The following is a 55284-nucleotide window of genomic DNA, read 5'->3' on the forward strand; positions in this document are numbered from 1 at the left end:
CGAGCGCGGCGACCGGGCCGCTGACGAAGGCGATCATCGGGTTCGGCCTTTCACTGCGGCCGCCTGCCGGGCGACCGCCTGCTGGAGACGGTTCTCGGCGACGGCCTGTTGGAGACGGTTCTGGGCGGGGGCCCGCCAGATGTGGCAGATGGCGAGGGCGAGGGCGTCGGCGGCGTCGGCGGGCTTGGGCGGGGCGGAGAGCCGGAGCAACCGGGTCACCATGGCTCCGACCTGTGCCTTGTCGGCACGTCCGCTCCCGGTGACGGCGGCCTTGACCTCGCTGGGAGTGTGCAGGGCGACGGGGATGCCGCGGCGTGAGGCGCAGAGCATGGCGACGGCACTGGCCTGGGCCGTGCCCATCACCGTACGCACGTTGTGCTGGCTGAACACCCGCTCCACGGCGACGAGTTCGGGCGAGAAGCGGTCGAGCCACTCCTCGATGCCACGCTCGATGCCGACCAGGCGCACGCCGATGTCGTCGTCCGCAGCCGTCCGCACCACGCCCACGCCGAGCATGGTGAGGGGCCGTCCGGCGACGCCTTCGACGACGCCTACGCCGCACCGCGTCAGGCCAGGGTCGACCCCCAGTACACGCACGCCGTGCCCCTCCCACCGAAGCCGGTCCGGTCGATCCCGTCGATCACCAGTTTGTGCAGGCTATCCGCTGCCACTGACAACGCCGCACGAACGACAGCGGGCCGACGGGGGCGTGTCCCCGTCGGCCCGCTGTCGCAGAGCCTTCGTCGAGCGGTCGAACGGCCGCGATCAGACGTCGACCTTCTCCATGATCTCGTCGCTGACGTCGAAGTTGGCGAAGACGTTCTGCACGTCGTCGCTGTCCTCCAGCGCGTCGATCAGCTTGAACATCTTGCGCGCGCCCTCTTCGTCGAGCTCGACCTGCATGGTCGGGACGAAGCTGGACTCGGCGGAGTCGTAGTCGATGCCGGCCTCCTGGAGGGCGGTACGGACCGCGACCAGGTCGGTGGCCTCGCTGATGATCTCGAAGGACTCACCGAGGTCGTTGACCTCTTCGGCACCGGCCTCGAGCACCGACTCCAGGACGTCGTCCTCGGACAGCTCGCCCTTGGCGAGCACGATGACGCCCTTGCGGTTGAACAGGTACGAGACCGAGCCCGGGTCGGCCATGGAGCCGCCGTTGCGGGTCATGGCCACGCGCACGTCGGAGGCGGCGCGGTTGCGGTTGTCGGTGAGGCACTCGATGAGCACCGCGACACCGTTCGGGCCGTAGCCCTCGTACATGATCGTGGCGTAGTCGGCGCCGCCGGCCTCGAGACCCGCTCCGCGCTTGAGCGCCGAGTCGATGTTCTTGTTCGGGACCGACTGCTTCTTCGCCTTCTGGACGGCGTCGAACAGCGTCGGGTTACCGTCCAGGTCGGCGCCGCCCGTGCGGGCCGCGACCTCGATGTTCTTGATCAGCTTCGCGAAGAGCTTGCCGCGCTTGGCGTCGATCACGGCCTTCTTGTGCTTCGTCGTAGCCCATTTAGAGTGGCCGGACATCTGCCTGTCTCCTTCGCGTAACCCATTTCTGAACGAACCCCAGAGATCCTACCGGGACCGGATCAGCGTGCCGCGCGCACCATGTCGACGAACAAGGCGTGAATGCGGTGATCCCCGGTGAGCTCGGGGTGGAACGAGGTCGCGAGCGCCCGGCCCTGCCGTACGGCGACGATGTGACCCTCGTGCTCGGCGAGGATCTCGACCTCGGCGCCGACGGACTCCACCCAGGGGGCCCGGATGAAGACGCCCTCGACGGGCCCGTCCTCGATGCCCGTGACGGTGACGCCGGCCTCGAAGGACTCGTTCTGCCGCCCGAAGGCGTTGCGGCGGACGATCATGTCGATGCCGCCGAAGGTCTCCTGGCCCGAGCGCGGGTCGAGGATCTTCTCGGCGAGCATGATCATTCCGGCACAGGTGCCGTAGACCGGCAGGCCGGCGGCGATGCGCTCGCGCAGCGGCTCCGCCATGCCGAACAGCTCTGCCAGCTTGGAGATGGTGGTGGACTCACCACCGGGGATGACGAGGCCGTCGACCTCGGCCAGCTCCTCGGGGCGCCGGACCGGCCTGGCCACGGCGTCAGCCGCGGCCAGGGCGATCAGGTGCTCCCGTACGTCGCCCTGGAGTGCCAGGACACCGATGACGGGTGTGGTCATGAGTGATTACCAGCCGCGGTTGGCGTAGCGCTCGGACTCGGGGAGGGTGTCGCAGTTGATGCCGACCATGGCCTCGCCCAGGTTGCGGGAGGCGTCCGCGATGATCTTCGGGTCGTCGTAGAAGGTGGTGGCCTTCACGATGGCGGCGGCGCGCTTGGCCGGGTCGCCCGACTTGAAGATGCCGGAGCCGACGAAGACGCCCTCGGCACCGAGCTGACGCATCAGCGCGGCGTCGGCCGGGGTGGCGACACCACCGGCGGAGAACAGCACGACCGGGAGCTTGCCGAGCTCGGCGACCTCCTTGACGAGCTCGTACGGGGCGCGCAGGTCCTTCGCCGCGGCGAACAGCTCGTTGTTGTCGAAGCCGCGCAGCTTGGCGATCTCGTTCTTGATCTGGCGCAGGTGGCGGACGGCCTCGACGACGTTGCCGGTGCCGGCCTCGCCCTTGGAGCGGATCATGGCCGCGCCCTCGGCGATGCGGCGCAGGGCCTCGCCCAGGTTGGTGGCACCACAGACGAAGGGGGTCGTGAAGGCCCACTTGTCGGAGTGGTTGACCTCGTCGGCCGGGGTGAGGACCTCGGACTCGTCGATGTAGTCGACGCCGAGGGACTGCAGGACCTGGGCCTCGACGAAGTGGCCGATGCGGGACTTGGCCATGACCGGGATGGAGACCGCGCCGATGATCTCTTCGATCATGTTCGGGTCGGACATGCGGGCCACGCCGCCGTCCTTGCGGATGTCCGCGGGGACCCGCTCCAGGGCCATGACGGCCACGGCGCCGGCGTCCTCGGCGATCTTCGCCTGCTCGGCGTTGACCACGTCCATGATCACGCCGCCCTTGAGCTGCTCGGCCATGCCGCGCTTCACACGGGCGGTGCCGGTCTCGGGGGACTGGGGGGAAACGGAAGGCGTGGTGGACACGGGTACCTCACTCGTGACAACAGGGGTTGACGACTAGATTGAGGAAACAGTCCACATGCAGTCCACAGCAAGGGCCAATGTGGACCCGGTGGATCGTTTTCGCAGGCTGAAGGTGTCAGGCCGGGCGATCGGCAAGGGCCACCGGCGGCTCGTCGTCCATTTCGAAGGCCAGCGGAAAGGGCGCGTGGCCCGCGAGCCGGAACCAGCGGACCGTACGGTGACGGCGCAGCGCGCGGGCGGCGCGCACGGCGTCGTTGTGGAACCGGCGGGCCATCGGCACCCGGCGGACGGATGCCGCCAGCTCCTCCGCGGCCTCCTCGCCACCGGGAGCCTCCCGTACGAGCTCCACCTGCTCGGGCTCGCCGAACACGACCCGCAGGGCCTGGCTCAACTCGCTCTCGGCGACCTCCCGATGGTCCTCCTCGGCCTGGCGCGCGGCGTGCGCGGCCTCGTACAGCACGATCGAGGCGGCCGGGTCGAGGACACCGGAGGTGGCCAACTCCTGGGTGACCGAGGCCCGGCGCAGCAACTGCGCGTCCAGGGCCGCGCGGGCGGCGTCGATACGGGAGTGCAGTCGGTCGAGCCGTCCGGCGGTCCAGCTGAGATAGACGCCGATGAGAATCAGCGCGACGACGGTCCAGATCAGGGTTTCGGTCACGGGCGCAAAGGCTACCGGGGAGGCGGCGGCCCGCCTTCCCGGTGGTGGGCGTCCCCCCGTCGTGCGGGCGGGCGGGGGCGGAGCCCCGACGGGGGCGGGCGCCGGCCCACCGCGGGGCGGGCCCGGCCCGGCAAGCGGCCGCTACAGCCCCAACCGTGCCCGCAGGCCCACCCGTTCGTCCGTGTCGACCGCCGCCGCCCCGTCCGTCACCGTCTCGTAGACCGCGAGGATGTCCGCGCCGACCGTCGTCCAGTCGAAGCGCCGTACGTGGGCCGAGCCCCGCACGCTCAGTTCCGCGCGCCGCTCCTCGTCGCCCAGGAGCCGGATCGCCGCGTCCGCGAGCGCGTCCGCGTCCTCGTTGGTGAAGAGTTCGCCCGCCGCCCCCTGGTCGAGGACCTGCGCGAAGGCGTCCAGGTCCGAGGCGAGGACCGGCGCGCCGGCCGACAGCGCCTCGACGAGGATGATGCCGAAGCTCTCGCCGCCGGTGTTGGGCGCCACGTACACGTCGACGCTGCGCAGCAGCCGCGCCTTGTCCTCGTCGCTGACCATGCCGAGGAACTCCACCCGGGAGCGCATCTCGCGCGGCAGCGAGGCCACCGCCTCCTCCTCGTCCCCACGCCCGGCGACCAGGAGCCGCGCCCCGGGACGCTCGGTGAGGATCCTGGGCAGGGCCCGCATGAGAACGGGCAGGCCCTTCCTCGGCTCGTCGATCCTGCCGATGAAGCCGAGGGTCTCGCCCTGCCACTCCTTCTTCGGCTCGGCGCGCGCGAAGAAGTCCACGTCGACCCCGTTGGGGATGACGACGGCGTCACCGCCGAGGTGCTCGACGAGCGTGCGCCGGGCGTACTCGCTCACCGCGATGCGGGCGCTGATCTTCTCCAGGGCCGGCTGGAGGATCGGATACGCGGCGATCATGGCCCGCGAGCGCGGGTTCGAGGTGTGGAAGGTGGCCACGATCGGCCCCTGGGCGGCCCAGCAGGTCAGCAGCCCGAGGGACGGCGAGGTCGGCTCGTGGATGTGGACGACGTCGAAGGTGCCGTCGTGCAGCCAGCGGCGTACCCGCGCGGCCGAGAGGAAGCCGAAGTTGAGCCGGGCCACCGAGCCGTTGTACGGCACGGGGACGGCCCGGCCGGCCGACACCACGTACGGCGGCAGCGGGGTCTCGTCGTCGGCGGGCGCGAGGACGGAGACCGCGTGGCCGAGCCGGATGAGGTGCTCGGCGAGGTCGCGGATGTGGAACTGGACGCCGCCCGGCACGTCCCACGAGTACGGGCAGACGATCCCGATCTTCACTCGCCGCGCTCCCCGCCCCGCTCGGCACCCACGGTCTCGGCACCCTCGGTCTTGACGCCCTCGGTCTCGGCACCCTCGGTCTCGGCACCCGCGACGGGGTCCGGGCGTTCCTCCAGGTCCGCGAGCCACAGTCGTTGCAGCATGTGCCAGTCCTCCGGGTGCTCCGCGATGCCGCCGGCGAAGGCGTCGGCCAGCGCCTGTGTCATCACGGACGTCTTCTCGGCCCGCGTACCTGACTCGGGTACGTCGACGGGCGGGTGGATGCGCCCCCTCATGACCGACGTGTCGTCGTACCAGAGCGTCACCGGAAGGAGCAGCGCGCCCGTCTGCTGGGCGAGGATCGCCGGGCCCGCCGGCATCCGCGCCGTGTCCCCGAAGAAGGTCACCTCGGTGCCGGAGGCCGACAGGTCGCGGTCGGCGACCAGACAGACCAGGCCGCCCGCCCGCAGGCGCCGCGCCAGCGTGCCGAAGGCGGAGCCGCCGGTGTGCGGGAGGACCTCCATGCCGAGGGACTCGCGGTAGGCCACGAAGCGGTCGTACAGCGTCTCCGGCTTGAGCCGCTCCGCGACCGTCGTGAACGGCACGCCGAGGCAGCTGGTCACCCATACCCCCGCGAGGTCCCAGTTCGCCAGGTGCGGCAGGGCCAGGACGACCCCGCGGCCGGCGGCGAGGCCCTCCTGGAGGTGGTGGACGTCCTTGATGTCCGTCCCGCGCTCGACCCGCTCCTTGCTCCAGGTCGGCAGCCGGAAGGACTCCATCCAATAGCGCATGTACGAGCGCATGCCGGCCTTCGACAGCTCGGCGAGCCGCTCGGGCGTGGCGTCCGGCACCACGCGCGCGAGGTTGGCCTCAAGACGCAGGACGCTCTTGCCGCGCCGCTTCCACGCGAAGTCGGCGATCCGCCGGCCGAGGCCCGCGGCCACCGGCTCGGGCAGCTTCTTGACGGTCGCCCAGCCTGCGCCGTACAGCCCGTCGCTCAGTCGGTCCTTCAGTGCGCTCATGTCGCCGCCCCGCTCCCTCCGGCCGCGGCGGCGTCCGCCTCGGCCGATTCCCGTCGTACGGTCACGACGCGCTGGCCCAGGGTGACGGCGCTGCCGACGGCCACGATCCACAGGGCGATCGGCAGCAGCACCTCGATCCCGGGTACGCCGAACTTGTGGAGCCCGGCGAGGCCGGCCGCGACCAGCGAGATCACCAGGCGCTCGGCGCGTTCGATCAGACCGTTGACGGCGACGGGCAGGCCAATCGATTCGCCTCGGGCCTTGGTGTACGACACGACCTGACCGCTCGCCAGGCAGAAGATCGCCACGGCGCACAGCACGTTGTCGTCGCCCTTGCCCGCGTACCAGAGCGCGAAGCCGCCGAAGATGGCGCCGTCGGCGACCCGGTCGAGCGTCGAGTCGAGGAAGGCGCCCCAGCGGCTGGAGATCCCCGCCTGCCGGGCCATGTTGCCGTCGACGAGGTCGGAGAAGACGAACAGGGTGATGACGATGGTGCCCCAGAAGAATTCCCCGCGGGGGAAGAAGACCAGCGCACCGGCCATCACTCCCGCCGTGCCGATGAGCGTGACCGCGTCGGGGCTGACGCCCCTGCGGAGCAGAAACGCGGCGAACGGTGTGAGGACACGCGTAAAAAATGCACGCGCGTACTTGTTCAGCATGGCCTTCCCGAGGTTCGGTGGGCCGCGCGGCCCCTACGACCACCGGCTCACCCATCGTAGCCACGCGCGCCCCGGCGTACGGGCGGCACCCGCCCCGCCGCGTCGGCGTCCCTCCGAGGGCCCTCCGCGTGTACGACGTATGGACGCGTCGAGGCGCCGGTCGGGGCCTCGACGCGTCCCGCCGCCGTACGACGTATGGACGCCTCCTTGCGTCGGTGCAAAGCTCGAAGGACCACCGCGGGCATCCGCCGGAGCCGTACCGCGACACACCACTCCCCCGCGCCCGCGTCCCGCCGCATCGTGCGAGAAGCCGGGAGGAACACATCATGGGTGACAAGGCGAACACGGCCGCCGGAGCCGCCGGCAGGGCTTTGACGGCCGACCGGCCCACGGCCGTACGGAACGTGGTGCTGGTCGGCCACAGCGGATCGGGCAAGACGACCCTGGTCGAGGCGCTGGCGCAGACCGCGGGGGCGCTCAACCGGGCGGGCCGGGTCGAGGACGGCGGCACCGTCTCCGACTACGACGAGATCGAGCACCGCCAGCACCGCTCCGTACAGCTCTCCCTCGTTCCGGTCGGCTGGGACGGGTACAAGATCAATCTCCTCGACACCCCCGGGTACGCCGACTTCGTCGGGGAGCTGAGGGCCGGTCTGCGCGCGGCGGACGCGGCCCTCTTCGTCGTCTCGGCCGCCCAGGAGGCCGACGCGGTCGCCGCCTCCACCCGGATGATCTGGGAGGAGTGCGCCGCGGTCGGCATGCCCCGCGCCATCGTCGTCACCCACCTGGACACCGCCCGCACCGACTTCGGCGAGCTCACCGCCGTCTGCGCCTCGCTCTTCGGCCGCGACGACCCGGACGCCGTACTGCCGCTCTACCTGCCGGTGCGCGGCGACGAGGGCGCCGACGGGCACGCGCCCGCGACCGGTCTGGTCGGCCTGCTCTCGGAGCGGATCTTCGACTACTCGACGGGGGTACGGAAGGAGAGCCCGCCCGACGAGAACCAGCGGGAGCTGATCGCGGAGGCCCGTGCCCGGCTGATCGAGGGGATCATCGCCGAGAGCGAGGACGAGACCCTCATGGACCGCTATCTCGGTGGCGAGTCGATCGATGTGAAGACGCTCGTCGACGACCTGGAGAAGGCCGTCGCCCGGGGCACCTTCCACCCGGTGCTCGCGGCCGCCCCCGCCGCCGACGGCGGTACACAGGGCCTGGGCACCCTCGAACTCCTGGAGCTCATCACCGGCGGCTTCCCCTCCCCGCTCGAACACGAGCCGCCCGCCGTGACCACCCCGGACGGTCAGCCCCGGCCCCCGATCACCTGCGACCCCGAAGGCCCCCTGGTCGCCGAGGTCGTGAAGACCGCCGCCGACCCCTACGTGGGCCGGGTCTCCCTGGTCAGGGTCTTCTCCGGCACCCTGCGCCCCGACGCGACCGTCCATGTCTCGGGTCACGGACTCGCCGACCGGGGCCACGAGGACCATGACGTCGACGAGCGCATCGGCGGCCTCACCTCCCCCTTCGGCAAGCAGCAGCGCCCCATGGCGCACTGCATCGCCGGGGACCTCGCCTGCGTGGCCCGGCTGGGCCGGGCCGAGACCGGTGACACGCTCTCCGCGAAGGACGATCCTCTTCTGATGGAGCCGTGGAGCATGCCGGAGCCCCTGCTCCCGCTCGCCGTCCAGGCACACGGCAAGGCGGACGAGGACCGGCTCTCGCAGGGCCTGGCCCGGCTGGTCGCCGAGGACCCCACGCTGCGCCTCGAACAGAACCAGGACACCCGGCAGGTGGTCCTCTGGTGCCTGGGCGAGGCCCATCAGGACGTCGTCCTCGAACGTCTCCGGGGCCGCTACGGGGTCCAGGTCGACGCCGTGCCGTACAAGGTGTCGCTGCGCGAGACCTTCGGCGGCGCCTCGGCCGGGCGGGGCCGGCACGTCAAACAGTCCGGCGGCCACGGCCAGTACGCCATCTGCGAGATCGACGTGGAGCCGCTCCCGCCGGGCAGCGGCATCGAGTTCGTCGACAAGGTGGTCGGCGGGGCGGTCCCCCGCCAGTTCGTCCCCTCCGTCGAGAAGGGCATTCGGGCCCAGGCCGCGCGGGGCGTCGCCGCGGGCTATCCGCTCGTCGACATCCGGGTCACCCTGCGGGACGGCAAGGCCCACTCGGTGGACTCCTCCGACGCCGCCTTCCAGACGGCCGGGGCCCTCGCGCTGCGCGAGGCGGCCGCCGAGGTCGCCGTCCACCTCCTGGAGCCGGTCGCCGAGGTCCAGGTCCTGGTGCCGGACGAGTACGTCGGTCCCGTGATGAGCGATCTGTCGGGGCGGCGGGGCCGGGTCGTCGGCACCGACCAGGCCGGTCCCGGGCGGACCCTGGTCCGGGCCGAGGTGCCGGAGATCGAGATCGGGCGGTACGCGATCGACCTGCGGTCCGTGTCGCACGGCACCGGCCGGTTCGACCGTACGTACGCCCGGCACGAGCCGATGCCGCCGCAACTCGCCGAGAAGGTCCGCGAACAGACCGGAAAGAGTGCCTAGTTGACGGAGTGACTGCGGGGGCCGTCCGCCCGGCGCACGCCGGGCGGACGTCATTCGGCCTCGATATCCACAGGCCGTGACGCACACGACGGTCCCCGGTTACTCTGTGGTGCCCAGCTCAGAAGGTGTGCGGGGCGCGGCAGTTGGGAACAGCCCGCACAGATACTCGCGCGCGATGGGGGCGGCAGTGGCGATCGATGGCTTCGGACCCGGGGCGCAGGTCCCCCTCACGGGCTCCGGTGGTGGTACGGGCGCGACGAACGCGCTCGCGTCCGCCGCGTACCGGGACAGCCCGCTCAAGACGATTCAGGATGCCGACAACGACCTCTACAAGACGGCGGTCAAGGACGGGAAGTGGGAGAAGCTCTTCCGTCCCGACCTCGGTGAGGCCTTCTCCCGCGCCGTCCAGGTCCGCATGCTCGGCGGCGGCCGCAAGGCCCTGATCCAGTCCTTCGGCGCCGAACCGCAGCCCGTCGTCGAACACTGCCTCGCGGCCACCCACATCCGCCGGCAGCGCGACGCCCGGCTGACCATGGTCACCTTCGTCTGCGGCGTCCTCTTCCTGCCCGGGATGCTGCTCTGGCTCGGTGTCATCCAGCTTCGGCGCGTCGCCGCCGGTTCGGAGAAGAAGGGCACCAGCGTCGTCGGCACCGTCCTCCTGTGGGCGGCCGGGCTCCTGGCGGCGCTCGTCCTGCTCAAGCTGCCCTTCGACGGAATCCTGCCGAACTACCTGCGCGCCATGATCGTGGCCCCGGTCGTCGGCTGGTTCCTCGCCCGCCGGATCTGTGAGAAGTCCGCCGCCGACCTGCGCGAGCGCTGGACCGGCCTGCTCAGCGGCGGCGGCGCCGGCCCCCAGGTGCCCAAGTCCGTTCCCCAGGACCCCGGCGAGAAGTCGGCGGAGGAGCTCCGGCTGAACCTGGAGAAGCTCTCCGCCGAGCAGCAGTCCAACATCGCCTTCTACGCCGGTCCCAAGGGCATCCTCGGTCTCGGCACCCGCTGGGGCAGCTGGACCCTCGCCGAGGAACTCGTCCCCCAGGCCGGCCGGGAGATCCACGACTTCCGTGCCTGGGACGTCATCCGAAAGATCCACGACCAGCTCGCGCTCCTGGAGCGCGGCTCCCTCAAGACCGGCTTCCCGAAGCCGACCGTCAAGCACTGGATCGTCTCCGCGGTCGGCGAGGGCGCCGACGAGGTCACCCGCCCCGAGGGCGACAGCATCGTGCACTTCCAGGTCAAGCCGCACGAGATACAGCGCATCTGCAACGACCAGCAGTTCGGCGCGGGCAATCGCCACTACCTCGGCGTGCAGTTCACCCTCTGGGACGGGAACCTCGTCCTCACGATGATGGTGACCGTCACCTCGCTCCATCACACGCTCAGGATCGAGGTCACCGGCCACGCGCTCGGCCCCGTGCACGGCCTGTTCACGACCAAGCCGAAGGCCAAGACGAAGGAGGTCTCCAAGACCGTCCGCTTCTGGGAGACCAGGGAGATCCAGCAGCCGCTCCTCCAGACCGACGACATCGTCCGGCTCGCGGTGCGCGCCCCGCTCACCTGGTACCCGCCGGTCCTGGAGTTCCTCGGCGGCAAGATGGTCCTGCCCGAGCCCTTCGGTCTGCGGCACGTCTGGGCCGGTCCGCTCTGGAAGAACCGCTTCATGGCCGACGACGCCATACGGATGGCGACGCCGGTCCTCCGGGCGGTCCACTCCGCCACCCTCAAGATGCTCGACGAGCACGGCGTGGACACGGAGCGCTTCACCAACCGCTCGCTGATCCTCAGCGGCGGCATCCAGGAACCTGGCCCCAAGAAGGCCGACGTCTACGACGCGTGACAGGGCCGTACGGCGAGGGCCCGGGTCCACGACGGTGGCCCGGGCCCTTCGCGTACGGATCAGATGGTGGCGGGCCAGGCGTCGGCCAGCATCTTCCGGGTGTCCGCGAGGAGCTGCGGCAGCACCTTCGTATGACCGACGACCGGCATGAAGTTGGTGTCCCCGCCCCAGCGCGGCACCACGTGCTGGTGCAGATGCGCGGCGATCCCGGCGCCCGCGACGGCGCCCTGGTTCATGCCGATGTTGAAGCCGTGCGCACCGGAGGCCGCCCGCAGCGCGACCATCGCGCGCTTGGTGAAGTCGGCGAGCTCCCCGGTCTCCGCCGCGTCCAGGTCCGTGTAGTCGGCGACGTGACGGTAGGGGACGACCATGAGGTGACCGCCGTTGTACGGGTACAGGTTGAGGACCGTGTACACGCTCTGACCGCGGGCGATCACCAGGCCGTCCTCGTCCGACTTCGACGGAATCGAACAGAACGGACAGCCGTCCTCGGCGCCCGGCCCGGTCGGCTTGTTCTCGCCCTGGATGTACGCCATCCGATGAGGCGTCCACAGGCGCTGGAACGCGTCCCGCGTCCCGACTCCGATCTGCTGCTCCGGCTCAGTCGTCATGCTGTGCAGCATATTGCGTCGCCCGTTCGGAACGTGTCGTCGGGGCGGAAGATCCATGCAGCGGCCATGCTGATCCGATGGTCGATCCCGTCGGTCGATCCCGCTCGTCGTAGCTGATCGAGGCGTTCACCCGGGAGGACGAGAAGAGGCCCCCGGGGATTCCCCGGGGGCCTCCTGAGCTCACGTCGCGGACGGTCAGACCTGGACCCGGTCCTCGACGACCTTGGCGATCTTGGCGATGGCCTCGTCGACGGGGATGCCGTTCTCCTGCGAACCGTCGCGGTAGCGGAAGGAGACGGCGCCGGCGGCCATGTCCTCGTCACCCGCGATGATCATGAACGGGACCTTCTGCTTCTGCGCGTTGCGGATCTTCTTCTGCATCCGGTCCGAGGAGGAGTCGACGTCCACCCGCAGGCCCTGCTTCTTCGCCTTGGCGGCGAACTCGTGCAGGTAGTCGACGTGCGCGTCGCCGATCGGGATGCCGGTCGCCTGGACGGGCGCCAGCCACGGCGGCATCGCACCCGCGTAGTGCTCCAGGAGCACCGCGAAGAAGCGCTCGATCGAGCCGAACAGCGCGCGGTGGATCATGACCGGGCGCTGCTTGGTGCCGTCCGGGGAGGTGTACTCCAGGTCGAAGCGCTCCGGCAGGTTGAAGTCGAGCTGCACGGTCGACATCTGCCAGGTACGGCCGATGGCGTCGCGCGCCTGCACCGAGATCTTCGGGCCGTAGAACGCGGCGCCGCCCGGGTCGGGGGTCAACGGGAGGCCCTGCTTCTCGGCGACCTGCTGGAGGACCGCGGTGGCCTCCTCCCAGATCTCGTCCGAGCCGACGAACTTCTCCGGGTCCTTGGTGGACAGCTCCAGGTAGAAGTCGGTCAGACCGTAGTCGCGCAGCAGGTTCAGGACGAAGGTGAGGGTCTTGTCCAGCTCCTCCGCCATCTGCTCCTTGGTGCAGTAGATGTGCGCGTCGTCCTGGGTGAAGCCGCGGGCCCGGGTCAGGCCGTGCACGACGCCCGACTTCTCGTACCGGTACACGGTGCCGAACTCGAACAGGCGCAGCGGCAGTTCACGGTACGAACGGCCGCGCGCGTCGAAGATCAGGTTGTGCATCGGGCAGTTCATGGGCTTGAGGTAGTAGTCCACGCCCTCGTCGAGCTGCATGGGGGGGTACATGCCCTCGGCGTACCAGTCGAGGTGACCGGACTTCTCGAACAGCTTGCCCTTGGTGGCGTGCGGCGAGTAGACGAACTCGTAGCCCTCCTCCTCGTGGCGCTTGCGCGAGTAGTCCTCCATGACCCGGCGGATGATTCCGCCCTTGGGGTGGAAGACCGCGAGGCCGGAGCCGATCTCGTCCGGGATGGAGAAGAGGTCGAGCTCGTTGCCCAGCTTGCGGTGGTCGCGCTTCTCGGCCTCGGCGAGGAAGTCGAGGTGGGCCTTCAGCTCCTCCTTCGACGGCCAGGCGGTGCCGTAGATGCGCTGGAGCATCGGGTTCTTCTCGCTGCCGCGCCAGTAGGCGGCGGCGTTGCGCATCAGCTTGAACGCCGGGATGTTCCGGGTGGTGGGCAGGTGAGGACCGCGGCAGAGGTCCTTCCAGCACAGGTCGCCGGTCTTGGCGTCGATGTTGTCGTAGATGGTCAGCTCGCCGCCGCCCACCTCGACGTTCGCGCCGTCGTCGGTCGACGCGGAGCCCTTGATGCCGATGAGCTCCAGCTTGTACGGCTCGTCCGCCAGCTCGGCGCGGGCGTCCTCGTCGGTCACCACGCGGCGGGCGAAACGCTGGCCGCGCTTCTGGATCTCCTGCATCTTCTTCTCGATGACCTTGAGGTCCTCGGGAGTGAAGGGCTTCTCGACGTCGAAGTCGTAGTAGAAGCCGTCCCGGACCGGCGGGCCGATGCCCAGCTTGGCCTCGGGGAAGAGCTCCTGCACGGCCTGGGCCATGACGTGCGCGGTCGAGTGGCGCAGGATGTCGAGACCGTCCGGGGAGGAGATCTCGACGCCCTCGACGACGTCGCCGTCGGAGAGCTCGTACGACAGGTCCTTCAGCTCGCCGGCCACACGGGCGGCGATGATGGTGCGGTCGTCGGCGAACAGGGCGCCGGCGGTGGTGCCCGCGCTCACCGCCCTCTCCTCTGCTTCCGAGGCGGACTGGACGGTCACACGGACATCAGACACGGGTACTCCGTACATAAGGGCGCAAGCAGACACGAGGTGCCGGCGCCGGCGATGCGCGACAGGTACGAGGTGCCGCGCACGGCCGATCCTACCGAGGCGACGGACCCGCCCGCGAAACGGTTTCCGACGGCTCCGCCCTGGCTCCGGCGCTACCCCTCGTCCGGCCCGCACGCCTCCTCGAAGAAGTCGAGGTTCTCCTGGAGGGACTTCATCAGCCGGTCCCGTTCCGTCTCGTCGACCTGTACGGGGACGACCCCGGACGCGTCGGTGAGACGGCGGAAGCCGCCCCGGCTCTCCAGCCGGCCCACCACCCGGATCGGCAGCCCGACGAGATGGGCGTGACCGGCGGTGCGGTACGCCTCCTCGTCCAGGCTCACGCGGACGTGCGGGACCTCCGCCCCGCCCAGCACCCGCAGCCGTACGGTGCCCTCGCCGCGCGGCCCGGAGCGGCGCATGCGGACGACGGCGCCGGTGAGCCGGACCGGTACGGAGGGCTCGTCGGTCAGATAGCGGGCGCTCGCCTCGCGCAGGGCCGGCAGGTCGCCGGGCGAGAACTCGACCGGTTCGGGCCGGGCGGCGCAGCCCACGGGCGCCCCGGCGGACGGGGCCCACTCCAGGGCGATCCTGGCTCCCTCGGTACCCCGGACGAGGGCGACGAGGGCCTCGGTGAGTTCGCGGCTGACGCCCGCCTCGACGGCGGCGTCGAAGGCCTCCATGCCACCGGTGGCCCGCTGGTAGTCGGTGGCCTCCCGGGCCGCGTGGAGCGCGTGGTAGAGCCGGACGGCGATCGGGCGGCCCGGATCGACGGGCAGGAAGGCGGTCAGTCCGCGCCCGCCGGGTGCCGCGCCGACGACGACGGTCTCCAGGGAGGCCTGGGCCGGGCGCCGGTGGCGGGCCCCGTAGTAGCCGGCCCGGCCGCGTACGGCGAGGGCGCCGGCCAGGAGGAGCTGGCGGGCGGCGGACCTGAGCTGCTCCTGAACGGTCCAGGGGAGGACGCCGGCCGGGCCCGGGGGCACGTCGCGCCACCAGCGGATCTCGTCGCTGGGCACGGCGAGGCCGGTGAGGACCTCGCGGGCGGAGGGCGTGGCGCTGTGGGCGAGGGCGGTGAGCGCCTCGCCGAGCAGGTCCTCGCAGTCCGGGAAGGCGCGGCTCTCCGGGACGAGGAGGCTGGTTCCGGTGCCGCTGCCGGGCGGCGTCCAGCGGCTGTAGCGCCCGGCCGCCCCGCCCCGCCGCCGCCATCCGTGGCGGGCGAGGAGGGCGCCGAGGACGCGCGGGTCGACCCTGCCCGGGTCGGGTGCGCCCTGGGTGTCGGCCCAGGGGCCGGTGGGCGGGGCGGGGACACCGGTCCAGGGTCCGGGGGTGTCGCCGGGCGCCGGGTGGGGCCGGTAGGGCGGGGGGACGGGGCCGTGTCCGGCCCCGCCCCCTTCGTCCCCGAACCTCGGTTCGTCGATCGGTCGGTGCATCAAGGTCTCCCTCCCACGCCGACCCGGGTCATGATCTCGCAGAGCGCCCGGTCGTCGAAGATCCGCGTCGTCGGTACGCGCACGGTGGTCCGGCGCCGTCCCGTGACCGGGTGTCCGGCCAGGTTGATCCAGTAGCAGCAGTGCCGCAGGTCGAGCCGGTCGTGACTCGCTCTCAGCCAGTCGTCCTGTGACCTCGGGACGAGCATCACGACCAGGATCTTGTGCACGGACACCGGGGTTCTGGCGAGCTTCACCAGGTGGTCGTTGTCGAGGGTGAACGAGAACGTGCTCCCGGGCGGGCGCGGCGGTATCTGGTAGGTGCACTTGAGCTGCACCTTGATGGTCACTTCGTCGTCGACGGTGTGGCCGGGAGAGCCGTGGCTCACGTGCCAGTCGATGCCGTTGTCCGGAAAGGGCTGGGACAGCGAGCAGCCGGCCGCGGCGGCGACGGCGTGCAGGTATCCCACCTGGAGGGTCTCCATGCAGGCGGTGGTGGCGAGTGAGCCGCGCGTCGGTGCCAGCCGCTGGGGCGGCAGCCCTCCCGACTCGGGCTGGGCGAGCGCCATGTCGATTTCCTTCCCCGTCCCTTGTGTTGTGACCGGTCCGCGTACGGCGCAAACAGTCCGGGTATCACCGTTTCGGGGGCAGGGGGTTGGCCATCTGCCGCACGTGTGCAGGGAGTTCAGGGATGACGATGCACTGGTACGAAGGGCCCCTGGCCGCTTTCGACACGGAGACCACAGGAGTCGACGTCGAGGGCGACCGGATCGTGTCCGCCGCCCTCGTCGTACAGGACACGGTGGGGGCGCGCCCGCGGGTGACGCGGTGGCTGGTCAATCCGGGCATACCCGTGCCCGAGGGAGCCACCGCCGTGCACGGACTGACGGACGATCACCTCCAGCGGAACGGCCGGTGGCCGGCTCCGGTGATGGAGGAGCTGGCGCGTGCGCTGGCGGAGCAGAGCGCGGCGGGGCGCCCGCTGGTGGTGATGAACGCGCCGTTCGATCTGACGATCCTCGACCGCGAGCTGCGCAGGCACCGGGCGTCCACCCTCGGCGACTACCTGGCGGGCACCCCGCTGTGCGTCCTCGACCCACGGGTCCTGGACAAGCATCTGGACCGCTACCGGAAGGGCCGCCGGACGCTCACGGACCTGTGCGCGCACTACGAGGTGGAGCTGGCGGGCGCGCACGACGCGGCGGCGGACGCGGCGGCGGCGCTCGATGTCGTACGGGCGGTGGCGCGGCGTTTCTCGTCCCGGCTCGAACGGCTGACGCCGGCGGAGCTGCACACGCTGCAGGCGGTGTGGCACGCGGCGCAGGCGCGGGGGCTCCAGGCGTGGTTCACCCGGCAGGGGACACCGGAGACCGTGGACCCGGCGTGGCCGCTGCGGCCGGAGCTGGGCACCGCGGCCTGAACTCGGCAGGGCGGCCCGACACATGACAGAGGCCGGTCCGTCTGTCGACGGACCGGCCTCTACCCGGTGGGCGATACTGGGATCGAACCAGTGACCCCTTCGGTGTGAACGAAGTGCTCTCCCGCTGAGCTAATCGCCCGGGAACGGGTTGAACCATACAGCCCTTCAAGCCGTTCGTTCAAACCGATCGCAGGTGGGTGGCGAGTCCCCGCCGCCCACCCCGCATCATCAGGGCGTGGTTGGCGCGGAACACGGGCCGCCCGGGCACGGCGAAGGCGCGCAGCAGACGGGCACGGACCTCGACCTCCTGCTCGTACAGGGCGTGGGTGCCGGTGCCTTCCGGGGTGAGGGTCCAGCGGGCCCAGCCCTCCAGGTCGCCGCCGAGTCCCACCTCCAGGACCCGGGCCGCCGGGTCGCGGCGCAGGGCACGGGCGGTGACGACGAGGTCGTACGGGAGCAGGGAGCGGAAGCGGGCGGTGCCGGTGGTGTCGTCGACGGGGACGACCTCGCGGACCTGGGGCCACCAGCGGGGGTACTCCTCGGCGCGTTCGAGGACGGCGTAGACCGCGTCCGGCGGGGCGGCGAGCCGCCAGACATTGCGGAAGTGGTACCGGCACCAGTCCATGCCCCCAGTGTGGACGTACTCAGGCCCCCCGAGCCGGAAGATGAGTACCCGGACGCATTCCCGCCAGGTGTGGCCGGGGCCACACTCCGGGCATGGACAACTCCCTGCCGCCCGCGGACGAGCTGGCGCTCGTCGACCGCGAGCTGGCCCAACTCGACGCACGCCGGTCCCAGTTGCTGGCCCGGCGGGCCTGGCTGATCCGTGTGCTCCACGCGCCGGCCGCTTCGGCGGCGTCGTCGGCACCGTGGCCCCGCCCGCCGGTGGCGGACTCGACGCCGCGGAGCGCGCAGAACGTCCTGCTGACGCTCGGCGGCACGCTGCTGACGATCGCCGCGGTCGCGTTCACCCTGGTGAGCTGGGGCTCGATGGGGATCGGCGGCCGCGCGGCCGTCCTGTTCGTGGTCACCTCGGCCGCCCTGGCGGCGCCGGTGACGCTGCTGCGCCGGAGCCTGGTGTCGACGGCCGAGTCGGTGGGGGCGCTCGGTCTCGTTCTGATGGTGCTCGACGCGTACGCGCTGCACCGGGTGGCACTGCCGGAGACGGACGGCCTCGGGTACACGGCGGTGGCCGCCGCGGTCCTCGCGGGCGCGTGGACCGCGTACGGCTCGGTCCTGCCCCGGCTGCGGATCCCGCTGCCGGCCGCCGTCGTCGTCGGACAGCTGCCGCTGCCGCTGGGTGTGCTCGCGGCCGGGGGCGGGCCGACGGCCTTCGCGTGGGCGGCGCTCGTCACGGCCGCGGCGGACGGGGCGGTGGTCCTGTGGACCCGGCCGGCCGCGGTCCGGATCACGGCGGCCACCGGTGCGTCGGCACTGGGCGGCTGGGCGCTCCTGACGGGCGGCTGGCTCTCGCTCACCTCGCCGTGGAGCGGCGCGCCGCTGCTCCTGGCGGGCGCGGCGGTGACGCTGTACGTGGCCTGGCGCACGCCCGTCCTCGCGGTGGCGGCCGCGGCGATCACCGGCCTGGCGACGATCACGGCCCTGGGCGGCCTGCTGCGCACGGCCGTCCCGACGGACTGGACGGTACCGGCGTACGTGCTGTGCGGACTGGCCCTGGCCTCGGTGCACCGCGTGAGCGCGAGCGCGGCCGGCGACGGAGCCGCGGGGAGGTCCGGACCGACCGAGGACGGAGCCGCCGGGTTCCGGCTGCCGGGCGGCGTCCGGCTCGGGCTCGCCGGGGCGGGCGCCGGGGTCGCGGCGCTCGGGGTCGTCTGGGCGTTGCCGCCGGTGGCGGTCGGGCTCCTGGGGCCCGTGGCCCGGACGACGGAGGTCTGGTCGGGCGGGCACGCCGAGCGCGCCCTGACCTCGTACCCGGGGACGGCGCTCCTGGTCCTGGCCGTGGCCGCCGCCGTCCTCGCGACCCGATCCCGGCTGTGGGCCCGCTGTGGCGCCCTCGTCCTGGCCTGGGCGCTCCTGACCGCGCTGCCGGTCTCCCTCGACCTGCCGTACGCGGCGACGCTCACCCTGCAGCTCGTGACGAGCGCGGCGGCGTTGGCGTGCGCCGTCCGCCCAGGGCCGCTGACGCGCGGCCTGCGCCGCAGCCGCCCCGATGCGGCTGAAGGCTCCGTCGCACCGGGGGCGGGTACGCCCGCCACGGCGCCGGCCACCTCCGGCTCCTCCCGCCCATCCGCACCGCCCGCGCCCGGCGCCCCCTGGCCCGCCTGGCCCCCTTCCCGGCCCCGCCCTCCGGCTCCCGCCACGGAGCCCGGGACCGTCCTCGGGTGGATCGCGTACGTCGGTGGGCTGGGGTCCGCCGTGAGCGCGCTCGCGCTCGCCCTGGACACACAGGGGGCCACGTTCGCGGGGCTCGGGGTGGTGCTCGCGCTCCTCGTGGGCGTGGCGGTGCTCGGGGAGGGCGCGCGCCGGGTGGTCGCCGCCTGTGGCGCGGTGCTCACCGCGACCGGGCTCGTGTTCGCGGTGGCGGCCGCCCGCGGGTTCGAGGACCACTGGACGGCGCTCGCCCTGCTGCTCGTCCCGGCGGCGACGGCGGTCATCGGCGCCAAGGCCCGCCCGGTGGCCCTGCCGGTCGAGATCACCGGTGCGGCCGTGGCGCTGCCGGCGTTCGGGCTCGCCGCGTCCCGGCCCGCGTTCCTCGCGCTCGCGCTGGCCCTCGGCGGAGTGCTCGCGGCGGCGACGGCCGTGCGCCCCGAGCGGCGCCGGTTCGCCTCGTGGACGGCGGCGGTGCTGTTCCTGCTGGCCACCTGGGTCCGGCTCGCGGTGTGGGAGGTGACGACCCCGGAGGCGTACACGCTGCCGGCGACCGTGCCCGCGCTCGTCGTCGGGTTCCTGCGGCGGCGCCGGGACCCGGAGGCCTCGTCCTGGACGGCGTACGGCCCCGGTCTCGCGGCGACACTGCTGCCGAGCCTCGTCGCGGCCTGGACGGACCCTGAGTGGGTGCGCCCGCTGGCCCTGGGTGTCGCGGCCCTGGCCGTGACGCTGCTCGGCGCGCGGTTCCGGCTCCAGGCGCTGCTCGTCCTCGGCGGCTCGGTGCTCGCCCTGGACGGGCTGCACGAGCTGGCCCCTTACGTGGTGCAGGTGGTGGGCGCGCTGCCGCGCTGGCTGCCGCCGGCCCTCGCCGGGCTCCTGCTGCTCGCGGTGGGTGCCACGTACGAGCAGCGGCTGCGGGACGCCCGACGGCTCCGGGACCGGGTCGCGCGGATGCGATGAGGAAACGCCGAAGGCCCGGAGACGGTGTTCCGTCTCCGGGCCTTCGGACCGGGTGGTGGGCGATACTGGGTTCGAACCAGTGACCCCTTCGGTGTGAACGAAGTGCTCTCCCACTGAGCTAATCGCCCCGGTGCACCGCAAACATTACCGCATGTCAGCGGGGCTCCCGCACCATCCGAGGGTCACTCGGCGATCTTCCACGGCATGACGAAGCCGAACTTCCAGAGGTAGATGCCGAGCAGGGCGGCGATGATCACCAGGCCGACGGTGGTGAGGATGATGTTCCTGCGGCGGACCTTGGGGTCGAGGGCGCGCTGGGCGGCCTCGGTGACCTTGCGCTTGGTCCAGCGGAGGACCAGCTGTGCCCAGACGAACTCGGTCGCCCAGATCGCCATGCCACCGAAGATGACCAGCCAGCCGGGCCCCGGGAGCGGCAGCATGACCACTCCGGCGCCGACCACGGCGAGTCCCACGATGAAGACGCCGACCTGCCAGCTCAGATGCAGGCCTCGCCGGGACTTGATGAACTCCGGTGCGCGGGATCCCAGTTCGGCGTCCTTGCCGTCTGCGGACTCCCCGGTGCGCTCGTCACTCTCCGCATTCATGGTCCCCAACTTACCGGACGCGGGCCTCTCGCCGGAATGGCGGTATTACCGCAGGTCACACGCGCCCATACGAGCTACCTGAACGATCACAAAACCGACAGAGGGGTTTACAACGGCACTGGAGGTGGCATGTCGATTTCGCCGACGTGCGAATCCCCGAGCGCACACTGAGCGAAAGGCCCTGGCGCTTATGAACACCACGGTCAGCTGCGAGCTGCACCTGCGCCTCGTTGTGTCGAGCGAGTCCTCACTGCCTGTACCCGCGGGCCTGCGGTATGACACGGCCGATCCGTATGCCGTGCACGCCACCTTCCACACCGGAGCCGAGGAGACGGTCGAGTGGGTCTTCGCCCGCGACCTTCTCGCCGAGGGGCTGCACCGGCCCACCGGCACGGGCGACGTCCGCGTCTGGCCATCCCGTAGTCACGGTCAGGGAGTCGTCTGCATCGCGTTGAGCTCCCCCGAGGGAGAAGCCCTGCTCGAGGCCCCGGCGAGGGCCCTGGAGTCGTTCCTGAAGCGGACCGACGCCGCCGTGCCACCGGGCACCGAGCATCGGCACTTCGATCTCGACACGGAGCTCTCCCACATCCTGGCCGACAGCTGAGCCAGGCCGAGAGCCGCACGGCGCCGTCCGACTCGGGGCGACGGCGCCGCGCGGGCAGTCACATAGGCACGACACCGGCGCTCCCCACCGCGCAGCCGGCGCGGTGGTGGGCGCCGTTGTCCTTTTCCCGGTCGCGCTAAAGTCAGCGCCATTCCGCGGGCGCCCGCCCGCGGCCGGCCAGGGAGCGAATCGTGCTGATCCCTCACGACACCCGGATCGCCCTCGACACCGTCGTCGATCTGATGAACACCGCGCCCCAGGGCGACCGCGCCGACGAGCTCGCGGACATCCCGGGGCTGCAGACCTTCGTCCACGCGCACAAGATCAGCGGCGTGGGCGAGCTGGGCCCCGACGACCTGCGGGCCGTGCGCGAGGTGCGTGAGAAGTTCGCGGCGGTCTTCTCGGCCCCCGAGGCGCGGATCGCGGCTCCCCTGATCAACCAGCTGGTGGCGGGTGCGGGCACCACGCCACAGCTCACCGACCACGACGGCTACGACTGGCACGTGCACTACTTCGCGCCGGGCGCCTCGGTGGCCGACCACCTCTCGGCCGACTGTGGCATGGCGCTGGCGTTCATCGTGGTGGCGGGCGAGCAGGAGCGGCTGCGGCGCTGCGAGGCGCCGGACTGCGGCCGGGCCTTCGTCGACCTCTCCCGCAACCGCTCGCGGCGCTACTGCGACAGCCGCACCTGTGGGAACCGGCTGCACGTGGCCGCGTACCGGGCGCGCCGCAAGGAGGCGGCGGGCTGAGGCCGGGGCGCCGGTCGGGGCCGGGGCCGTGACCGCCGCCGGGGCCCTCACCGTACGAAGAGATCGTTCACGGCGGCCATGAGCAGCAGACAGCCGATCACCCCGAGAAAGATCATCAGCGGGGGCTGGGAGAGCGCGAACAGACAGCCGCGCGGCTCTTCGTCAGGGGCATCGGGGGCGGCGGGGACGGTCTCCCGCGAGGTATCCAGCATCTCGGGGGGATGATGGCGCACCCCGGACCCGGGAAATCCCGCAACACGCCCCACAGCAAGGGCTGTTCATCCCTTCCCGTGGATCACGGGAACGGGAATCGCCAGAAGCGATCAGATTCCGTGCTTCTTCAGAATCGCCTCGATGTCGCTGAAGTCCTCTCCCGTCGTGCCGGACTGCGGCTTCGCCGTGACGGCACGCGAGGGCGACGACGCCGCCGGAGCCACGGCACTCGGCTCGGTCCCGGCGGTGGTCTCCTTGCGGTCGCCGCGGCGCCGCTCCACCGCCCGGGTGGACAGGAAGAGCAGCCAGGCGACGCCCAGGACACCGAAGCCGGCCCAGGCGACCGGACTGAACGCCGTGTCCGCGATCCAGTCGACAGCGCCCGTCATCACCAGGCCGAGCGGCACCAGGGCGTAGGCCGCGATCCGGGCGGCGGACAGGAAACGCTTCCGGTACGCCGTGATCGCGGCGATGCCCAGGCCTGCCGCGGCCACCGCGGAGAAAATGGTCTCGGCGAGCATGCGGTCCTCCAGGTCCCGGGTGATACGTCCCTTCCATCCTGCACCGGTGAGGCCCTCTCCGGCCATGTCCCGGGCCCGGTCTCAGGGAGATCTCCGGGTCACCCCCGCCGGATCTCCTCCCCAGGTCCCGGTGGGGAGCCGCCCGCCCCTCCCCGGTGAGGGAGACTGCTGTCATGAGTGACTCCACCACCGCACCCGCCTCCCCCGTCGTCCTCGAGGCGTGGTTCGACCTCCAGTGCCCCGACTGCTTCCAGGCCCTCGACGACGTCCGCGCGCTCCGTGAGAAGTACGGCGACCGGCTCGATGTACAGCTGCGGCACTTCCCGCTCGCCAAGCACAAGCACGCGTACGCGGCCGCGCAGGCCGCCGAGGAGGCCGTCGAGCAGGGCAAGGGCTGGGCGTACGCGGAGGCGCTGCTCGCCAGGACCGCCGAGCTGGGCGAGCGGGGCGAGCCGGTGCTGATGGAGGTCGCCACCGGACTCGGACTCGACGCCGAGGAGTTCGACACCGCGCTGATCGACGGCCGGCATCTGCTGACCGTCGACGCGGACGAGGCCGAGGGCAAGGCGATCAAGGTCACCGGCACGCCGACCTATGTCATCGACGGGGAGCGGCTGGACGGCGGCCAGAGCCAGGACGGTCTGCGCGCGCGCATCGAGGAGATCGCCGACCGTCTCCTGAAGGCCTGATCGCGCCCCCCTAGCGCAGCTCCTTGGCGCTGTTCACGTAGGTCGTGCGGTAGCCCAGCGACTCGTACAGCCGGATCGCCGGGGTGTTGCCGGCGAAGACGTGCAAGCCGAGCAGGGTCTCCCCGGCCTCCCGCGCGACCCGCTCGGCGAGCAGCATCAGCGCCCGGCCGTAGCCGTGTCCCCGCTGGGCCTCGTCGACCTCGATGTCGTACACGAAGGCCGCCCAGCGCCCCGGCTCCAGCTCGATCCGGCCGGTCCACAGGAAGCCGGCGGGCCGTCCGTCCCGGACGACCACGTGGATCGCGACGTCGGGGGTGGCGAGGCCCTCCGGGAGGTACCTCTCGTGGCTGCTCTCGGCCTTGGCGCGGGCCTGGTCCTCGGGGACGCCACGGTCGATCCAGCTCTGCGCGAAGCCCTGCTTGGCCCGGACCGCCCACTCCCCGTACTCGGTCTCGGACATCGGCCGGACCTCGACGCCGCCCGGCAGGGCCGGCGGCTCGGCGGGCAGCTCCTTGACCATGTTCCGGCTGCGCTCGGTGTAGCCGAGCGAGCGGGCCATCCGCAGTGCCGCCCCGGCGTCGGCGGGCACCGATATCTGCACCTCGGCGCAGCCCCAGCCCCGCAGCACCTCCTCGGAGGCGAGCGCCGCGACCGTGCCCCGGCCCCGTCCGCGGTCCGGCTCGTCGACCCGGAGCCGGCCGATCACTCCGGAGGCGGCGCCGAAGCCGGGATCGGTGGAGAGGTGCACGGAACCGACACGGCGGCTGTTCACGCACACGTCGTAGGTGCGGGAACGGCCTCCGTCGGGCGTCTGCTGAAGCGGCTCGGCCGGCCGCAGGGTGGTGGTCATCAGTGGTGTTCTACCCACCCCGGGGCCGTCCGTCATCAGGTTTTACGCGAGGCGCGGATCCCGGTCGCGGGCGGCGTTCTCGTCGAAGATCCGCATGGCCTTGGCGGTGACCGGGCCGGGCGCCGGCGACAGCTCGCGCCCGTCGACGCGGTGCACGGCCTGGACGTCGCGGAGGGTCGAGGTCAGGAAGATCTCCTCGGCGCTCTCCAGGACGTCCAGCGGCAGATCGGTCTCCTGCGCACCGGTCCACTCGACGGCGAGGGCGCGGGTGATGCCCGCGAGGCAGCCGGAGGAGACGGGCGGGGTGTGGATCTCTCCGTCGACCACGACGAAGACGTTGGAGCCGGTGCCCTCGCAGAGCTGCCCCACGGTGTTGGCGAAGAGCGCCTCGGACGCGCCCTGCTCGCGCGCCCGGGCGAGGGCGACCACGTTCTCGGCGTACGAGGTGGTCTTGAGCCCGGTGAGGGCGCCGCGCTCGTTGCGGGTCCAGGGCACCGTGATCACGGCGGTGGAGTCGGCACGTCGGCCGGTCTCCCCGAGGCCCACGACCAGGCCGGCCCCCTCGTCGCCGCGCTCGGAGCCGAGCGGGGAGAGACCGGCGGTGTACGTGATGCGGAGCCGGCCCAGCTCCATCGGGTTCGCGGCGAGGACGGCGGCGCAGGCGCGGCGGACCTCGTCGAGGTCCGGGTCGGGCAGGCCGAGACCGCGGGCGGAACGGGTGAGGCGCTCCAGGTGGAGGGTGAGAGCAAACGTTTCTCCCCGCTCCGCCTTGACCGTCTCGAAGACGCCGTCGCCGACGGTCAGTCCGTGGTCCAGCACGGAGACCAGGGCGGTCTCCGCGTCGTGCAGCCCGCCGTTGACCCAGAGTTTCATCGAGAAGTGGCCTTTCCGCTCGCCTCAAGGGCGCCTGACTCGTAGGCGCCCGACGCTATCGCGACCAGCCGGGACGCCTTCAGCTCGGTCTCCCCCCACTCGCGCTCCGGGTCGGAGCCCCAGGTGATCCCCGCGCCGGTGCCGAAGCGGAGCACACCCTCGGCGCGGTCGATCCAGAAGGTCCGTATGCCGACGGCCAGCTCGGCGGTGCCCGCGTCGGCGTCGACCCAGCCGACGCCTCCGCAGTAGGGGCCGCGGGGAGCGGTCTCCAGGGCCTCGATGATCCGCAGCGCGCTGGACTTGGGTGCGCCGGTGACGGAGCCGGGCGGGAAGGTGGCGTCGAGCAGCTCGGGCCAGCCGGCGTCCTCGCGCAGCAGGCCGGTGACCATGGAGACGAGGTGGACGAGGCCGGGGTGCTCCTCGATCGCGCAGAGGGCGGGGACGGCGACGGAGCCGGTCTCGCTGACGCGTCCCAGGTCGTTGCGGACCAGGTCGACGATCATCACGTTCTCCGCGTGGTCCTTGGGGAGGAGGTCGGCGGCGGTGCGGCCGGTCCCCTTGATGGGCCCCGAGGAGATCAGGGCCCCCTCCTGGCGGAGGTAGAGCTCGGGGGAGGCGGTGGCGATCTCCACCCCGTGCGCGGGCAGGCGGATCGTTCCGGCGTACGGGGCGGGGTTGCCCCGGGCGAGGAGCGCGGTGAGGGCGTCGACGTCGGCGGCGGCCGGGTCCGGCAGCGGCGCGGTCAGCACCCGGCAGAGGTTCGCCTGGTAGACCTCGCCGCGCGCGATGTGCTCGCGCACGCGCCGGACGCCCGCGATGTACGCGGCGCGGTCGAGGGAGGACGTCCAGTCACCGGCGGCGGGGCCGAGCCAGCCGCCGGGGACGGGCGGGGGGACGGGGTCGGCCCGCACGTCGCCGAAGCGCGCGCAGGTCAGACGCCCCTCGAAGTCCGCGCAGACGGCCCAGAAGCCGGCGGAGTCCAGGGCTTCGGGGTCGTGGGTGACGTCCCGGAGGTCGGTCGCGACGAGGCCGCCGAAGCGGGCCAGAGGAGCAAGGTCGTGCACGCATCGAGTCTAGGTCCGCCGAAGGAGGGACAGCGGGGCCCTTGCACCGGGGGTTCCCCGCCACCTCGGGAACACGGCGAGTGAACGTGGCGCGAACCCTCCGGGACGCCCGGCCGGGCACTCGGATCGGCGCGCAGGTCAGCACGCTGCGGAAACGCGTTTTTGTGCTGGCCCAGGAATCCGCTAGAGTTCAACACGTCGCCGGGACGCGCAAGCGAAACGGAAACGACAAGCGGACGTGGCTCAGTTGGTAGAGCATCACCTTGCCAAGGTGAGGGTCGCGAGTTCGAATCTCGTCGTCCGCTCGATGTGGGGGATCTTCCCGAACCCCTGTATTCACTCCTGGTGGAGTGGCCGAGAGGCGAGGCAACGGCCTGCAAAGCCGTCTACACGGGTTCAAATCCCGTCTCCACCTCCAAGGACGATTAGCTCAGCGGGAGAGCGCTTCCCTGACACGGAAGAGGTCACTGGTTCAATCCCAGTATCGTCCACTGGACCTTCGGGTCCTGGATCTTCGGATCCCCCGCGCGATTAGCTCAGCGGGAGAGCGCTTCCCTGACACGGAAGAGGTCACTGGTTCAATCCCAGTATCGCGCACGCAGTACGCAGTACCTTCGGGTACGTTCGTGTGCACCACCCGCGCGATTAGCTCAGCGGGAGAGCGCTTCCCTGACACGGAAGAGGTCACTGGTTCAATCCCAGTATCGCGCACCATCAAAGAGCCCCCGGCCGCATCTCGCGGCCGGGGGCTTCTTCGTGCACCGGAGGCCCGGTGCACCCTCCGTCAGGAGGAGAAGAGCATCCGGCCGAAGCCGCGCTGGCGGTAGTGACCGCCGCCGTGGTGGCCGCCCTGGTGCGGGGCGCCCCAGGCGGGTGCGGCGGGCTGCGCGGCCGGGTACGCCTGCGGGGCCGGCGGGGCGGGCGGGGCCTGCTGGACCCACTGGGACTCCAGGCGGGTCAGGGACTCCAGCTCGCCGTAGTCCAGGAATATCCCGCGGCAGCCGCTGCACTGCTCGATCTGGACGCCGTTGCGGTTGTACGTGTGCATGGCCGCGTGGCACTTGGGACACTGCATCGTCGGCTCAACTCCCTGACTTCGCCGTTCGAATGGTGGCTTCACCTTACGTGGACGCCGAAGGGGCCGAGTCGGTTCGATGCCCGGCGATACGGGCGCAGGTGTCGATCATCACGTCCTCGACCTCGTCGAGCGGCCGGCCCTCCGCCGTCGACTTCGCGAGGGCCAGGGCCGCCGTCTGGACCGTCAGGGCGCGGGCGGGCACGTCGAGTTGGACCCAGGGATCGGGGCCCACGGCCGGGCCGCCCGCCGCCTGGTACGCGCCGAGGAAACGGGACCAGACCTCCGGGGGCAGGATGCCGGCGGCGAACCAGGCGGCGGGGCGGGCCAGATCCCACGCGGGGTCGCCGAGACCGACGTCGTCCATGTCGATGAGTCGCCAGGGGGCCTGGAGCGGGAGGCCGGTGTCGCGGACCAGTTGGCCGAGGTGGAAGTCGCCGTGGCAGAGGAGGCGGGGGCCCGCTGCCGGGCTGTCCGCCGTCGACCGCCGGGCGTCGTCGGGGACGGATCGCCAGGCGGCGAGGACGGTGGTGGTGGCCGGGTGGTCCGGGGCCGTACGGCGCATCCGGTCCACGGCGAGGGCCGCCTTGGCGGGGGCCCGCATGTCCGGGAGCCGGTCGGCCAACCCGGGCGGCGGCGGAGTGCGGTGGAGGAGCGCCAGGAGCCGCGCGGCTTCCTCCCAGGGGGCGGCGTCGGGGTCCGCCGGGTCGACGGGTGGGCCGTACGGCCAGACCGTGACGGGGCGTCCTTCGAGCTCGACGATCGGCTCGGATGCGGGCGTCGGCGTCGGCGTCGGCGTCGGGAGGGGCTGGAGGAAGACCTCGGAGACATCCCGGTGGGCGGCGAGCGCCAGCCGTGCGCGGTGCGCCTCGGGGTCGGTGCCGGGGGCGTGCGCCTTCGCGACCAGTCGCCCGTGACGTACGACCGTTCCGTCGTCGCGGTCGGCCAGCACCCCGATCAGGTCGCTCGCGCAGCGGCAGCGCGTACCGGGGCGGTGTGCGGCGGCGTGCGCGTACGCGGCGAGGCCGTCGAGGAGAGGCCGGTCAGGGGAGTCCACGGGGGCGAGCGTACGGGGCGGGAACGCGCGAAGGCCGGTCAGCTCCCCAGCTGACCGGCCCCACGCTGCCGTCCGCCGCACCCCCGTCCCCACGGGGTTGATGGCCGGATGTTCCGACCCGGGCCGCTCTCCCGGGTCTGAGGCGCTTGTCAGCGCCCCAGCATCACGCCCACGGACGACGCCTGTGTGACCACCGCTTCCCAGCCGCCGAAGACGACTACGAGCAGGGCCGCGAGAGGGAGGACCATGGCGGTGGCCACCAGGGGATGACGCCGGCTCGAAGGCCGGGTGCTCGTCCGCGATGCCGTGAAAGCCATGGTTCCTCTCCTGTCGTGTCTGGCGCGGCGGGTGCTTGACCTCGGGGGACGAGTGCTGCACCCGCCGCTTGACATCAACTTTAGGGAGCCGGGAAGGCCCGGACGTCATGCCCGCGTACCGACTTACGGGCCTCCGGGAGGATGACGCCCGGCCGTACGGCGTACTCCCCTGGGTGGAGACGGGGGCGCGGAACCCGGGGTCTTCCCGGAGGGGTTCCGCCAGGGGCGGTGGAGGGGTGGCCCGGGCGTGACTTCGCTCACTTCGCGGGGCGCCGTAGGAACGCCCCGGTCCGGAGGCCTCGGCGGACGCCTCCGGGACCCCCGGACCAGCTTGTCGACACTTAGTCAACTGGGTTGTTGTGGTGGGGGGTTGGGGTGACCTCCGGCGCACGCCTTCGTCACCCGTACCCCTCAGCACTGACAATCGATCCCGGTGCGAGGGCGCGGCCTATGAGCACGTGCGGGCGCCACTACGTAAGCTGTGCCACGTCGAACGGACGAGGGGACGGACATGGCGATGATGCGGCTCCGGCGCGAGGATCCGCGGATCGTCGGGTCGTTCCGGCTCCACCGCAGGCTGGGTGCCGGCGGGATGGGTGTCGTGTATCTGGGGTCCGACCGGCGCGGCCAGCGAGTGGCGCTCAAGGTGATCCGGCCGGATCTGGCCGAGGACCAGGAGTTCCGGTCCCGGTTCGCCCGTGAGGTGTCCGCAGCCCGGCGGATCCGGGGCGGCTGTACGGCCCGGCTCGTCGCCGCCGATCTGGAGGCCGAGCGCCCCTGGTTCGCCACCCAGTACGTGCCCGGTCCCTCACTGCACGACCGGGTCGCCGAGGAGGGCTCGCTGCGCGCCGCCGACGTGGCCTCGATCGGGGCCGCGCTCTCGGAGGGCCTCGTCGCCGTCCACGAGGCGGGGGTCGTGCACCGGGACCTCAAGCCCTCGAACATCCTGCTCTCCCCCAAGGGCCCCCGCATCATCGACTTCGGCATCGCCTGGGCCACCGGGGCGAGCACCCTGACCCATGTCGGTACGGCTGTCGGCTCCCCCGGCTTCCTCGCCCCCGAGCAGGTGCGTGGCGCGGCCGTCACCCCCGCCACCGACGTGTTCTCCCTCGGTGCCACGCTGGCGTACGCGGCGATGGCCGACTCCCCCTTCGGGCACGGCAGTTCCGAGGTCATGCTCTACCGGGTCGTGCACGAGGAACCGCAGCTGCACGGGGTGCCGGACGCGCTGGCGCCGCTGATCCGGGCCTGTCTGGCGAAGGACCCCGAGGACCGTCCCAGCACCCTTCAGCTGTCGATGCGGCTCAAGGAGATCGCGGCGCGCGAGGCGCAGGGCCTGCCGGTCTCGCGGCCGCCGGTGCAGCGGGAGCGGACCGAGGAGCGGAACACCGTACGGCCGACCGAGCGGTACACCGAGCGGGACGTGCCCGGTCGTATGCCGGAGCGCGGCGCCGAGCGGGGTACGGAGCGCGGCGCGGATCGTGGCACCGAGCGTGGCGCGGAGCGGGACCGCGGTGGGCGTGGGCCCGGGCCGTCCTCCCGACCGTCCGCCGGGCCGCGGACGGGTGGCCGTCCCGCGACCAGGCCCGGTGCCCGTTCGACGTCGACGGGACGTCGCCCCGCCAACCCGCGGCTGCTGCGGCAGCGGCTCTTCGTCTTCGTGGTGGTGACGCTGGTGGTGGCCCTGGGCATCGCCGCCGCCCAGGCCCTTCAGGGGTAGGACCCCCGGGGCCGGGGTCCGGGGCTTGAGCTGGTGCCGGTGGGCCGCTCAGGACTCCGGGCGGCCCGTCGCCACCGCGTAGAAGGCCACCGCCGCCGCCGCGCCCACGTTCAGCGAGTCGACACCGTGGGCCATCGGGATGCGGACCCACTCGTCCGCGGCGCGCAGGGCCTGCGTGGACAGGCCGTCGCCCTCGGCGCCCAGCATCAGGGCCACCCGCTCCATGCGGTGCGGTGCGGCCTCGTCGATCGACATCGCCTTCTCGGCCGGCGTCAGCGCGAGCAGCTTGAAGCCCGCCTCCCGTACCGCCTCCAGGCCTCGCGGCCAGCTGTCGAGGCGCGCGTACGGGACGGAGAACACCGCGCCCATCGACACCTTCACCGAGCGCCGGTACAGCGGGTCCGCGCAGTCCGGCGACAGCAGCACGGCGTCCATGCCGAGCGCCGCGGCGCTGCGGAAGATCGCGCCGATGTTGGTGTGGTCGTTCACCGACTCCATCACGACCACCCGGCGGGCGCCGACGAGCAGGTCGGCGGCGTCCGGGAGCGGCTTGCGCTGCATGGAGGCGAGGGCGCCCCGGTGCACGTGGTAGCCGGTCACGCGTTCCGCGAGGTCCGGCTGGATCGCGTACACCGGCGCCGGGACCTCGTCGATGACGTCCCGCATCACATCGACCCACTTGGCGGAGAGCAGCATCGACCGCATCTCGTACCCCGCCTGACGGGCCCGGCGGATGACCTTCTCCCCCTCCGCGATGAACAGGCCCTCGGCCGGTTCCCTTCTGCGGCGGAGTTCGACATCGGTCAGACCGATGTAGTCGCGCAGGCGCGGGTCGTCGGGGTCGTCGATCGTGATGAGTTCGGCCACGAGGTGATACTGCCTTGTCCGGGGTGTGGTGCCAATGTGTGTGCGGCGGTGCGTCCGTTGCTACCTGACCAGGCGGTCCGGGCCTTCCGTCACCACGTCGCCGATCACGATGACCGCCGGCGGGCGGACCTCCTGCGTCTTCACGGTCTCCGCCACCGTCGCCAGCGTCGCGTCCACCCGGCGCTGCGAGGCCGTCGTGCCCTCCTGGACCAGGGCGAGCGGCGTCTCCGGGTTCTTGCCGTGGGCGATGAGCGCCTCGGCGATCTTCCCGATCTTGTCCACGCCCATGAGGATCACCAGCGTGCCGGTGAGCTTCGCGAGCGACGCCCAGTCGACCAGGGAACGCGGGTCGTCCGGGGCCACGTGCCCGCTGACCACCGTGAACTCGTGGGCCACGCCCCGGTGCGTCACCGGGATGCCCGCCGCGCCCGGGACCGAGATCGAGCTGGAGATGCCCGGCACCACCGTGCAGGCGATGCCTTCGGCGGCGAGCGCCTGCGCCTCCTCCATGCCCCGGCCGAAGACGAACGGGTCACCGCCCTTGAGCCGTACGACGGACCTGCCGGCCTTCGCGTGCTCGATCAGCGCGTTGTTGATGGCCTCCTGGGCCATGAACCTGCCGTACGGGATCTTCGCCGCGTCGATCACCTCGACGTGCGGGGGAAGCTCGTCCAGGAGGTCACGGGGGCCGAGCCGGTCGGCGATGACCACGTCGGCCTCGGCGAGCAGGCGGCGGCCGCGCACCGTGATGAGGTCCGGGTCGCCGGGGCCGCCACCGACCAGGGCGACGAAGGGGGTACGGGCGCGGCGCGCGGGCGCGGCGATCGAACCGTCGCGGAGCCCCTCGACGATCGCGTCGCGCACGGCGGCGGAACGGCGGGGGTCGTGGCCGGTGAGGACGGCCACGGTCACGCCCTCGCTGCGGCCGGTGGCCGGCGTCCAGGCGGTGGCCGCTTCCGCGTCGTCCGAGCGCACGCACCAGGTCCGGGTCCGCTCGGCCTCGGCGGAGGCGGCGGCGTTCGCGGCCGGGTCCGTGGTCGCCACCAGGGCGTACCAGGCGTCGGCCAGGTCCCCGTCCTCGTACCGGCGCTTGATCCAGGTGATCTCGCCCGTCTCCGCCATCACGTCCACGGAGGGGGTCGCGGAGGGGGAGATCAGTGTGATCTCGGCGCCTGCGGCGATCAGGGCCGGGAGCCGGCGCTGGGCCACCTGGCCGCCGCCGAGGACGACTACGCGGCGGCCCGCCAGGCGCAGGCCCACGGGGTAGGCGGGGTGCGTCGCCGGCTGGGCGGTGTGATCGGCGTGCTCGGCCATGGGTGAGCGGCTCCTCGGAGGGCGGGTGCTGGCCGCTGCTGCGGTGAAGCGGCTGGTGGGGCCACGATATCGGTGGCGGCGAGACGTCACGCTGTGACGGATCTCCCGGGAGGCCGAGCCGGTCTCCCCGTTGCGTCTCGGGGGGCTTCCGGTGGGGCCTTCGCCCGGTGGGCCCCTGGCGTAGGGGCCGCTCCGGGACCGTATGCGGGACTGCATGACGTACGGCGCGTGCAGGGACAGTTCATGTGTGCCCGCTGTGGACGCGCCACACATCACGCTCTACGTCCCGAACACGGTCCCCGCGCGTCCCCCACTCGCACAGGTGGGTGGGAGACGCGCAGGGGTGCTACTTCTCGGTGACGCCCGCCGAGTCGAACGTGGCCACCTCGTGCATCGCACGGGCCGCACTCTGCACCAGCGGGAGCGCGAGCAGTGCGCCCGTGCCCTCGCCGAGACGGAGGTCCAGGTCGACCAGGGGGCGCAGGCCCAGCTTGTTGAGCGCGGCCACGTGGCCCGGCTCGGCGCTGCGGTGACCGGCGATGCAGGCCGCGAGCGACTCCGGCGCGATCGCGCGGGCCACGAGCGCCGCGGCGCCGGTGGACACACCGTCGAGGATGACCGGGGTACGCAGGGAGGCCGCGCCCAGGATCAGGCCGACGAGGGCCGCGTGCTCCAGGCCGCCGACCGCCGAGAGGACGCCGATCGGGTCCGCCGGATCCGGCTTGTGCAGATCGAGGGCGCGACGGACGACGTCCACCTTGCGGGCGTGCGTCTCGTCGTTGATGCCCGTGCCACGGCCCGTGACCTCGGTCGGGTCGACGCCCGTGTAGACCGAGATCAGGGCGGCGGACGCGGTGGTGTTCGCGATGCCCATCTCGCCCGTGAGGAGCGCCTTGTTGCCCGCCGCCACGAGGTCGCGGGCCGTTTCGATGCCTACCTCGATCGCGGCCAGTACCTCGTCGCGGGTCATCGCGAGGCCCGTGGTGAAGTCGGCGGTGCCGGGGCGGACCTTGCGGGGCAGGAGACCGGGGGTGGCCGGGAGTTCGGAGGCCACGCCCACGTCGATGACGCAGACCTCCGCCCCCACCTGGTTGGCGAAGGCGTTGCAGACCGCTCCCCCGCCGAGGAAGTTGGCCACCATCTGGCCGGTGACCTCCTGCGGCCAGGGGGTCACGCCCTGGGCGTGGACGCCGTGGTCGCCGGCGAAGATCGCGACGGCGGCCGGCTCCGGGATCGGCGGCGGGCACACCCGGGAGAGTCCGGAGAGCTGCGCCGCGATGATCTCCAGCATGCCGAGCGCGCCGGCGGGCTTGGTCATCCGCTTCTGGCGCTCCCACGCCTCGCCGAGCGCCTTGGCGTCCAGCGGGCGGATGTTGGCGATGGTCTCCTGGAGGAGGTCGTGCGGCTCCTCGCCGGGAAGGGCGCGGCGGCCGTACGTCTCCTCGTGGACGACCCAGGCCAGCGGGCGGCGCTTGGACCAGCCCGCCTGCATCAGCTCGGGCTCCTCGGGGAACTCGTCGACGTAACCCACGCAGAGGTACGCGACCACTTCGAGGTGCTCGGGGAGGCCCAGGGTGCGGACCATCTCGCGCTCGTCGAAGAAGCTGACCCAGCCGACGCCGAGGCCCTCGGCGCGGGCGGCGAGCCAGAGGTTCTCGACGGCGAGCGCCGAGGAGTACGGGGCCATCTGCGGCTGCGTGTAGCGGCCGAGGGTGTGGCGGCCGCCCCGGGTCGGGTCGGCCGTCACGACGATGTTGACCGGGGTGTCGAGGATGGCCTCGATCTTCAGTTCCTTGAACTGCTTCGCCCGGGCCTTCGGCAGCGACTTGGCGTAGGCCTCGCGCTGTCGCTGGGCCAGCTCGTGCATCGTCTGCCGGGTCTCGGCGGAGCGGATGACGACGAAGTCCCAGGGCTGCGAGTGGCCGACGCTGGGGGCCGTGTGGGCGGCCTCCAGGACGCGGAGCAGCACCTCGTGCGGGATCGGGTCGGAGCGGAAGCCGTTGCGGATGTCGCGGCGCTCGCGCATCACGCGGAGAACGGCCTCGCGCTCGGCGTCGTCGTAGCCGGGGGCCGGGGGCGACTCGGCTTCCTCGGTGTCCCCTGCGGCTTCTGCGGAGTCCACTGTGGCTTCTGCAGCTTCTGCGCCGGGGGCCGTCTCCACCTGAACCGCCGTGACGACCTCGGTGGCGGCTTCGGTGCCGGCCTCGGTGGCGGTCTCGTCCTCCGTGAGCGCCTCCGGGGCGTCCGTGGGGGCGATGACCTCGTCGGCCTGGACCGGCTCGGTCTCCGCGTGCTCCGGATCGGCCTGCGGAGCCTCGGCGGCGGGCGCCGCCTCGGTCTCCGGGGTCGGCTCGGGCAGGGCCTCGGGGGCGCCTTCCGGTGCGAACGGGATCTCGTCGGCGACCGCCTCAACGGGGGCCTCCTCGACGGGGGCCTCCTCGACGGGGATCCGCGCCTCCGGGGTCGTCTCCTCCGCCACGGCGATCGCCTCGGCCGGGGCCTCGGTGGCGGCTTCGGCGACGGGCTCCGTCGGCTCCTCGGGCTGCGGCTCGGCCTCCGGGGCGTGCTCGGCCTCGGGTACGGCGACGGGCTCCTCGGCCTCCGCCGTCACGGGCTCGGGGGCCTCGGCGACCGGCTCGCCCTCGCGCGGGGCGGGGACGGTGACGAGGGCGTCGGGCGTCTCCACCGGGGCCTCGGGGGCGGCCTCCGCGACGGCTGCCGGGGCCTCGGGGGCGGTCTCGGGCTCGGACGGCTCAGCCGGCTCGGGCGCGGGGGTCGGCTCGGGCGCCGGGATCGGCGCCAGGTGGGGGGTCGTCGGGACGTTGCCCTCGACCTGGACGAACTGCCCGCTCTGCGGGACGACCGTTTCTGCGGGGACGGCCGGGACCTGCGGGGCCACGGTCTCCTGCGGCTGCGCGGCCCACGGCTCGGCACCCTGCGGCGCGAGCTGCTGGTCCTGCGCGATCTCGAAGTACTCGGGGCCGGTGGTCGGCGGGCCCGGGTTCCGTACCGGCATCGGCACGGGGCCGGTCGCCACGAGCGGCTCGGGTACGGGAATCGGCGCGGACTGCGGGGCCGGTGCGGGCGCGGCGGCGGGGCCGCGGTCGGCCAGCGAGAGCACCAGGCCGCCGGCCTCGGGAACCGGCGGACCCATGTGCAGCGGGCGGCGCGCCGCCTGCGGGGCGGGGGCCGTGGCGGGCGGGGGCATCCGGACTCCGCCGAGGTCGACGGAGCCGGAGTCTCGGCCGGCGGCCTCGTGCGCGCCGGTGTCGAGGATGCCGGGCTCGTAGCCGTGGTCGGTGTGCGTCGGCTCCTGCGGCGCCATGGGGATGCCGTGGGCGGGGGTGCCGGTGAGCTGGTCGAGCGGGACGCCGTGGGCGGGGGTACCGGTCGGCTGGTCCACCGGGACGCCGTGCGCCGGAGTGCCGGTGAGCTGGTCGAGCGGGACACCGTGCGCCGGAGTGCCCGTCAGCTGGTCCAGGGGGATGCCGTGCGCCGGAGTGCCGGCGAGCGGGACGCCGTGCGCCGGCGTGCCCAGCGGGACGCCCTGCGGCGGGGTCTGGTTCTGCGGGGCCGTGAGGACGTCGGCGAGGGCGACGGAGTCCAGTGGGGCCGTCAGCGGGTCCGGCAGGGGGCCGGTGAGCGGGTCGCCCATCACGGCCGGCGCGCCGGGAGCCGCCGGGTGCGGCACGGACGGCCCGCCCTGGTTCGGGACCGCGGATGCGGCCGGCGGAGGCACCGCGACCGGCGGCGCGGGCGCGACGCCCGGCGGGTGCTCGCTCCAGGCGCCCTGGGCGCCCGGCATCAGAAGCAGGTCGTCGTCCTCGGTGGTGTGCTCGGAGGGGTCCAGGAAGGTGTACGCGCCCGGTGCGGGGATGCCCGGCTGCTCGACCATGCCTGCGTTCTCCGGCAGCCCCTCGCCCGGGACCTGGCCGGTGTCCGTCATGCGTACCCCTCGCCCATCGCTTGTGCTCCTTCAGACCTGCGCCCGTCGACAAGAACGAGCGCGTGCGCCGCGCGGCACGAAGGACACGCGAACACCCACACATTGTCGCGGCCCCGGGCCTTCATGGCAGGGAGATTTGCCACGGTGCGCTGTGGACTGCGCCACGTCGCGCGGTCCCCCCTTGTCGAGTACCACGTCAGCGGCGCAATGTGGCCACCAATTCAGGACATTGACGAACGAAGCGCCGAACATCCGGATGCGGTACAACAATCGGCCAGCCTACCTGCCCCGGCGGGCGGCACGGTCACGGGTGGGGGTGGTGGGGTTACCCGTGGGGGGTGTCGGTCCTGCGGCCGGAGAGCAGGAAGACGACCGAACGCTCGCGTTCCGACCAGTCGTCCGGGTCGAGTCCGACCGTCTGGAGAAGGAGGGTCTCGACGGTGTAGCCGCCGTCGGAGAGGGCGGTGCCGATCGCCTCGGCCTCGTCGCGGGTGGAGGCGTGGGCGACGATGCGCTCGGGACGCCGGTCGGTGCAGGCCGTGACGACGGGGACCCCGCCGGCCGCGATGCGTACGACATCCGGTTCGGGCAGGCTCTCCAGGACGTGCGGGGCCCGGCCCCGCACCGTCTGGAGGGGTACGCCGTGGCGGCGGGCGGCCTGCTCGGTGCGGGCGCAGGCGGCCGGGTCGAGGTCCACGCCGATGACGGCGGCGCCGAAGCGGGCGGCCTCGACGGAGAAGGCGCCGCCCGCGCAGCCGATGTCCCACACGAGGTCGCCGGTGCGGGGCCCGAGGCGGGCGAGCTGGGCGGCGCGCAGGTACGGGTCCTCGCCCGCGCCGGTCCGTGCGCCGGCGGGGTCGTACCCCTGGGGGTCGTACTCCTCCGTGGGCAGCCCCCAGCCGCGCACCGGGGGCGCCGCCGGGTCCTGGCCCATCAGCCAGGGCGTGGCGGGGGTGCCGCCCGAGGTGCCGCCGATGACGAGGACGACGTTCGGGTCGCGCCAGGCGTGGTCGGCCGCCTTGTCGGAGGTGAGGACGGAGACCTGTTCGCGGTCGGTGCCGAGCTCTTCGCAGACCACGAAGGTGCGGTGGACGCCGTCGAGGAGGAGGGCGAGCTCGGCCGGCCCCGCGCCGGGCGAGGTGAGGACGGCGACCTTGGGGTGGGCGCGGCAGACGTTGACGGCGCGGCGCAGGGTGCGCTGGTGAGCGACGACGATCCGGGCGTCCTCCCAGGGCATCCCGGCCCGGGCGAAGGCGGCGGCGACGGAGGAGACGGCGGGGACGACCTCGACCTCGAGGCCGTGTTCGGGGGCGCGCAGGGTGCGGACGACGCCGAAGAAGCCGGGGTCGCCGTCGGCGAGGACGACGGCGGTGCCGCGGTGGCCGGCGATGCGGCGGGCGGCGAGGTCGACGCTGCCGAGGCGGATGCGTTCGGCGCCGGGCGGGACTTCGGGCAGCGCCAGGTGGTGGGCGGCGCCGGCCACCAGGGTGGCGGCGGAGAGCGCGGACCGGGCCGCCGCGGTGAGGGGCGAGCCGTCCCAGCCGATCACCGTGACGCGGTCGGCCATTCGTCGTCTCCTGGTGTCGTCGCAGGTCGGGGGCGTGCCGAGCGTACCCCGGGTGGGGCTGCGGGGCTCAGCTCCAGTCGGTGTACGAGGAGTATCCGGCCTCGGCCATCTGGTCGGCGACGCCGTCGAGGTCCTCGGGGAGGAGGCCCCAGACGATGAAGTCGGTGCGCAGATCGGTCCAGCTGCCGTCCTCGGTGCGGGTGCGGGCTATGCAGGCGTTGCGCAGGACGCCTTCGCTGATGCAGCCGATCTTCTGGGCGACCTGCTGGGAGGCGGTGTTGTCGGCCGCGGTGCGCAGTTCGAGGCGTTCGAACTTCTGGTCGCCGAAGAGCCACTGGGCGGTGGCGAGCGCGGCCTCGGAGGCGTATCCCTCGCCGCGGGCCCAGGGGGCGACGATGTAGGAGATCTCGGTGGAGCGGACCTTCCAGTCGGTCTTGGCCAGCTGGATGACGCCGACCAGGCGCTGGGTGAGGAACTCGGTGACGGCGAGGTCGATGCCGCGGCCCGCGGCGCGTTCCGCGGGTGCGTACTCGGTGATCCAGCGGCGGGCGGCGGCCTCGGTGAAGGGCTGGGGCACCGCGGTCCAGGCGCCGACGAGTTCGTCGTTCATCATCTCGGCGAGGGCGGTGGCGTCGGCCTCTTCGAACGCGCGCAGCACCAACCGGTCCGTGTTGATGGAGATGTCCGGAAAGGTGGTAGTCATGCGCAGCTCCATGCCGTGGACCGTCCGAATCGACCGTGAACGCACAGCATGCAGCATGCGGGCGCCGGTGCGCATGGCCGGGGGGATGTCGGGTGGGGGTGTGGCGAAGGCCCCGCGCACCGGACGGGATGCGGGGGGCCTTCTGCTCAAGGACTGTACGGGGGAGCCGGTCTGACGGTCCCTCGGACGCCGGACCTTACTCGGCGGCGCCGAAGGCCGGGATGACCGAGCCCTTGTAGGTGTCCTCGATGTACTTCTTCACCTCGGGCGAGTTGAGGAGCTTCGCGAGCTTCTGCACGCGGGCGTCCTTCTCGTTGCCCTCCTTGACGGCGAGGAAGTTGGCGTACGGGTTGCCGTCCGCCTTCTCCAGGGCGATGGCGTCGTTGGCCGGCGAGAGCTTGGCCTCGATGGCGTAGTTGCCGTTGATGACGGCGGCGTCGACGTCGTTCAGGGCGCGGGGCACGGTGGCGGCCTCCAGCTCCTTGAACTCCAGGCCCTTCTTGTCGGTGATGTCGGAGATCTTGGCGTTGGTGCCGACACCCGGCTTGATGGTGATCAGGCCGTTCTCGGCGAGCAGCTGGAGCGCGCGGCCGCCGTTGGTGGTGTCGTTGGGGACGGCGATGGTCTGGCCCGCCTTGATGTCCTTCACCGACTTGATGTTCTTGGAGTAGAGGCCCAGCGGCTCCAGGTGGACGTTGACCACCGGGACGATGTGGGTGTTGTTCTTCTTGTTGAAGTCGTCGAGGTACGGCTTGTGCTGGAAGAAGTTGGCGTCGACCTGGCCGGTCTCGGTGGCGGTGTTCGGCAGGACGTAGTCCGTGAACTCCTTCACCTCCAGCTTCAGGCCGGCCTTCTCGGCCAGGTTGTCCTTGACGTAGTTGAGGATGTCGGCGTGGGGCGTCGGGGACGCGGCGACGACGAGCGCCTTGGAGGCATCGCCGGAGCCGGCCGAGTCCTTGGACCCCGGGTCCGAGGAGGTGCCGCAGGCGCTGAGGCCGAGGGCGAGGGCGGCGGCGGTGGCGATACCGGCGGTGAGCTTGATGTTCTTACGCACGAAGAGTGCCTCTTTCCGGTGGTGCGGTGGTCGCCTGGACAACAAGTCCGGGCTGTTCTTCGAAGGACGAAGTCTGGGGGGCCGGGAGGCCGTTACGCGGTACGGCCCCGGCGGGCGAGGAGTCGTACGACTCCGTCGCCGATGAGCTGGACGACGGTCACGATCAGGACCAGGACGACGACGGTGACCAGCATGAACGTGGTGTCGAATCGCTGGTATCCGTAGGTGACGGCCTTGGAGCCGAGGCCCTCGCCGCCGACCGCGCCGGCCATCGCCGAGTAGCCGATGAGGACGATGACCGTGGTGGTGACGCCCGAGATCAGCGAGGGCAGGGCCTGCGGAAGCAGCACCTTGCGGACGATGGTGGGGATGCCGCCGCCCATGGCCTGGACGGCCTCGACGAGCCCGTGGTCGACCTCGCGGATCGATGTCTCGACGAGGCGCGCGAAGAAGGGGATGGCGCCGATGGCGAGCGGCACGATCATCGCGGTCGGGCCGATGAAGGTGCCGACGACGAGGGTGGTGAAGGGGATCAGGGCGATCAGCAGGATGATGAAGGGCAGCGAACGCCCGATGTTCACGATCGCACCGACGACCTTGTTGACCGGCAGGTTCTGCAGCAGTCCGCCCTTGTCCGTGAGGACGAGGAGGACGCCGAGCGGCAGGCCGCCGAGCACGGTGACGACGGTGGCCCAGAGGACCATGTAGAGGGTGTCGACGGTGCCCTGCTCCAGCAGTGGCTGCATCTCGGACCAGGTCACTTGGCACCTTCCTTCGCGAGCAGGGTCGCCGCGCCGGGCACCGCGTCCTGGGCAATCGTTTCTTCGGCGAACGCCGCGTCGAGGAGCGTCTCCTCGACGACCTCGACCTGGAGGCCCTGCTCGCGCAGGAAGCCGACCGGGACGACGTTGTCCTCGTACCGGCCGGGCAGCTCGATCCGCATCCGGCCGATCTGCTTGCCGCCGACGGTGTCCATCGCCGCCCCGAGGATCGAGATGTCGATGTTGTACGTGCGGGAGAGCTGCGAGATGACGGGCTGGCTCGCGGCCTCGCCGTGGAAGGTGACGTCGACGACCGTGCGGTCGGGGCCGGTGTGGGCGCCGCTGACCGGGAACAGCTCGGCCGCCAGCTGGGAGCCGGGGGTGGCGAGCAGTTCGCCGACGGTGCCGGACTCGATGACACGGCCGTGCTGCATCAGCGCGGCGGAGTCGCAGATCGTCTTCACGACGTCCATCTCGTGGGTGATGAGGAGGACGGTGAGACCGAGCTGCTGGTTGAGGTCGCGCAGCAGCTGGAGGATGGAGCGGGTGGTCTCCGGGTCGAGGGCGCTGGTGGCCTCGTCGGAGAGCAGGACCTTGGGCTTGCCGGCGAGGGCGCGGGCGATGCCGACGCGCTGCTTCTGGCCGCCGGAGAGCTGGCCGGGGTAGGACTTGGCCTTGTCGGCGAGGCCGACCAGGTCGAGGAGTTCGAGGGCCCGGCGGGAGCGCTCGGCGCCGGAGACGCCGAGGATCTCCAGGGGAAGTTCGATGTTGTCCTTCACCGTGCGGGAGGACAGCAGGTTGAAGTGCTGGAAGACCATGCCGATGCTGCTGCGCGCCCGGCGCAGGTCCTTGCCCGCGCGGCGGCCCTTCCCGGCGAGCGCGGTGAGGTCGAGGCCGTCGACGGTCACGGTGCCGGAGGTGGGGCGCTCCAGGAGGTTGACGCAGCGGATGAGCGAGGACTTGCCGGCGCCGCTCTGGCCGATCACGCCGAACACCTCGCCCTCGCGGACATGGAGGTCGACACCGTCCAGAGCGGTGACCTGCCGGCCGCGCGACTCGTAGACCTTGGTCAGGCCCGAAGTGGTGATCACAGGGGTTTTCCGTCACTGTCGAGTGCGCGACGCGGGGTCCGTCGTGCACGGGGCATTCGTCTTCGGACAGTCAGGCGCACGGAGGCCGGTCCGGCGGGTGGCCGGGAGTCGGCGGGTGCGCGGGGGCGGGCACGGTCCGCCGCCGGAAGGCGGGAGGAACGGCACGGCCGTCGGGTCTCGCTTCGGGGCGCGAAACTCAGGCGGGGGCCCTCAGAAGGCGCACATTCGACACATACAACGAGCACCGGGCGTCGTGATCGCCTCGGTCGCAAGGGTGCGGCTGCTCGTCGTGGTCATGTCTGCAAGTAAAGCATGCGCAGGTGCGAACGAAAGGGGGCTGTCCGAATAGCGGACGTCATTGAGACGCCATTCGGACACTCCGGAAGCCCTCCTTCCGCCCGCTTTCCCCGTGTGGCCTGCGGGGACGGGCGGGTCGGAGCGACGCCCGCGAAGAGGGTGCGAAGGGCCGTGCGGGGGCGCGTTGTGGCCAAGGCCACCTCCACCGCCCTCCCGGCCGCCGGACCCGTGCCGGGAGGGCGGTGGGGGGCGAGCGCATCGGGCCGTTCGCACCGTAATACCCTCGGGCGCATGCTTGACGTCCTGACGGTCGCGGTCTCCGTGGCCGCGCTCGCCCTCGCCGCCTGGTGCGGCTTCGCCGCCTTCCGCGACCAGTCGACCAAGGACTGGCACTTCATCGGCATGGCCGTGGTGACCTTCCTCGTCCTGGTCCAGCTGATCGTCGGGATCGTGCAGCTGACGCGCGGCGAGAAGGCGGAGGAGGGGGCGACGATCTTCGTCGCCTATCTGCTCGGCGCGCTGTGCGCGGTGCCCATCGCCGGTTTCATGTCGCTCACGGAGCGCAGCCGGTGGGGTTCGGCCACGGTGGCCGCCGGCGCGGTCGTCCTGGCCGTGCTCGAAGTGCGTCTCTACGACATCTGGACGGTGGGCTGACCATGACCGGGACGCAGGAGAAGGCCGCACAGGGCGCGAAGACCCGTCTCGTCACGGGTCCGGGCATCCTGCTCGTCTGGCTCTACGGCGTGATGTCGGTCGGCGCGGTCTCGCGCTCGATCTACCAGATCGCCACCGAGTTCGACCGGGCGCCGCTCGCGTACTCCCTGTCGGCGGTGGCCGCCGTCGTCTACGCGTTCATCACCTACACGCTGGTGCGGGGCGGGGAGACGGCCCGCAGGGCGGCGCTGGTGTGCTGCGCCGCCGAGCTCGCGGGCGTACTGATCGTCGGGACCTGGACGCTGGCCGAGCCGTCCGCCTTCCCGGACGCGACGGTCTGGTCGGACTACGGCTACGGCTATCTCTTCATTCCGGTACTGCTTCCGCTGACCGGTATCTGGTGGCTGCGCCGGTCGCGTACCGCGGTGGCCGCCTGAGTCAGGCGGCGGCCTTCTCCAGGGTCACCAGGGTGAGCCTGGGGCCGACTTCCTGGGTGCCGACCTGCGCGTACCCCTTGCTGCGGTAGAGGCGCAGATTGCCCTCGCTGCGGTGACCGGTGAAGAGCTGGAAGCGCTTGGCGGACGGGGCCGGCTGAACGGCGGCGCCGGCGAAGTGGCGCTCGATGCCGTCGAGGAGCCGGCCGCCGAGGCCGTGCCGCCGCATCCGCGGGTGCACGATCAGCTTGGCGATCCGCACTGTGCCGTCCTCGTCGAGCCGGGCCCGTACGGAGGCGACGACCTCGTCACCGAGCCGGGCCACCAGCCCGTACCCCTCGTCCAGTTCGGCGCGCAGGGCGTCGAGCGACTGGGTGAGCGGTTCGATGGACCAGTCCCCGTAGAGCTCCGCCTCACTCTGGTAGCAGAGGTACTGCAGCTTCAGGATGTGCTCCGCGTCTGCCGCGTCCGCTGCTGAGATGGTCACACTCAGGCCCATGTGTGCACGCCTCCCGCTCATCTGGTCGATCATCGGTTTACCGCACCCTTCCCCGTCGGCCGGGGGCGGGAACCTCTGCAGCCAGCATTCTGCGCAGGCATCCCAGGCAACGGGAACGCATCGGCCCCAGACTGCCCTGTGAGATACCCAACTCTCCTGCGATTTCCCGGTACGTGGGGTCCTCGGGATCGAGCATCGCGGTCAGCACCCGGGGGCAGCGGCCGGGTGTCCGGGTGACGGCGGCGCGCAGGGTGCGGCGCCCCTCGGCGACCATCAGCGAGTGCTCCGGGGAGCCGTGGGGCTCGGCGGCGCCCGGATCGCCGGCGGGCTCGTCCCGGTAGGGGCGCTCGCGGTCGCTCGTCCTGCGGGCCCGGCGGGCCTCCGCGCGGACGGCGCGGCGCAGCCATTCGGCGGGACGCTCGGGGGCGGCTCCTGTGTCGCGGAGCTGCTCCAGGAGGCGGAGCCAGACGGCCTGTTCCAGATCGCCGGGGTCGACACCGGCGGCCGGCGCCTCGGCGTCCGACTCGGCGGCGAGCAGTGGGGCGAGGGCGGCGAGGAGCCCGGGGGTGGCGGTGTCGCCGATGGCTGTGGTGCCGGGAGTGGTGGTGCCGGGAGTGGTGGTGCCGGGGGTGGTCGTGCCAGGAGTGGTGGTGCCGGGGGTGGTCATGAACCGCACGATGCCGGGGCACGCGGGCGTGGTTGCGGTACGAGGCGTAAACCACCCGGGAGGAGGTCGTGCGGGCCCGATCGGCGGGCCCGCACAGGTCTCCGGACTCAGTGGTGCATCCGGACTCAGTCGCGGGCGGTGAAGTCCGCCGCGCCCAGCAGGGCGGTGTCCGGGTTGTCGGAGAAGATGCCGTCGATCCCCGTCTCCAGGTACCGCTTCAGGGCACCGAAGGAGTCCCCGTACGCCGTCGGGTCCGTGCCCCTGCGGAAGTCCGCGGGCAGGAAGGAGTTCTCGTTGCGGTGGGTGTACGGGTGCAGGATCAGGCCCTCCGCGTGCGCGTCGCGGACCAGGGTGGTCGGATCGCCGAGGCGGCCGCTCGCGTCCTTCGGGATCACCAGGTCGAGCGTGGGGCCGATGCCCTTGGCGTACGACGCGATCCAGCGCAGGCCCTTGGGCGTGACCAGATCGGCGACCGTGCGGGGGTCACCGGCCTGGACGAAGTCCCAGGGGCGGCTCGTCGCACCGGAGAGCAGCACCACGCCGGGCGAGTCGACCAGCTTCGCGAGGCGCTGGATGCTGCTCGGCTCGAAGGACTGCAGGAAGACCGGGGAGTTCGCGCGGTGGCGGCCGTACCGGCGCAGCAGCTTGGCGAGGCGCTCCTCCAGGCCGAGGCCGAGGGAGCGGAAGTAGGTGGGGTGCTTGGTCTCGACATGGAGCCAGATCTCGCGGCCCCGGCGGCGGCCCTCCTCCTCGGCCCAGCGCAGCACCTCCTCGAAGGTGGGGATCGTCCAGCGGCCGTCGTAGAGGGTGTTCTCCTGGCGGACGGCCGGAATGCGCTCCTTGGCCCTGAGGGTCTTGAGCTCGGCGAGCGTGAAGTCCTCGGTGAACCAGCCGGTGAGCGAGACGCCGTCGACGCTCTTGGTGGTCTTCCGGGACGCGAACTCGGGGTGGTCGGCCACGTCGGTGGTGCCGGTGATGTCGTTCTCGTGACGGCAGACCAGGTGCCCGTCCTTGGTGGGCACCAGGTCCTGCTCGATGACGTGGGCGCCGAGGTCGAGGGCGTGCCGGTAGGAGCCGAGGGTGTGCTCGGGGCGGTAGCCGCTGGCGCCGCGGTGGGCGATGACGGTGGGGATGGGGAGGGAACGGTAGCCGCGGCCGTGGCCGTGGGCGCGGTCCGCCCCGGCGGTCGCGAGGTCGGGGGTCTGCGACGCTGCGGCCTGTGCCGCGCCGGTGCCGGCGGCGAGGGCCGTGGAGGCGCCGAGGACGGTGGCGCCCGCCGCTCCGAGAACCGTGCGCCGGGCCGGGGTCCGGCGTTCGCCCTGGGTCATGAAGTGTCCTCCTGTGTCATCTCCCGCACCTGTCGACGGGTGCCCCCGACGCTAGGCATCGGGGCCCTACGGGCGGCAGACCTACGCCGAACATGGCGGAAACACACGTCAACACTGCGTATCCACTCGGTGAACCCGATGTGCGCACAGAGGTGACCCGCGAGTATCGTCGCCAGCTGCACCGTCAGCTCGACTGACCCGCGTCCCACCGGAGGAACCGTTGTCCCGTCTCGCGATCATCAAGGCAGTGCTCGGGCCGGTCATGCGCCTGATGTTCCGCCCCCGCGTGGAGGGCGCCGAGAACATCCCGGGGACCGGTCCCGTGATTCTCGCGGGCAACCACCTGACCTTCATCGACTCGATGATCATGCCGATCTGCCTGGACCGTCCGGTCTACTTCATCGGCAAGGACGAGTACGTGACGGGCAAGGGCATCAAGGGCCGGGCGATGGCCTGGTTCTTCACCAGCGTCGGCATGATCCCGGTGGACCGGGACGGCGGCCGCGGCGGCGTGGCGGCCCTGATGACCGGCCGTCGGATCCTCGAAGAGGGCAAGATCTTCTCGATCTACCCGGAGGGCACCCGCTCCCCCGACGGCCGCCTGTACCGCGGCCGTACGGGCATCGCGCGGCTCACCCTGATGACGGGCGCGCCGGTGGTGCCGTTCGCGATGATCGGCACCGACAAGATCCAGCCGGGCGGGGCGGGGCTGCCGCGCCCGGGCAAGGTCACGGTCCGCTTCGGCGAGCCGATGGAGTTCTCGCGGTACGACGGGATGGACCGCGACCGCTATGTGCTGCGGGCGGTGACGGACTCGGTGATGGCCGAGGTCATGCGGCTTTCCGGGCAGGAGTACGTGGACATGTACGCCACCAAGGCGAAGGCCGCGTAACCACCGGACAGATGTGACGGTGCCCCGTACAGCCGCCTGGCTGTACGGGGCACCGTCACATCTCCCGCGCGTCAGTGCTCGACGCCGTCCTCCAGCTTCTGGCCCCTGAGCAGGAACCAGGCCGCGACCGCCGTCGCGAGGAGGACCGTCGCGCCGACGCCGGCCGCGATCCGCAGACCGTCGACGAAGGCCTCCTGGGCGGCCGACACCAGGGCCGTCGCCGTGTCCGGGGCGAGGGCGCCGGAGGCCTCCACCGCGCCGCCGAGCGACTCGTGGGCGGCGGACGCGATGTCGGAGGAGACACCGGCCGGGGTGGCGAAGTCCCGGTAGACGCCGGTCACGATCGAACCGAGGACGGCGATACCGAGCGCGGCGCCCAGTTCGTATGCAGTCTCGGAGACCGCGGACGCGGATCCGGCCTGATCCTTCGGGACGCTGGAGAGGATCACGTCGGCCGTGACGGTGAAGGCGAAGCCCGCGCCCACACCGACGACGAGCAGGGCGGCGCCGAGCAGCGGGTAGTCGGTGTTCTGGTCGATCGTCGTCAGGACGGCGAGCGAGAGGCCGACCGCCGCGAGACCGCCGGCGACCACGGACCGTACGGAGAAGCGACGGGCCACCAGACCCGCGATCAGACCGGCCGTGACCGCGCCGACCGCCGCCGGGAGTTCGGCGAGTCCGGCCTCCAGGGGCTGGCGGCCCTGCACCAGCTGGAAGAACTGGGACAGGAAGAACACCAGGCCGGAGAGGCCCAGGATGGTCAGCAGGTCGGCGAGCACGGCGCCCGAGAAGCCGCGGTGGCGGAACAGACGCATGTCCAGGAGCGGCGCGGGCAGGGTCAGCTGCCTGCGGACGAACCAGGTCAGGGCGGCGGCTCCGAGGAGGGCGGCGACGCCCGCGTCGACGGAGAGGCCGTGCGAGGCCAGTTCCTTGATCGCGTAGACGATCCCGATCAGGCCGACGAGGGACAGCATGACGCTCGGCAGGTCCCAGGGGCCCGGGTTCGGGTTCTTCGACTCGGGGATCATCTTGATGCCGACGAGGACGAGGACGGCCATCACGGGCAGGTTGATGAGGAAGACCGAACCCCACCAGAAGTGCTCCAGGAGGAAACCGCCGACGACCGGTCCGACGGCGGCACCGGCCGAGGCCATGGCACCCCAGATGCCGATGGCGAGGCTGCGCTCGCGCGGGTCGTGGAAGAGGTTCCGGATGAGCGCCAGGGTGGACGGCATCAGGGTCGCGCCGGCGACGCCGAGCAGCGCGCGGGCCACGATCATCATCTCGGGGCTGGTCGCGTAGGCGTTCAGGACGGAGACGGCACCGAAGGCCGTGGCACCGATGAGCAGCAGCTTCTTGCGGCCGATGCGGTCACCGAGGCTGCCCATGGAGACCAGGAGTCCGGCGATGACGAACGAGTAGACGTCGCCGATCCAGAGCAGCTGGGTACCGGACGGCTTGAGGTCCTCGGAGAGGAAGGGGGTGGCGAGGCCGAGCACCGTGGCGTCCACCGCCACGAGGAGGACGGCCAGGACGAGGACGGAAAGGGCGAGCCACCGGCCGGGGCGGTGCACGCCCTCGATATGGTCCGGGTGCTTGATGGTGCTGGTGCTCACTTCTCCACGCTCCTGCGCGCTCCGCCGAGCAACAGCTCGACGATCATGTACTGGAAGTCCTTGGCGGCGACCCGGCCGTCCTGCACGGCCCAGGCGCCGGAACCGATGAGCCCGTAGAGGGCCTCGGTGAGCCAGGCGGGGGTCAGATCGATCCGGAAGGTGCCCTGCTCCTGGCCGCGCCGGAAGAGGTCGGAGACCCGGGCGTCGAGGCGGGCCCAGCCGTCGTTCTGCTGGTCGCCCTCGAAGAGCTGGTTCTCGGTCACGAGGAACGACAGCAGCGGAGCCATCGGCTCCACCCCGGCGACGAGCCGTCGTACGACCTCGTCGGCGGGCCCCTCGTCGAGGCGGGCCTGATCGACGGCCGCCTCCAGCTCCTGGAGCCCGAGCTCCTCCAGAGCCCTGACCAGGGCATCGCGCCCGGCGAAGTGCCGGTGCAGCGTGGCCCGACCGATCCCGGCGGCCCGCGCGACCTCGTCCATGGTGGCGGTCGCCTTGCGGGAGAGCAGGGCGGCGGCGCTGTGGAGCACCTGGGTGCGATCGACTGACATGAGACGACCATACACCGAATGAGACGTTGTTGTCTCACTGGACACGCGAGGGTCTCGCGAAGCCCATACGTACGACAGAAAGCGCCGCCGCCCTCCCGAATGGAGGGCGGCGGCGCTCTAGGACTACAGGGTCAGTTCTTCGCGGTGGCCCAGGCGTGCTGGATCACCAGGTCCGCCTTGACCTCGACGAGCTGGGTGGCGACCGCCGAGGGGGCGGTGCCGCCGCGGCCGTTGCGGGAGGCGAGGGCGCCGGGGACGTTGAGGACCGTGCGGACCTCGGGGGTGAGGTGCTCCGAGATCTTGACGAACTGCTCGTCCGTCAGCTCGTCCAGCTCCTTGCCCTCGGACTCCGCCACCTTCACGCACTCGCCGGCCACCTCGTGCGCCACCCGGAACGGCACGCCCTGCTTGACCAGCCACTCCGCGATGTCCGTCGCGAGCGAGAAGCCGGCCGGGGCCAGCTCCTCCATGCGCTCCCGGTTGACCGTGAGCGTGGCCATCATGCCGGTGAAGGCGGGGAGCAGGACCTCCAGCTGGTCACAGGAGTCGAAGACCGGCTCCTTGTCCTCCTGGAGGTCACGGTTGTAGGCGAGCGGGAGCGCCTTGAGCGTGGCGAGCAGACCGGAGAGGTTGCCGATGAGGCGACCCGACTTGCCACGGGCCAGCTCGGCGATGTCCGGGTTCTTCTTCTGCGGCATGATCGACGAGCCGGTGGAGAAGGCGTCGTGCAGGGTCACGAAGGAGAACTCCTTCGTGTTCCAGATGATGATCTCCTCCGCGATCCGCGAGAGGTTGATGCCGATCATCGCGGTGATGAAGGCGAACTCGGCGACGAAGTCGCGGGAGGCCGTGCCGTCGATCGAGTTGCCGACCGAACCACGCTCGAAGCCCAGGTCCTTGGCGACCGCCTCCGGGTCGAGCCCGAGGGAGGAGCCGGCGAGGGCGCCGGAGCCGTACGGGGAGACCGCCGTCCGGGTGTCCCACTGCCGCAGCCGCTCGGCGTCCCGGGAGAGGGACTGGGCGTGGGCCAGGACGTGGTGGGCGAAGAGCACCGGCTGGGCGTGCTGAAGGTGCGTACGGCCGGGCATGGCGACGTCCGAATGCGTCTCGGCGAGGCCGACGAGGGCGTCCTGGAGGTCGGCGACGAGGCCGCCGATGATCCGGGCGTGGTCGCGCAGGTACATCCGGAAGAGGGTGGCGACCTGGTCGTTGCGGGACCGGCCGGCGCGCAGCTTGCCGCCGAGGTCCGGGCCGACGCGCTCCAGGAGACCCCGCTCCAGGGCGGTGTGGACGTCCTCGTCGGCGATGGTGCCGACGAGGGAGCCGTCGGCGACGTCCGCCTCCAGCTGGTCGAGACCGGCGAGCATCCGGGTCAGCTCGTCCTCGGTGAGCAGCCCGGCCTTGTGCAGCACGCGCGCGTGGGCACGGGAACCGGCGATGTCGTACGGCGCGAGACGCCAGTCGAAGTGGACCGACGCGGACAGCTTCGCCAGGGCCTCGGCGGGCCCGTCGGCGAACCGTCCGCCCCAGAGCCGGACGTCACCGTTGTTGCTGCTCACAGCTGCTGCTCCTCGGGAGAGTGGGTACTACCGTCACCGCCTCGTCCGTACGCGGGACGAGGCGGCGACCTGTTCAACGGGGGCGGGTCACGCCAGGGTCGGCGGCGGCGCCGACATCACCCTGACGTAGGCATAACTATGCAATCCACCGTATGTTTTGTCAACGCGCTGCCCCGGGGCCCGAAATCCATGGGCGCCACCGCCGGCGCGCCACCTAGGCTCCGACCATGCGGAACAGCGCCTTCGACGAGCTCGAACACCACGTCGCCCGAGCCCTCGACCTGGGCGACACGGGTGCGTGGGCCGAGCTCGACGAGCACATCCGAGGTGCGCTCCGGTGGGGCCGCGTCCCGCCCACCCACGTCTGGTTCCCCGGCGTCACGCAGAGCCGTCTGCCCACCGATCCGGAGCTGGCCATCGCCCTGTGCGGCCCCGACGGCCGGATCAGGGAAGCCGCCCTCGCGTACGCGCCGGGCGCCCCCGCGCTGCTGCCCCTGGTGGTGATCCGGTGCGCCGACTGGGCCGAGCCGGTACGGGCACGGGCGCGCGCCGTGCTGGGTGCGGAGCTGCCGGGCCTGTCGCCCGAGGCTCTCGGCCCCATCACCGCCGTCGCCCTGCGGGTGGCCGGGCGGGGGCGCGGGAACGCCGCGAGTGAGCTGTTGGTCCGGCTTCTGCGCGAGGGACCGGAGGCCGATGCGACCGCCCTGCTCGGGTACGAGGACCGGGCGGTCCGGCGGCTCGCGCACCGGGTCGCCGTCGAGCGCGGCCTCCTCTCCCCCGCCCGGCTCGCGACGACTGCGGCCACGGACCCCGACGTGGTCGTCCAGGACCTGTGTGCGAGCGCGGCGATCACCGCCGCGGGCGACACCGTCGACGAGACCGTCCTCGCCCCCTTGCTGGGCTCCCGGACCGGCCGCGTGCGCGCGGCGGGCGTCACGGCGCTGCGCCGGGGCGGGCGGGCCGCCGAGGCCGAGCCGTTCCTGTACGACCGCTCCGCGCTCGTACGGGCCTGCGCCCGCTGGACACTGCGGCAGGCGGGTACGGATCCCCTGCCGCTGTACCGGGCCGCCTGCGCGGCCGGGGACCGGACGCCCCACTTCGCTCCGGTGGGTCTTGCCGAGTGCGGCGACCGGGCCACGGACGTGCCGACGCTCTGGGCGCTCATCGATCACGACCGGCCCCGGGTGCGGGCCGGCGCCGTGGTGGGGCTGCGGCTGCTTGACGCCGTCCGGCCCCAGAGGCTCGTACCACTGCTCGACGACAGTTCGCGGCGGGTCGTAGGTGAGACCGCGAAGGCGCTGGCCCCCCGGGCCGACCATCTTCCGGGCGAGGTGCCGTCCGATGCCCCGGCCGGTGTGCCGATCGACACACCGGCCGACACACCGGCCGGCACACCAGGCGCCGTACCGGTCGACGTACCGATCGACTCGGCGGGCCCGGAGCCGGGCGCATGGGCGCTCCGGGTGCTCCGTCTCGTCCTCGGGCGCAACCGCGGTCGGGCGACCGGCGCTTGAGACGGCAGCGCTCCCGGCCGACGGGAGTGGGCAGAATGCCGTCATGGGTAAGACATACGAACATATCGACGGACGGCTCCGTGCCTTCATCGAGGACCAGCCCGTCTTCTTCACCGCGACCGCTCCCCTCGCCGGCGACGGGCACGTCAACCTCTCTCCCAAGGGGCGCAAGGGCACCCTCGTGGTGCTCGACGAACTGACTCTCGCCTACATCGACTTCGGTGGCAGCAGCGCCGAGACCGTCGCGCATCTGCGGGAGCCGGGGAACGGGCGGATCACTCTCATGTGGACCGCGTTCTCCGGGCCGCCGACCGTCGTGCGGGTGCACGGGAGCGGGGAGGCCGTGCTGCGGGACGATCCGCGCTGGGGCGAGCTGTTCGCTCGGTTCCCGGCCGAGGCCGTCGAGGGGCAGGGCAGTGCGCGGGCGATCATCGTCGTGCACGCGCGGCGGGTCAGTGACGCCTGTGGGTACGCCGTTCCGCTGATGGAGTACCAGGAGGACCGGTCGCTGCACGCCGAGTACTTCAACCGGAAGACGGACGACGAGTTCAACGCGTACTGCGTGCGCAAGGACCACATCGCGACCAGCCTCGACGGGCTCCCGGCGCTGCCGCTCCCGCTGCCGCCGCTGCCCGCCGGTTAGCCCCGTACCGCGCGCGGGGTGCGGGACGCGGGCCTAGCCTCGCGCCCATGCGCACCCTTCTCGCTCTCGGCGCCGCCGCCCTGCTCTCCCTCGGCGCCGCGCCCACCCCCGCTCCGTTGCCCGCGCGCATGGCGGACACCGGTGGGGGCTCCCAGCTGATCACCGCCGAGGCCGCCGGGACCGGTTCCACGACGGGCACCCTGACCTGGTGGGACCGGCGCGGCGGGCGGTGGGTGGTGGCGGGGTCGGCGTCGGCCCGGTTCGGGGCGAAGGGGCTCGCCGAGGGCGGGCTGCGGCGGCAGGGGACGAACACCACGCCCACCGGGCTCTACCGGCTGCCGTACGCCTTCGGGATCGAGCCCGCGCCCGCGGGGACCTCGTACCGCTACGCGCGGGTGACCGAACGGTCCTGGTGGTGCCAGGACAACGACTCCCGCGCGTACAACCGCTGGGTCGAGGGGCTGCCCCGGGACTGCCGGGCCGCCGAGGCCGAGCATCTGGTCACGTACCGCCGGCAGTACGCGTACGGACTCGTCATCGGCTTCAACTACGACCGGCCGGTACGCGGGCGCGGGGCCGGAATCTTTCTGCACGTCAACGGGCGCGGGGCGACCGCCGGTTGCGTCTCCGTTCCGGCGGACGCGATGCGCGCGGTGCTCGCCTGGGCCGATCCCGCGCGCCGGCCTCACATCGCCGTCGGAACGCGGGGCGGCGGTCCGACGGCGATCACGCGCTACTGAACTCCGAGGCTCACTTCTGCGCCAGCTTCAGCAGGTGGTCCGCGAGCGCCTGGCCGCCCACCGGGTCGCGGCTGATGAGCAGCAGCGTGTCGTCACCCGCGATCGTGCCGAGGATCGCGCGGAGTTCGGCCTGGTCGATGGCCGACGCGAGGAACTGGGCGGCGCCCGGCGGGGTCCGCAGGACCACCAGGTTGGCGGACGCCTCGGCGGAGATCAGCAGTTCGCCGGAGAGGCGCCGCATGCGCTCCTCCTTGGCGGACTCGCCGAGCGGGGCCTGCGGGGTGCGGAAACCGCCCTCGCTGGGCACCGCGTAGATCAGCTCGCCGCCGGTGTTGCGGATCTTCACCGCGCCCAGCTCGTCGAGGTCGCGGGAGAGCGTCGCCTGGGTGACGCTCAGCCCGTCGTCCGCGAGGAGCTTGGCGAGCTGGCTCTGCGAGCGCACCGGCTGCCGGTTGAGGATGTCGACGATCCTGCGGTGGCGTGCGGTGCGGGTCTGCGGAACGGACGGCCCGCCGTGCTCGTTCTCCTGCGCGTCGGTCATCGTCGTCTCATTCTCCGGTTCGTCCTTGCCCGTTCGCCACGTCGAGGACTCCGGGCAGGGCCTGGAGGAAGGCGTCCGCCTCGGCGTCGGTGAGGACCAGCGGAGGCATGATCCGTACGACATCGGGGGCGGGCGCGTTCACCAGGAGGCCGGCGTCCTGAGCCGCCTGCTGCACCTGAGGTGCGAGGGACTCCGTGAGCACGATACCCAGCAGGAGGCCCGCACCACGGACGTGGGAGACCAGCGGGTGGTTCAGACCTTCGATTCCCTGCCTCAGCCGCTCCCCGACCGCCTTCACGTGGTCGAGGGCCGCATCGGCGCCGAGGGTGTCGAGAACGGCGAGTCCGGCGGCGCACGCGACCGGGTTGCCGCCGAAGGTGGTGCCGTGGTGACCGGGACCGAAGAGGTCCGCGGCGGGCCCGAAGGCGACGGTCGCGCCGAGCGGGAGGCCGCCGCCGAGGCCCTTGGCGAGGGTGACGACATCGGGCTCGACGCCCTCGTGGGCCTGGTACTCGAACCAGTGGCCGCACCGGCCGATGCCGGTCTGCACCTCGTCGAGGACGAGGAGGGTGCCGGTCGCGCGGGTGATCTCCCGGGCCGCCTTCAGGTAGCCGGCGGGCGGGACGACGACGCCGTTCTCGCCCTGGACGGGCTCGATGATCACGAGGGCGGTGTCCTCGGTGACGGCGGCGCGCAGCGCCTCCACGTCTCCGTACGGCACATGTGTCACGTCGCCGGGCAGCGGCAGGAACGGGGTCTGCTTGGCGGGCTGGCCGGTGAGCGCCAGGGCGCCCATGGTCCGGCCGTGGAAGCCGCCCTGGGTGGCGACCATGTGGGAGCGGCCGGTGAGCCGGCCGATCTTGAACGCGCCCTCGACGGCCTCCGCACCGGAGTTGCAGAAGAAGACCTTGCCGGCCCGGCCGAAGAGCGCGAGGAGCTTCTCGGCGAGGGCGACCGGGGGCTCGGCGACGAAGAGGTTGGAGACGTGGCCGAGGGTCTGGATCTGGCGGGTGACGGCCTCGACGATCGCCGGGTGGCCGTGCCCGAGGGCGTTGACGGCGATGCCGCCGACGAAGTCGAGGTACTCCTTGCCGTCGGCGTCCCAGACCTTGGCGCCCTCACCGCGGACGAGGGGCAGCCGGGGGGTGCCGTAGTTGTTCATCAGCGAGCCCTGCCACCGCTGGGTCAGCTGCTCGTTGCCGGGCTCCGTGGTGCCGCTCATCAGTCCCCCTGTCCGTCCGGCACGACCATCGTGCCGATGCCCTCGTCGGTGAAGATCTCCAGCAGGATCGAGTGCTGGACCCGGCCGTCGATCACGCGGGCCGTGGTGACCCCGTTCCGTACGGCGTGCAGGCAGCCCTCCATCTTGGGGACCATGCCGCTGGAGAGCTCGGGCAGCAGCTTCTCCAGCTGGCTCGCGGTGAGCCGGCTGATGACCTCGTCGCTGTTCGGCCAGTCCTCGTAGAGGCCCTCGACGTCGGTCAGCACCATCAGCGTCTCGGCGCCCAGCGCCGCAGCGAGTGCCGCAGCCGCCGTATCAGCATTGACGTTGTAGACATGTCCGTCGTCCTGGGAGCGGGCGATGGAGGAGATGACCGGGATCCGGCCGTCCTCCAGGAGCGCCTGGATGGCGCCGGTGTCGATGGCGGTGATCTCACCGACCCGGCCGATGTCGATCTGCTCGCCGTCC

Annotated in this window: 54 protein-coding genes and 7 tRNA genes (2 of these 61 running past the window's edge); 19 read left to right on the forward strand and 42 right to left on the reverse strand. The window is 72.2% G+C overall.

Going from position 1 to position 55284, the window contains the following annotated elements; translation table 11 throughout:
* The 9 genes from ruvA to pgsA form a co-directional block, all read right to left on the reverse strand.
* Positions 1–37 carry the 5' portion of a Holliday junction branch migration protein RuvA gene (gene ruvA / locus OG462_RS10310; RefSeq protein ID WP_406056618.1) on the reverse strand. 596 nt of this gene lie to the left of the window's left edge, so only the first 37 of its 633 coding nucleotides appear in the window; its start codon is at positions 35–37; its stop codon lies off the left edge, out of view.
* Positions 34–597: a crossover junction endodeoxyribonuclease RuvC gene (gene ruvC / locus OG462_RS10315; protein WP_073914711.1), complete on the reverse strand. Its 564-nt coding sequence runs from the start codon at positions 595–597 to the stop codon at positions 34–36. The genes ruvA and ruvC overlap by 4 nt, the downstream gene beginning before the upstream one ends.
* Before the next feature lie 168 nt (positions 598–765).
* A complete protein-coding gene (locus OG462_RS10320; protein ID WP_406056620.1) occupies positions 766–1518 on the reverse strand; it encodes a YebC/PmpR family DNA-binding transcriptional regulator in 753 nt (250 codons plus the stop codon).
* Between the two features lie 62 nt (positions 1519–1580).
* The gene (gene pdxT / locus OG462_RS10325) at positions 1581–2171 is read right to left on the reverse strand and encodes a pyridoxal 5'-phosphate synthase glutaminase subunit PdxT (protein ID WP_406056621.1); all 591 of its coding nucleotides are present in this window, start codon (positions 2169–2171) and stop codon (positions 1581–1583) included.
* 6 nt (positions 2172–2177) lie between these two features.
* Positions 2178–3092 (reverse strand): pyridoxal 5'-phosphate synthase lyase subunit PdxS, encoded by a 915-nt coding sequence (pdxS, locus tag OG462_RS10330; protein ID WP_209493853.1) that lies wholly within the window; start codon positions 3090–3092, stop codon positions 2178–2180.
* A 115-nt stretch (positions 3093–3207) separates the two neighbouring features.
* Positions 3208–3750 carry a hypothetical protein gene (locus OG462_RS10335; RefSeq protein WP_406056624.1) on the reverse strand — a complete coding sequence of 181 codons (543 nt, stop codon included), beginning with the start codon at positions 3748–3750 and terminating at the stop codon, positions 3208–3210.
* Between the two features lie 141 nt (positions 3751–3891).
* Positions 3892–5043, reverse strand: a complete 1152-nt coding sequence (locus tag OG462_RS10340) for a glycosyltransferase family 4 protein (protein WP_406056626.1) — start codon at positions 5041–5043, stop codon at positions 3892–3894.
* Entirely contained in the window at positions 5040–6044 is a 1005-nt protein-coding gene (locus OG462_RS10345; protein ID WP_406056628.1) for a phosphatidylinositol mannoside acyltransferase, read from the reverse strand. The genes OG462_RS10340 and OG462_RS10345 overlap by 4 nt, the downstream gene beginning before the upstream one ends.
* Complete coding sequence (gene pgsA, locus OG462_RS10350) at positions 6041–6703, reverse strand: phosphatidylinositol phosphate synthase (RefSeq protein ID WP_406056629.1); 663 nt, start codon at positions 6701–6703, stop codon at positions 6041–6043. The genes OG462_RS10345 and pgsA overlap by 4 nt, the downstream gene beginning before the upstream one ends.
* 326 nt (positions 6704–7029) lie before the next feature.
* Here pgsA and OG462_RS10355 point away from each other — a divergent pair, with 326 nt between their 5' ends.
* Positions 7030–9237, forward strand: a complete 2208-nt coding sequence (locus tag OG462_RS10355) for an elongation factor G-like protein EF-G2 (protein WP_406056631.1) — start codon at positions 7030–7032, stop codon at positions 9235–9237.
* Between the two features lie 175 nt (positions 9238–9412).
* Positions 9413–11071: a hypothetical protein gene (locus tag OG462_RS10360; RefSeq protein WP_406056633.1), complete on the forward strand. Its 1659-nt coding sequence runs from the start codon at positions 9413–9415 to the stop codon at positions 11069–11071.
* Positions 11072–11130: 59 nt separating this feature from the next.
* Here the strand turns inward: OG462_RS10360 and OG462_RS10365 are convergent, their stop codons facing one another.
* The 4 genes from OG462_RS10365 to OG462_RS10380 all read right to left on the reverse strand — a co-directional run bounded on the left by OG462_RS10365 (position 11131) and on the right by OG462_RS10380 (position 15883).
* Positions 11131–11694, reverse strand: a complete 564-nt coding sequence (locus OG462_RS10365; RefSeq protein WP_406056635.1) for an HIT family protein — start codon at positions 11692–11694, stop codon at positions 11131–11133.
* 183 nt (positions 11695–11877) lie between these two features.
* The gene (gene thrS / locus OG462_RS10370; RefSeq protein WP_406056637.1) at positions 11878–13854 is read right to left on the reverse strand and encodes a threonine--tRNA ligase; all 1977 of its coding nucleotides are present in this window, start codon (positions 13852–13854) and stop codon (positions 11878–11880) included.
* A gap of 149 nt (positions 13855–14003) precedes the next feature.
* The gene (locus OG462_RS10375) at positions 14004–15317 is read right to left on the reverse strand and encodes a hypothetical protein (protein WP_406056639.1); all 1314 of its coding nucleotides are present in this window, start codon (positions 15315–15317) and stop codon (positions 14004–14006) included.
* Complete coding sequence (locus OG462_RS10380) at positions 15317–15883, reverse strand: DUF4365 domain-containing protein (protein ID WP_406056641.1); 567 nt, start codon at positions 15881–15883, stop codon at positions 15317–15319. The genes OG462_RS10375 and OG462_RS10380 overlap by 1 nt, the downstream gene beginning before the upstream one ends.
* Before the next feature lie 122 nt (positions 15884–16005).
* On the opposite strand from OG462_RS10380, the gene OG462_RS10385 reads away from it, so the two are divergent.
* The gene (locus tag OG462_RS10385) at positions 16006–16734 is read left to right on the forward strand and encodes a 3'-5' exonuclease (RefSeq protein WP_406056643.1); all 729 of its coding nucleotides are present in this window, start codon (positions 16006–16008) and stop codon (positions 16732–16734) included.
* 67 nt (positions 16735–16801) lie between these two features.
* On the opposite strand, the gene OG462_RS10390 is transcribed toward OG462_RS10385, so the two are convergent.
* Both OG462_RS10390 and OG462_RS10395 read right to left on the reverse strand, forming a co-directional pair.
* Positions 16802–16873 (reverse strand) — tRNA-Val (locus OG462_RS10390).
* A gap of 39 nt (positions 16874–16912) precedes the next feature.
* Complete coding sequence (locus tag OG462_RS10395; protein WP_406056645.1) at positions 16913–17359, reverse strand: SRPBCC family protein; 447 nt, start codon at positions 17357–17359, stop codon at positions 16913–16915.
* 92 nt (positions 17360–17451) lie between these two features.
* On the opposite strand from OG462_RS10395, the gene OG462_RS10400 reads away from it, so the two are divergent.
* Entirely contained in the window at positions 17452–20022 is a 2571-nt protein-coding gene (locus OG462_RS10400; RefSeq protein ID WP_406056647.1) for an SCO7613 C-terminal domain-containing membrane protein, read from the forward strand.
* A 53-nt stretch (positions 20023–20075) separates the two neighbouring features.
* On the opposite strand, the gene OG462_RS10405 is transcribed toward OG462_RS10400, so the two are convergent.
* Both OG462_RS10405 and OG462_RS10410 read right to left on the reverse strand, forming a co-directional pair.
* Positions 20076–20150, reverse strand: a tRNA-Val gene (locus tag OG462_RS10405).
* 54 nt (positions 20151–20204) lie between these two features.
* Positions 20205–20627, reverse strand: coding sequence for a TIGR02611 family protein (locus OG462_RS10410; protein WP_406056649.1), 423 nt, complete (start codon positions 20625–20627; stop codon positions 20205–20207).
* 190 nt (positions 20628–20817) lie between these two features.
* Between OG462_RS10410 and OG462_RS10415 the strand changes: the two genes are divergently transcribed.
* A complete protein-coding gene (locus tag OG462_RS10415) occupies positions 20818–21231 on the forward strand; it encodes an SsgA family sporulation/cell division regulator (RefSeq protein WP_015032345.1) in 414 nt (137 codons plus the stop codon).
* A gap of 191 nt (positions 21232–21422) precedes the next feature.
* The gene (locus OG462_RS10420) at positions 21423–21980 is read left to right on the forward strand and encodes a CGNR zinc finger domain-containing protein (protein WP_406056651.1); all 558 of its coding nucleotides are present in this window, start codon (positions 21423–21425) and stop codon (positions 21978–21980) included.
* 47 nt (positions 21981–22027) lie between these two features.
* On the opposite strand, the gene OG462_RS10425 is transcribed toward OG462_RS10420, so the two are convergent.
* Positions 22028–22192 (reverse strand): hypothetical protein, encoded by a 165-nt coding sequence (locus tag OG462_RS10425; protein WP_406056653.1) that lies wholly within the window; start codon positions 22190–22192, stop codon positions 22028–22030.
* Positions 22193–22303: 111 nt separating this feature from the next.
* Entirely contained in the window at positions 22304–22714 is a 411-nt protein-coding gene (locus tag OG462_RS10430; RefSeq protein ID WP_406056655.1) for a hypothetical protein, read from the reverse strand.
* A 173-nt stretch (positions 22715–22887) separates the two neighbouring features.
* On the opposite strand from OG462_RS10430, the gene OG462_RS10435 reads away from it, so the two are divergent.
* A complete protein-coding gene (locus tag OG462_RS10435) occupies positions 22888–23403 on the forward strand; it encodes a DsbA family protein (RefSeq protein ID WP_406056657.1) in 516 nt (171 codons plus the stop codon).
* Between the two features lie 10 nt (positions 23404–23413).
* Here OG462_RS10435 and OG462_RS10440 read toward each other — a convergent pair whose 3' ends face one another.
* Genes OG462_RS10440 through OG462_RS10450 form a run of 3 tightly spaced genes read right to left on the reverse strand, consistent with a single transcriptional unit; the run spans position 23414 to position 26190 of the window.
* Positions 23414–24253 (reverse strand): GNAT family N-acetyltransferase, encoded by an 840-nt coding sequence (locus OG462_RS10440; RefSeq protein WP_406056659.1) that lies wholly within the window; start codon positions 24251–24253, stop codon positions 23414–23416.
* A 42-nt stretch (positions 24254–24295) separates the two neighbouring features.
* Positions 24296–25126: an aminotransferase class IV gene (locus OG462_RS10445; RefSeq protein WP_406056661.1), complete on the reverse strand. Its 831-nt coding sequence runs from the start codon at positions 25124–25126 to the stop codon at positions 24296–24298.
* Complete coding sequence (locus tag OG462_RS10450) at positions 25123–26190, reverse strand: chorismate-binding protein (protein WP_406056663.1); 1068 nt, start codon at positions 26188–26190, stop codon at positions 25123–25125. The genes OG462_RS10445 and OG462_RS10450 overlap by 4 nt, the downstream gene beginning before the upstream one ends.
* A 232-nt stretch (positions 26191–26422) precedes the next feature.
* On the opposite strand from OG462_RS10450, the gene OG462_RS10455 reads away from it, so the two are divergent.
* The 5 genes from OG462_RS10455 (at position 26423) to OG462_RS10475 (ending at position 26904) form a co-directional block, all read left to right on the forward strand.
* Positions 26423–26495: transfer RNA gene (locus OG462_RS10455), tRNA-Gly, on the forward strand.
* 39 nt (positions 26496–26534) lie between these two features.
* Positions 26535–26608: transfer RNA gene (locus OG462_RS10460), tRNA-Cys, on the forward strand.
* A gap of 1 nt (position 26609) precedes the next feature.
* A tRNA-Val gene (locus OG462_RS10465) sits at positions 26610–26681 on the forward strand.
* A 34-nt stretch (positions 26682–26715) separates the two neighbouring features.
* Positions 26716–26787 (forward strand) — tRNA-Val (locus tag OG462_RS10470).
* Between the two features lie 42 nt (positions 26788–26829).
* Positions 26830–26904, forward strand: a tRNA-Val gene (locus OG462_RS10475).
* Positions 26905–26974: 70 nt separating this feature from the next.
* On the opposite strand, the gene OG462_RS10480 is transcribed toward OG462_RS10475, so the two are convergent.
* From OG462_RS10480 to OG462_RS10490, 3 genes are all read right to left on the reverse strand, one after another.
* Entirely contained in the window at positions 26975–27265 is a 291-nt protein-coding gene (locus tag OG462_RS10480; RefSeq protein ID WP_406056665.1) for a zf-TFIIB domain-containing protein, read from the reverse strand.
* A gap of 46 nt (positions 27266–27311) precedes the next feature.
* A complete protein-coding gene (locus OG462_RS10485) occupies positions 27312–28322 on the reverse strand; it encodes a phosphotransferase enzyme family protein (RefSeq protein WP_406056667.1) in 1011 nt (336 codons plus the stop codon).
* A gap of 149 nt (positions 28323–28471) precedes the next feature.
* Positions 28472–28639, reverse strand: a complete 168-nt coding sequence (locus OG462_RS10490; protein ID WP_041662151.1) for a hypothetical protein — start codon at positions 28637–28639, stop codon at positions 28472–28474.
* A 511-nt stretch (positions 28640–29150) separates the two neighbouring features.
* Here OG462_RS10490 and OG462_RS10495 point away from each other — a divergent pair.
* On the forward strand, positions 29151–30359 hold the full coding sequence (locus tag OG462_RS10495; protein WP_406056669.1) for a serine/threonine-protein kinase: 1209 nt from the start codon (positions 29151–29153) through the stop codon (positions 30357–30359).
* A gap of 48 nt (positions 30360–30407) precedes the next feature.
* On the opposite strand, the gene OG462_RS10500 is transcribed toward OG462_RS10495, so the two are convergent.
* The 8 genes from OG462_RS10500 to OG462_RS10535 form a co-directional block, all read right to left on the reverse strand.
* Positions 30408–31226, reverse strand: a complete 819-nt coding sequence (locus OG462_RS10500; protein WP_406056671.1) for a TrmH family RNA methyltransferase — start codon at positions 31224–31226, stop codon at positions 30408–30410.
* Between the two features lie 60 nt (positions 31227–31286).
* A complete protein-coding gene (cobA, locus tag OG462_RS10505) occupies positions 31287–32540 on the reverse strand; it encodes a uroporphyrinogen-III C-methyltransferase (RefSeq protein WP_406056673.1) in 1254 nt (417 codons plus the stop codon).
* A gap of 346 nt (positions 32541–32886) precedes the next feature.
* Positions 32887–36486, reverse strand: a complete 3600-nt coding sequence (gene cobT, locus OG462_RS10510) for a nicotinate-nucleotide--dimethylbenzimidazole phosphoribosyltransferase (protein ID WP_406056674.1) — start codon at positions 36484–36486, stop codon at positions 32887–32889.
* Positions 36487–36811: 325 nt separating this feature from the next.
* Positions 36812–38053 carry a precorrin-6y C5,15-methyltransferase (decarboxylating) subunit CbiE gene (gene cbiE / locus OG462_RS10515; protein WP_406056676.1) on the reverse strand — a complete coding sequence of 414 codons (1242 nt, stop codon included), beginning with the start codon at positions 38051–38053 and terminating at the stop codon, positions 36812–36814.
* 67 nt (positions 38054–38120) lie between these two features.
* Complete coding sequence (locus OG462_RS10520) at positions 38121–38756, reverse strand: GNAT family N-acetyltransferase (RefSeq protein ID WP_406056678.1); 636 nt, start codon at positions 38754–38756, stop codon at positions 38121–38123.
* A 196-nt stretch (positions 38757–38952) separates the two neighbouring features.
* A complete protein-coding gene (locus OG462_RS10525; protein ID WP_406056680.1) occupies positions 38953–39810 on the reverse strand; it encodes a MetQ/NlpA family ABC transporter substrate-binding protein in 858 nt (285 codons plus the stop codon).
* Positions 39811–39902: 92 nt separating this feature from the next.
* Entirely contained in the window at positions 39903–40571 is a 669-nt protein-coding gene (locus OG462_RS10530; RefSeq protein ID WP_406056682.1) for a methionine ABC transporter permease, read from the reverse strand.
* Positions 40568–41662: a methionine ABC transporter ATP-binding protein gene (locus OG462_RS10535; protein ID WP_406056684.1), complete on the reverse strand. Its 1095-nt coding sequence runs from the start codon at positions 41660–41662 to the stop codon at positions 40568–40570. Before OG462_RS10535 ends, OG462_RS10530 begins: the two co-directional genes overlap by 4 nt.
* 588 nt (positions 41663–42250) lie before the next feature.
* Between OG462_RS10535 and OG462_RS10540 the strand changes: the two genes are divergently transcribed.
* Positions 42251–42613 (forward strand): hypothetical protein, encoded by a 363-nt coding sequence (locus OG462_RS10540; RefSeq protein ID WP_406056686.1) that lies wholly within the window; start codon positions 42251–42253, stop codon positions 42611–42613.
* Between the two features lie 2 nt (positions 42614–42615).
* Positions 42616–43050: a hypothetical protein gene (locus OG462_RS10545; RefSeq protein ID WP_406056688.1), complete on the forward strand. Its 435-nt coding sequence runs from the start codon at positions 42616–42618 to the stop codon at positions 43048–43050.
* A gap of 1 nt (position 43051) precedes the next feature.
* On the opposite strand, the gene OG462_RS10550 is transcribed toward OG462_RS10545, so the two are convergent.
* The 3 genes from OG462_RS10550 to OG462_RS10560 form a co-directional block, all read right to left on the reverse strand.
* Positions 43052–43546 carry a GNAT family N-acetyltransferase gene (locus OG462_RS10550; RefSeq protein ID WP_406056690.1) on the reverse strand — a complete coding sequence of 165 codons (495 nt, stop codon included), beginning with the start codon at positions 43544–43546 and terminating at the stop codon, positions 43052–43054.
* Positions 43547–43583: 37 nt separating this feature from the next.
* The gene (locus OG462_RS10555; protein ID WP_406056692.1) at positions 43584–44213 is read right to left on the reverse strand and encodes a sigma-70 family RNA polymerase sigma factor; all 630 of its coding nucleotides are present in this window, start codon (positions 44211–44213) and stop codon (positions 43584–43586) included.
* A 125-nt stretch (positions 44214–44338) separates the two neighbouring features.
* Positions 44339–45541, reverse strand: a complete 1203-nt coding sequence (locus OG462_RS10560; RefSeq protein WP_406056694.1) for a glycerophosphodiester phosphodiesterase — start codon at positions 45539–45541, stop codon at positions 44339–44341.
* 220 nt (positions 45542–45761) lie between these two features.
* Here OG462_RS10560 and OG462_RS10565 point away from each other — a divergent pair, with 220 nt between their 5' ends.
* Positions 45762–46433, forward strand: a complete 672-nt coding sequence (locus OG462_RS10565) for a lysophospholipid acyltransferase family protein (protein ID WP_406056696.1) — start codon at positions 45762–45764, stop codon at positions 46431–46433.
* A 71-nt stretch (positions 46434–46504) separates the two neighbouring features.
* On the opposite strand, the gene OG462_RS10570 is transcribed toward OG462_RS10565, so the two are convergent.
* The 3 genes from OG462_RS10570 to argH all read right to left on the reverse strand — a co-directional run bounded on the left by OG462_RS10570 (position 46505) and on the right by argH (position 50156).
* On the reverse strand, positions 46505–48049 hold the full coding sequence (locus OG462_RS10570) for an MFS transporter (protein ID WP_406056698.1): 1545 nt from the start codon (positions 48047–48049) through the stop codon (positions 46505–46507).
* A complete protein-coding gene (locus OG462_RS10575; RefSeq protein WP_406056700.1) occupies positions 48046–48597 on the reverse strand; it encodes a TetR/AcrR family transcriptional regulator in 552 nt (183 codons plus the stop codon). The genes OG462_RS10570 and OG462_RS10575 overlap by 4 nt, the downstream gene beginning before the upstream one ends.
* Positions 48598–48728: 131 nt before the next feature.
* Positions 48729–50156 (reverse strand): argininosuccinate lyase, encoded by a 1428-nt coding sequence (gene argH / locus OG462_RS10580; protein ID WP_406056702.1) that lies wholly within the window; start codon positions 50154–50156, stop codon positions 48729–48731.
* Positions 50157–50383: 227 nt separating this feature from the next.
* On the opposite strand from argH, the gene OG462_RS10585 reads away from it, so the two are divergent.
* The 3 genes from OG462_RS10585 to OG462_RS10595 are packed head-to-tail and all read left to right on the forward strand — an operon-like array spanning position 50384 to position 53053.
* Entirely contained in the window at positions 50384–51670 is a 1287-nt protein-coding gene (locus OG462_RS10585; RefSeq protein ID WP_406056704.1) for a hypothetical protein, read from the forward strand.
* 43 nt (positions 51671–51713) lie between these two features.
* A complete protein-coding gene (locus tag OG462_RS10590) occupies positions 51714–52313 on the forward strand; it encodes a pyridoxamine 5'-phosphate oxidase family protein (RefSeq protein ID WP_406056706.1) in 600 nt (199 codons plus the stop codon).
* A 47-nt stretch (positions 52314–52360) separates the two neighbouring features.
* The gene (locus tag OG462_RS10595) at positions 52361–53053 is read left to right on the forward strand and encodes a L,D-transpeptidase family protein (RefSeq protein WP_406056707.1); all 693 of its coding nucleotides are present in this window, start codon (positions 52361–52363) and stop codon (positions 53051–53053) included.
* 10 nt (positions 53054–53063) lie between these two features.
* Here the strand turns inward: OG462_RS10595 and OG462_RS10600 are convergent, their stop codons facing one another.
* The 3 genes in view from OG462_RS10600 to argB are tightly spaced (at most 7 nt apart) and all read right to left on the reverse strand, a layout consistent with a single transcriptional unit that may run on beyond the window.
* Entirely contained in the window at positions 53064–53594 is a 531-nt protein-coding gene (locus OG462_RS10600; RefSeq protein WP_406056709.1) for an arginine repressor, read from the reverse strand.
* A gap of 7 nt (positions 53595–53601) precedes the next feature.
* Positions 53602–54816 (reverse strand): acetylornithine transaminase, encoded by a 1215-nt coding sequence (locus OG462_RS10605; RefSeq protein ID WP_406056711.1) that lies wholly within the window; start codon positions 54814–54816, stop codon positions 53602–53604.
* Positions 54816–55284: the 3' portion of an acetylglutamate kinase gene (argB, locus tag OG462_RS10610; protein WP_406056713.1), read on the reverse strand. It continues 455 nt past the right edge of the window; only the last 469 of its 924 coding nucleotides appear in the window; its start codon lies off the right edge, out of view; it ends in the stop codon at positions 54816–54818. The genes OG462_RS10605 and argB overlap by 1 nt, the downstream gene beginning before the upstream one ends.

The organism is Streptomyces sp. NBC_01077 (assembly GCF_045162855.1).
GTDB lineage: Bacteria > Actinomycetota > Actinomycetes > Streptomycetales > Streptomycetaceae > Streptomyces.

What these genes read in the sequence shown, in the direction of transcription:
- OG462_RS10320 (WP_406056620.1), bottom strand. Translation starts at nt 1,518, where the DNA reads ATGTCCGGCCACTCTAAATGGGCTACGACGAAGCACAAGAAGGCCGTG.
- pdxT (WP_406056621.1), bottom strand. Translation starts at nt 2,171, where the DNA reads ATGACCACACCCGTCATCGGTGTCCTGGCACTCCAGGGCGACGTACGG.
- OG462_RS10345 (WP_406056628.1), bottom strand. Translation starts at nt 6,044, where the DNA reads ATGAGCGCACTGAAGGACCGACTGAGCGACGGGCTGTACGGCGCAGGC.
- pgsA (WP_406056629.1), bottom strand. Translation starts at nt 6,703, where the DNA reads ATGCTGAACAAGTACGCGCGTGCATTTTTTACGCGTGTCCTCACACCG.
- OG462_RS10355 (WP_406056631.1), top strand. Translation starts at nt 7,030, where the DNA reads ATGGGTGACAAGGCGAACACGGCCGCCGGAGCCGCCGGCAGGGCTTTG.
- OG462_RS10360 (WP_406056633.1), top strand. Translation starts at nt 9,413, where the DNA reads ATGGGGGCGGCAGTGGCGATCGATGGCTTCGGACCCGGGGCGCAGGTC.
- OG462_RS10365 (WP_406056635.1), bottom strand. Translation starts at nt 11,694, where the DNA reads ATGCTGCACAGCATGACGACTGAGCCGGAGCAGCAGATCGGAGTCGGG.
- OG462_RS10375 (WP_406056639.1), bottom strand. Translation starts at nt 15,317, where the DNA reads ATGCACCGACCGATCGACGAACCGAGGTTCGGGGACGAAGGGGGCGGG.
- OG462_RS10380 (WP_406056641.1), bottom strand. Translation starts at nt 15,883, where the DNA reads ATGGCGCTCGCCCAGCCCGAGTCGGGAGGGCTGCCGCCCCAGCGGCTG.
- OG462_RS10385 (WP_406056643.1), top strand. Translation starts at nt 16,006, where the DNA reads ATGACGATGCACTGGTACGAAGGGCCCCTGGCCGCTTTCGACACGGAG.
- OG462_RS10395 (WP_406056645.1), bottom strand. Translation starts at nt 17,359, where the DNA reads ATGGACTGGTGCCGGTACCACTTCCGCAATGTCTGGCGGCTCGCCGCC.
- OG462_RS10400 (WP_406056647.1), top strand. Translation starts at nt 17,452, where the DNA reads ATGGACAACTCCCTGCCGCCCGCGGACGAGCTGGCGCTCGTCGACCGC.
- OG462_RS10410 (WP_406056649.1), bottom strand. Translation starts at nt 20,627, where the DNA reads ATGAATGCGGAGAGTGACGAGCGCACCGGGGAGTCCGCAGACGGCAAG.
- OG462_RS10415 (WP_015032345.1), top strand. Translation starts at nt 20,818, where the DNA reads ATGAACACCACGGTCAGCTGCGAGCTGCACCTGCGCCTCGTTGTGTCG.
- OG462_RS10425 (WP_406056653.1), bottom strand. Translation starts at nt 22,192, where the DNA reads ATGCTGGATACCTCGCGGGAGACCGTCCCCGCCGCCCCCGATGCCCCT.
- OG462_RS10430 (WP_406056655.1), bottom strand. Translation starts at nt 22,714, where the DNA reads ATGCTCGCCGAGACCATTTTCTCCGCGGTGGCCGCGGCAGGCCTGGGC.
- OG462_RS10435 (WP_406056657.1), top strand. Translation starts at nt 22,888, where the DNA reads ATGAGTGACTCCACCACCGCACCCGCCTCCCCCGTCGTCCTCGAGGCG.
- OG462_RS10440 (WP_406056659.1), bottom strand. Translation starts at nt 24,253, where the DNA reads ATGACCACCACCCTGCGGCCGGCCGAGCCGCTTCAGCAGACGCCCGAC.
- OG462_RS10445 (WP_406056661.1), bottom strand. Translation starts at nt 25,126, where the DNA reads ATGAAACTCTGGGTCAACGGCGGGCTGCACGACGCGGAGACCGCCCTG.
- OG462_RS10480 (WP_406056665.1), bottom strand. Translation starts at nt 27,265, where the DNA reads ATGCAGTGTCCCAAGTGCCACGCGGCCATGCACACGTACAACCGCAAC.
- OG462_RS10490 (WP_041662151.1), bottom strand. Translation starts at nt 28,639, where the DNA reads ATGGCTTTCACGGCATCGCGGACGAGCACCCGGCCTTCGAGCCGGCGT.
- OG462_RS10495 (WP_406056669.1), top strand. Translation starts at nt 29,151, where the DNA reads ATGGCGATGATGCGGCTCCGGCGCGAGGATCCGCGGATCGTCGGGTCG.
- cobA (WP_406056673.1), bottom strand. Translation starts at nt 32,540, where the DNA reads ATGGCCGAGCACGCCGATCACACCGCCCAGCCGGCGACGCACCCCGCC.
- cobT (WP_406056674.1), bottom strand. Translation starts at nt 36,486, where the DNA reads ATGACGGACACCGGCCAGGTCCCGGGCGAGGGGCTGCCGGAGAACGCA.
- cbiE (WP_406056676.1), bottom strand. Translation starts at nt 38,053, where the DNA reads ATGGCCGACCGCGTCACGGTGATCGGCTGGGACGGCTCGCCCCTCACC.
- OG462_RS10520 (WP_406056678.1), bottom strand. Translation starts at nt 38,756, where the DNA reads ATGACTACCACCTTTCCGGACATCTCCATCAACACGGACCGGTTGGTG.
- OG462_RS10540 (WP_406056686.1), top strand. Translation starts at nt 42,251, where the DNA reads ATGCTTGACGTCCTGACGGTCGCGGTCTCCGTGGCCGCGCTCGCCCTC.
- OG462_RS10545 (WP_406056688.1), top strand. Translation starts at nt 42,616, where the DNA reads ATGACCGGGACGCAGGAGAAGGCCGCACAGGGCGCGAAGACCCGTCTC.
- OG462_RS10550 (WP_406056690.1), bottom strand. Translation starts at nt 43,546, where the DNA reads ATGGGCCTGAGTGTGACCATCTCAGCAGCGGACGCGGCAGACGCGGAG.
- OG462_RS10555 (WP_406056692.1), bottom strand. Translation starts at nt 44,213, where the DNA reads ATGACCACCCCCGGCACCACCACTCCTGGCACGACCACCCCCGGCACC.
- OG462_RS10560 (WP_406056694.1), bottom strand. Translation starts at nt 45,541, where the DNA reads ATGACCCAGGGCGAACGCCGGACCCCGGCCCGGCGCACGGTTCTCGGA.
- OG462_RS10575 (WP_406056700.1), bottom strand. Translation starts at nt 48,597, where the DNA reads ATGTCAGTCGATCGCACCCAGGTGCTCCACAGCGCCGCCGCCCTGCTC.
- OG462_RS10585 (WP_406056704.1), top strand. Translation starts at nt 50,384, where the DNA reads ATGCGGAACAGCGCCTTCGACGAGCTCGAACACCACGTCGCCCGAGCC.
- OG462_RS10590 (WP_406056706.1), top strand. Translation starts at nt 51,714, where the DNA reads ATGGGTAAGACATACGAACATATCGACGGACGGCTCCGTGCCTTCATC.
- OG462_RS10595 (WP_406056707.1), top strand. Translation starts at nt 52,361, where the DNA reads ATGCGCACCCTTCTCGCTCTCGGCGCCGCCGCCCTGCTCTCCCTCGGC.
- OG462_RS10600 (WP_406056709.1), bottom strand. Translation starts at nt 53,594, where the DNA reads ATGACCGACGCGCAGGAGAACGAGCACGGCGGGCCGTCCGTTCCGCAG.
- OG462_RS10605 (WP_406056711.1), bottom strand. Translation starts at nt 54,816, where the DNA reads ATGAGCGGCACCACGGAGCCCGGCAACGAGCAGCTGACCCAGCGGTGG.